This is a genomic window from Lachnoclostridium sp. An76, from assembly GCF_002161355.1.
GTDB classification, from domain to species: domain Bacteria; phylum Bacillota; class Clostridia; order Lachnospirales; family Lachnospiraceae; genus Mediterraneibacter; species Mediterraneibacter caccavium.
The window spans coordinates 346,029-403,699 of sequence record NZ_NFHL01000002.1 but is presented as its reverse complement, the minus strand read 5'-3'; the positions used below and the strand labels follow the sequence as shown (position 1 = coordinate 403,699).

General features: G+C 51.5%; 39 protein-coding genes and 1 pseudogene (1 of these 40 only partly in view). 39 read left to right on the top strand and 1 reads right to left on the bottom strand.

Annotated features, from left to right (window positions below):
• Window positions 1–89 precede the first annotated feature (89 nt).
• The 5 genes and pseudogenes from B5G27_RS05955 to B5G27_RS05935 all read left to right on the top strand — a co-directional run bounded on the left by B5G27_RS05955 (window position 90) and on the right by B5G27_RS05935 (window position 5,906).
• Window positions 90–476, top strand: a complete 387-nt coding sequence (locus tag B5G27_RS05955; protein ID WP_275533032.1) for a GNAT family N-acetyltransferase — start codon at window positions 90–92, stop codon at window positions 474–476.
• Between the two features lie 59 nt (window positions 477–535).
• Window positions 536–1,624, top strand: a pseudogene (locus tag B5G27_RS16585) (ABC transporter ATP-binding protein); the annotation flags it as partial.
• Window positions 1,625–2,129: 505 nt separating this feature from the next.
• The gene (locus tag B5G27_RS05945) at window positions 2,130–3,002 is read left to right on the top strand and encodes an ABC transporter permease (RefSeq protein WP_087178007.1); all 873 of its coding nucleotides are present in this window, start codon (window positions 2,130–2,132) and stop codon (window positions 3,000–3,002) included.
• Entirely contained in the window at window positions 2,999–4,894 is a 1,896-nt protein-coding gene (locus B5G27_RS05940) for an extracellular solute-binding protein (RefSeq protein WP_087178006.1), read from the top strand. The genes B5G27_RS05945 and B5G27_RS05940 overlap by 4 nt, the downstream gene beginning before the upstream one ends.
• A gap of 130 nt (window positions 4,895–5,024) precedes the next feature.
• Complete coding sequence (locus tag B5G27_RS05935; protein WP_242958258.1) at window positions 5,025–5,906, top strand: hypothetical protein; 882 nt, start codon at window positions 5,025–5,027, stop codon at window positions 5,904–5,906.
• Here the strand turns inward: B5G27_RS05935 and B5G27_RS05930 are convergent.
• Entirely contained in the window at window positions 5,859–6,578 is a 720-nt protein-coding gene (locus B5G27_RS05930) for a YwaF family protein (RefSeq protein ID WP_242958241.1), read from the bottom strand. The genes B5G27_RS05935 and B5G27_RS05930 overlap by 48 nt on opposite strands.
• A gap of 699 nt (window positions 6,579–7,277) precedes the next feature.
• Between B5G27_RS05930 and B5G27_RS05925 the strand changes: the two genes are divergently transcribed.
• The 34 genes from B5G27_RS05925 to B5G27_RS05760 all read left to right on the top strand — a co-directional run.
• Window positions 7,278–7,934 (top strand): F0F1 ATP synthase subunit A, encoded by a 657-nt coding sequence (locus B5G27_RS05925; RefSeq protein WP_087178163.1) that lies wholly within the window; start codon window positions 7,278–7,280, stop codon window positions 7,932–7,934.
• 77 nt (window positions 7,935–8,011) lie between these two features.
• The gene (gene atpE / locus B5G27_RS05920; RefSeq protein WP_087178004.1) at window positions 8,012–8,236 is read left to right on the top strand and encodes an ATP synthase F0 subunit C; all 225 of its coding nucleotides are present in this window, start codon (window positions 8,012–8,014) and stop codon (window positions 8,234–8,236) included.
• Between the two features lie 76 nt (window positions 8,237–8,312).
• Window positions 8,313–8,822: a F0F1 ATP synthase subunit B gene (gene atpF / locus B5G27_RS05915; RefSeq protein WP_087178003.1), complete on the top strand. Its 510-nt coding sequence runs from the start codon at window positions 8,313–8,315 to the stop codon at window positions 8,820–8,822.
• Complete coding sequence (atpH, locus tag B5G27_RS05910) at window positions 8,797–9,345, top strand: ATP synthase F1 subunit delta (protein WP_330398991.1); 549 nt, start codon at window positions 8,797–8,799, stop codon at window positions 9,343–9,345. The genes atpF and atpH overlap by 26 nt, the downstream gene beginning before the upstream one ends.
• Before the next feature lie 16 nt (window positions 9,346–9,361).
• The gene (gene atpA / locus B5G27_RS05905) at window positions 9,362–10,867 is read left to right on the top strand and encodes a F0F1 ATP synthase subunit alpha (protein ID WP_191374851.1); all 1,506 of its coding nucleotides are present in this window, start codon (window positions 9,362–9,364) and stop codon (window positions 10,865–10,867) included.
• A gap of 4 nt (window positions 10,868–10,871) precedes the next feature.
• Window positions 10,872–11,756, top strand: a complete 885-nt coding sequence (gene atpG / locus B5G27_RS05900; protein WP_087178000.1) for an ATP synthase F1 subunit gamma — start codon at window positions 10,872–10,874, stop codon at window positions 11,754–11,756.
• Window positions 11,757–11,858: 102 nt separating this feature from the next.
• Window positions 11,859–13,256, top strand: a complete 1,398-nt coding sequence (atpD, locus tag B5G27_RS05895; RefSeq protein WP_087178162.1) for a F0F1 ATP synthase subunit beta — start codon at window positions 11,859–11,861, stop codon at window positions 13,254–13,256.
• Window positions 13,257–13,262: 6 nt separating this feature from the next.
• On the top strand, window positions 13,263–13,679 hold the full coding sequence (gene atpC, locus B5G27_RS05890; protein ID WP_087177999.1) for an ATP synthase F1 subunit epsilon: 417 nt from the start codon (window positions 13,263–13,265) through the stop codon (window positions 13,677–13,679).
• Window positions 13,680–13,922: 243 nt separating this feature from the next.
• Window positions 13,923–18,299 carry an alpha-amylase family glycosyl hydrolase gene (locus B5G27_RS05885; RefSeq protein ID WP_087177998.1) on the top strand — a complete coding sequence of 1,459 codons (4,377 nt, stop codon included), beginning with the start codon at window positions 13,923–13,925 and terminating at the stop codon, window positions 18,297–18,299.
• Between the two features lie 171 nt (window positions 18,300–18,470).
• Entirely contained in the window at window positions 18,471–22,745 is a 4,275-nt protein-coding gene (locus B5G27_RS05880; protein ID WP_162611201.1) for an alpha-amylase family glycosyl hydrolase, read from the top strand.
• Window positions 22,746–22,857: 112 nt separating this feature from the next.
• Complete coding sequence (locus B5G27_RS05875) at window positions 22,858–23,544, top strand: hypothetical protein (RefSeq protein WP_143449650.1); 687 nt, start codon at window positions 22,858–22,860, stop codon at window positions 23,542–23,544.
• A gap of 145 nt (window positions 23,545–23,689) precedes the next feature.
• Window positions 23,690–24,964 carry an extracellular solute-binding protein gene (locus tag B5G27_RS05870; protein WP_087177995.1) on the top strand — a complete coding sequence of 425 codons (1,275 nt, stop codon included), beginning with the start codon at window positions 23,690–23,692 and terminating at the stop codon, window positions 24,962–24,964.
• Window positions 24,965–25,087: 123 nt separating this feature from the next.
• A complete protein-coding gene (locus tag B5G27_RS05865) occupies window positions 25,088–26,491 on the top strand; it encodes a carbohydrate ABC transporter permease (RefSeq protein WP_087177994.1) in 1,404 nt (467 codons plus the stop codon).
• The gene (locus tag B5G27_RS05860) at window positions 26,491–27,351 is read left to right on the top strand and encodes a sugar ABC transporter permease (RefSeq protein ID WP_242958240.1); all 861 of its coding nucleotides are present in this window, start codon (window positions 26,491–26,493) and stop codon (window positions 27,349–27,351) included. Before B5G27_RS05865 ends, B5G27_RS05860 begins: the two co-directional genes overlap by 1 nt.
• A gap of 6 nt (window positions 27,352–27,357) precedes the next feature.
• Complete coding sequence (locus tag B5G27_RS05855; protein ID WP_087177993.1) at window positions 27,358–28,875, top strand: response regulator transcription factor; 1,518 nt, start codon at window positions 27,358–27,360, stop codon at window positions 28,873–28,875.
• A 349-nt stretch (window positions 28,876–29,224) separates the two neighbouring features.
• Entirely contained in the window at window positions 29,225–29,395 is a 171-nt protein-coding gene (locus tag B5G27_RS15970) for a hypothetical protein (protein WP_162611200.1), read from the top strand.
• Between the two features lie 236 nt (window positions 29,396–29,631).
• Window positions 29,632–35,580 (top strand): SpaA isopeptide-forming pilin-related protein, encoded by a 5,949-nt coding sequence (locus B5G27_RS05845; protein WP_162611199.1) that lies wholly within the window; start codon window positions 29,632–29,634, stop codon window positions 35,578–35,580.
• 54 nt (window positions 35,581–35,634) lie between these two features.
• On the top strand, window positions 35,635–37,680 hold the full coding sequence (locus B5G27_RS05840) for a SpaH/EbpB family LPXTG-anchored major pilin (RefSeq protein WP_087177990.1): 2,046 nt from the start codon (window positions 35,635–35,637) through the stop codon (window positions 37,678–37,680).
• Between the two features lie 171 nt (window positions 37,681–37,851).
• The gene (locus tag B5G27_RS05835) at window positions 37,852–38,721 is read left to right on the top strand and encodes a class C sortase (protein ID WP_087177989.1); all 870 of its coding nucleotides are present in this window, start codon (window positions 37,852–37,854) and stop codon (window positions 38,719–38,721) included.
• The gene (locus tag B5G27_RS05830; protein ID WP_087177988.1) at window positions 38,721–39,854 is read left to right on the top strand and encodes a class C sortase; all 1,134 of its coding nucleotides are present in this window, start codon (window positions 38,721–38,723) and stop codon (window positions 39,852–39,854) included. Before B5G27_RS05835 ends, B5G27_RS05830 begins: the two co-directional genes overlap by 1 nt.
• Window positions 39,855–39,859: 5 nt before the next feature.
• The gene (locus B5G27_RS05825; protein ID WP_087178160.1) at window positions 39,860–40,810 is read left to right on the top strand and encodes an AAA family ATPase; all 951 of its coding nucleotides are present in this window, start codon (window positions 39,860–39,862) and stop codon (window positions 40,808–40,810) included.
• Entirely contained in the window at window positions 40,807–41,901 is a 1,095-nt protein-coding gene (locus tag B5G27_RS05820) for a DUF58 domain-containing protein (RefSeq protein WP_087177987.1), read from the top strand. Before B5G27_RS05825 ends, B5G27_RS05820 begins: the two co-directional genes overlap by 4 nt.
• Window positions 41,834–44,458, top strand: coding sequence for a transglutaminase family protein (locus tag B5G27_RS05815; RefSeq protein ID WP_087177986.1), 2,625 nt, complete (start codon window positions 41,834–41,836; stop codon window positions 44,456–44,458). The genes B5G27_RS05820 and B5G27_RS05815 overlap by 68 nt, the downstream gene beginning before the upstream one ends.
• A gap of 142 nt (window positions 44,459–44,600) precedes the next feature.
• Window positions 44,601–45,950 (top strand): ABC transporter substrate-binding protein, encoded by a 1,350-nt coding sequence (locus B5G27_RS05810; RefSeq protein WP_087177985.1) that lies wholly within the window; start codon window positions 44,601–44,603, stop codon window positions 45,948–45,950.
• A 110-nt stretch (window positions 45,951–46,060) separates the two neighbouring features.
• Entirely contained in the window at window positions 46,061–46,903 is an 843-nt protein-coding gene (locus B5G27_RS05805) for a carbohydrate ABC transporter permease (protein WP_087177984.1), read from the top strand.
• Window positions 46,903–47,742, top strand: a complete 840-nt coding sequence (locus B5G27_RS05800) for a carbohydrate ABC transporter permease (RefSeq protein WP_087177983.1) — start codon at window positions 46,903–46,905, stop codon at window positions 47,740–47,742. The genes B5G27_RS05805 and B5G27_RS05800 overlap by 1 nt, the downstream gene beginning before the upstream one ends.
• Before the next feature lie 72 nt (window positions 47,743–47,814).
• Entirely contained in the window at window positions 47,815–49,356 is a 1,542-nt protein-coding gene (locus B5G27_RS05795; protein WP_087177982.1) for a response regulator transcription factor, read from the top strand.
• Entirely contained in the window at window positions 49,337–51,031 is a 1,695-nt protein-coding gene (locus tag B5G27_RS05790) for a sensor histidine kinase (protein ID WP_087177981.1), read from the top strand. The genes B5G27_RS05795 and B5G27_RS05790 overlap by 20 nt, the downstream gene beginning before the upstream one ends.
• A gap of 5 nt (window positions 51,032–51,036) precedes the next feature.
• Window positions 51,037–52,746: an extracellular solute-binding protein gene (locus tag B5G27_RS05785; protein ID WP_087178159.1), complete on the top strand. Its 1,710-nt coding sequence runs from the start codon at window positions 51,037–51,039 to the stop codon at window positions 52,744–52,746.
• Between the two features lie 291 nt (window positions 52,747–53,037).
• The gene (locus B5G27_RS05780) at window positions 53,038–54,090 is read left to right on the top strand and encodes an inorganic phosphate transporter (protein WP_087177980.1); all 1,053 of its coding nucleotides are present in this window, start codon (window positions 53,038–53,040) and stop codon (window positions 54,088–54,090) included.
• Window positions 54,091–54,122: 32 nt separating this feature from the next.
• Window positions 54,123–54,746, top strand: coding sequence for a DUF47 domain-containing protein (locus B5G27_RS05775; RefSeq protein ID WP_087177979.1), 624 nt, complete (start codon window positions 54,123–54,125; stop codon window positions 54,744–54,746).
• 206 nt (window positions 54,747–54,952) lie between these two features.
• Complete coding sequence (locus B5G27_RS05770; RefSeq protein WP_087177978.1) at window positions 54,953–56,572, top strand: bifunctional diguanylate cyclase/phosphodiesterase; 1,620 nt, start codon at window positions 54,953–54,955, stop codon at window positions 56,570–56,572.
• Between the two features lie 2 nt (window positions 56,573–56,574).
• Window positions 56,575–57,201, top strand: coding sequence for a 4'-phosphopantetheinyl transferase family protein (locus B5G27_RS05765; RefSeq protein ID WP_087177977.1), 627 nt, complete (start codon window positions 56,575–56,577; stop codon window positions 57,199–57,201).
• Window positions 57,198–57,671, top strand: partial view of a M15 family metallopeptidase gene (locus B5G27_RS05760; protein ID WP_087177976.1) — the 5' portion only. It continues 327 nt past the right edge of the window; only the first 474 of its 801 coding nucleotides appear in the window; it begins with the start codon at window positions 57,198–57,200; the stop codon falls past the right edge of the window. The genes B5G27_RS05765 and B5G27_RS05760 overlap by 4 nt, the downstream gene beginning before the upstream one ends.

Genomic DNA, 57,671 nt, shown 5'->3' with positions numbered 1-57,671 from the left:
GTTCTGTAGTGTGTCAGTCTTATAAAAGAATAATATCAGAAGGAAGATAGATTAAGAAAGCGAAAGTTAGCCAATACGTTTCATGACTCATTGGTGTCTTTCGCAGAAAGGCGGAATATAATTATGATACAGTAAAGGCAATGATCTCTCAGGCGGAGGTGTATGTGTATACAGATGAAGATAAAGCTCAGATCCTGGGATTTATCGGGCTGGCTGAGGATTATATTGCAGGGATCTTTGTCCGGGGAGAGGCGCAGGGCCGGGGGATCGGGAAAGAGCTCCTGGATCACGCGAAGAGAGGAAAAAGAAAACTGACTCTGAATGTGTATGCAAAGAACACGGGCGCAGTGCGGTTCTATCAGCGGGAGGGATTCCGGATCGCGGAAGAAGGCGTTGATGCGGATACCCGTGAAAAAGAATATCACATGTGCCGGGGAGAGAGCAGCGGTTTAATGAAAGGGATGGTGCAGGGATAGATGCTTCCCTGCGTACATATGGAGAAATCTCAGTGAGAGAAAAAGGAGGAGAGTACGGGATGGAAGAGAAAAAACTAATAGAATTCCGGAATATTGTGAAGAGTTTTGACGGGCAGATCGTCTTAAAGGGCGTCAATCTTGATATTTATGAAAATGAGTTTGTCACCCTGCTCGGACCCAGCGGGTGCGGGAAGACGACGCTCCTGCGGATCCTGGGCGGATTCCTGGATGCGGACGAGGGGAGCGTGATCTTTGACGGGGAGGAGATCAGCAAGAAGCCGCCCTACGAGCGGGAGCTGAATACGGTCTTCCAGAAATACGCCCTGTTTCCCCATCTGAGCGTGTATGAGAATATCGCCTTTGGGCTGAAGATCAAGAAGATGAGCAAGGACGTCATCGACCAGAAGGTGATGAAGATGCTGAAACTCATCGGCCTGGAAGGATATGAGGATAAGAATACGACCCTTCTCTCCGGCGGGCAGCAGCAGCGCGTGGCGATCGCCCGCGCCCTGGTGAACGAGCCGAAGGTACTTCTCCTGGACGAGCCTCTGGCAGCGCTGGACTTAAAGCTGCGCAAGGAGATGCAGTACGAGCTGAAACGGATCCAGCAGGAGGTGGGCATTACCTTTATCTTTGTCACCCATGACCAGGAAGAGGCGCTCACCATGTCTGACAAGATCGTGGTCATGAAGAATGGCGAGATCCAACAGGTGGGCACCCCGCAGGATATCTACAATGAGCCGGCGAACCGCTATGTCGCGAATTTTATCGGGGAGAGCAATATCATCCCCGCGGTCATGCTGGAAGATTACAAAGTGCGCTTTGACGATATTACGTTTGACTGTGTGGATTTCGGCTTTAAGGAGAATGAGCCTGTGGATGTGGTCATCCGCCCGGAGGACATTGATATCGTGGATGTAAAAGACGGGAAAATGACAGGGGAGGTCTTAAGCGTCCTCTTTAAAGGCGTGCACTATGAGATCATGGTGGAGACGGTTCCCGGGACGAGCGTGACAGTGAACATGCGCGTGATCCGCAATCAGGATGTGACCAGCGCGGACGGGAAGGAGAAGATCAGCGCGAGCGACTTTTTCGTGGATATTGACGATGTGGAGGAATTAAACGACAAGGAGATCATCGCGCTCTCCAACGCGCAGGCATGGGATCCTGCCAGTGACGAGTTTATTTCCATCGCAAAGGTCGAGTATGATCTGTCCAAAGAGGAAGGGGCGTACCCGGTCGTATTTTCCACGGCGAACGGTACGAGCGTGGAGCGGACGATCCATGTGGTGGACCAGCCGTTCGTAAAAAATGAAAAGGCGAACGAAGGCGTCATGGCGTTTAACTTCTTTAAGACTGTGGACGAGATCACAGAGTCCCAGGCGCTGGACACGGACCTGAAGACATGGGCGGGCGCCCAGGGCTGGAAGTTAAGCGATGAGGATGTGAGCATTGACCTGAGTGTGGATTATGATTTTGAGCCGGAACATGTAAAAGAAGGGGTATACCGGATCACTTTCTCTACCACGGGGCGCGAATTTAAGATACATACCACGGATTATGTCGAAGAAGGGCGTGAGGTCGGGCTTACGTTCTTCCCGGAGGATATCCACGTCATGTCCAGAGAAGTGTTTTAAGGGAGGTGCAGTCTGAATGAAGAGGTTTTCAAAGCTTGCGCTGCCGTATGTTGTGTGGGCTGCGCTGATGCTGGTCCTTCCCATGCTGCTGATCGCGCTGTATTCGGTCATGGAACAGGGAAACAGCATTATTTCATTTTCTTTTACACTGGACCACTATGTGAAATTTTTTACTGACCCGGATTTCCTGCTTATTTTGTGGAGATCCATTGCCATTGCGGTGAAGACGACGCTGATCTGCCTGCTCCTGGGATATCCGGCGGCGTATTTTATCTCAAAGTGCAGTGAGAAGGCGCAGAATGTCCTGATCCTGTGCATCACGCTCCCCATGTGGATCAACATGCTTGTGCGTACATACGCATGGATCGGCATCCTGAGCGAGGGCGGCATCCTCCAGCGGATCCTGGGCCTGTTCGGGCTGGGGGATATGGAGCTTTTGTATACGGAGGGCTCGGTGCTGCTGGGCATGGTCTATAATTTCCTGCCATTTATGATCCTGCAGGTGCATACATCGCTGACCAAGATGGACCATTCCCTGCTGGAGGCGAGCGCGGATCTGGGGGCAGACCCGGTCCAGACCTTCCGCAGGGTCACGCTCCCGCTTTCCCTGCCGGGGGTGATCAACGGGATCACTTTAGTGTTCCTGCCTGCGGTCAGCTCCTTCTTTATCCCGAAGCTGCTGGGCGGCGGACAATATTTCCTGATCGGAAATATGATCGAGAACCAGTTTATCACAGTGGGAGAGTGGAACTTCGGAAGCGCGATCTCCATGATCATCGCGGTCATCATGATGCTGCTGATGATGGCGGTGCGCAGGATCGAACAGCATAACCAGGGCATCCGAAAAACGGGGCTGCGCGCCCGCGGCGGGAAGGAGGCGCAGTCATGAAGAAGGAGAGACGTATTTTCGGGAAGATACTGATGACGCTTATGGTCGCGTTTTTCTATCTGCCGATCATCTATATGGTAGTGTTCTCTTTTAATGAGAGCAAATCGCTGACCAGCTTTACCGGGTTCTCCCTGCGCTGGTATCAGCATATGCTGGAATCGAGCGATATGATGACAGCACTCTATACAACATTCAGCGTGGCGGTGCTGGCGACGCTGATCTCCACGGTTGTGGGGACGATCGCCGCGATCGGGCTGAGCAGTTCCAGGAAGGTCCTGCGCAATATCATGGAGCAGGTGGACAATCTTCCTATGATGGATCCGGAGATCGTGACGGCGATCGGGTTTATGCTGCTGTTTATCACCTTCCAGGTGGAGAAGGGGTATGTGACCATGCTGCTGGCGCATATCGCATTTTGTATCCCATATGTGATCCTGTCCGTCATGCCGAAGATCCGGGCACTGGATCCGAACCTGGCGGACGCGGCGATGGATCTGGGCGCGACTCCGTGGAAGGCGCTGACCAAAGTCATTGTCCCGCAGATCACGCCGGGCATCGTCTCGGGAGCGCTGATCGCGTTTACCATGTCCGTGGACGATTTTATCATTTCCTATTTCGTGACCGGGCAGGGGGTAAAGAATCTGAGTATTGTTGTTTATACGATGAGCAAGAGGGTCAATCCGAGCATTAACGCGGTGTCCACTCTTGTGGTCGTGATCATTACGATCGTGCTGCTGATCGTGAATATCGCCCCGATGATCGCGGCGAAGAAGAGCGCCAGGTCTGAGCTGGGGAGACGGAAGAAATTTATCCCTGCGGCAGCGGGATGCCTTGTGCTTATTATCGCTGTACTCGCGGTATACCAGGGCGGGGCAGGCGGCGCGGACCGCCCCTTTGAGGGTCAGACTCTCCATATCTATAACTGGGGGGAATATACCGGGGAGAACATCATCCCGGATTTTGAGGAAGAGACCGGGGCAAAAGTGGTGATGGAGAACTTTGACTCCAACGAACAGATGTATATCAAAGTGGCGAACGGTGAGCCCTATGATATCCTCGTGCCCAGCGACTATATGATCCAGAGGCTGATCGAAGAGGATTATCTCCAGAAGCTCGACAAATCAAAGCTGGACTGCATGGATAAACTGTCAGACGCGGTAAAAGGACTTCCATATGATCCGGATAATGATTATTCAGTGCCGTATTTCTGGGGAACCGTGGGAATTGTCTATGATAAGACAAAGGTAGACATTGAAGATCTGGAGAGAGAAGGCTTTAATATCTTCCTGGATGAGAAGTATAAGGGAGACGTTTACCTGTATGATTCAGAGAGAGACTCCTTTATGATGGCGCTCAAAGCGCTGGGATACTCTATGAACACAGAGGATGAGGAAGAACTTCAGGAGGCTTATGAATGGCTGGTCCGCTGCGTGGAGACAATGGATACGGAGATCGTGACAGACGAGATCATTGACAACATGGCGCAGGGGCGCAAAGCTCTGGGGCTGATCTACTCCGGGGATGCTACGTATGTGATGGCGGAAAATGAAAACATGGGCTACTACATGCCGGAGTCGGGGACCAACCTCTGGTCAGACGCCATGGTGATCCCGAAGAACGCACAGAATCCGGAACTGGCACACGCATTCATCAACTTCGCCAGCGACTACGACGGGGCGTATGACAATTCCAGCTATGTGGGCTATACTTCCGCGAACGAGGAAGTTATGGAGGTGCTTTCCGGCGAGGGCGGCGATTACGAAGGGATCAATGCCTATATCCCGCGGACGGACAATGAGAATGACGAAGTGTTCGTATACAATGAAGATACGAAGAAGATCATCAGCGACCTGTGGAGCCGGGTGAAGATCGCGGCGAGCAATGCGGACTGACCTGGAAGGATGAAAAAGAAAGTGGTGGGCTATGGACAGAGACGGGAAAAACAGACACAGAAATGAACAGGGAAATGGACCGGGGAATGAACAGAAAACCGGTCGGGAAACCGGCCGGAAGAAAGGGCGGATGAAGGAGCTGGGGGCCGCCCTTTCCATGGAACTGCGCGAGCACAGAAGTTCGTTTATCGTGTTTTTTACACTGCGCATCCTGGTGATCGCCATGCTGGTCCTTCAGCTTTTGAACAGGAATTACGAGAATGTGTTCCTGTGCGCGCTGACGCTCCTGCTCCTGGTGATGCCCAGCCTGGTGCAGGTCACCTTTAAAGTGGAGCTCCCGACCACGCTGGAGATCATTATCCTTGTGTTTATCTTTGCGGCGGAAATATTAGGGGAGATCAGTGAGTTTTATCTGGTCTTCCCGTTCTGGGACACTGTACTGCATACGATCAACGGGTTTCTGGCGGCGGCGATCGGATTTTCCCTTGTTGATCTTTTAAACCGCAGCGAGAGGACGGTATTCAACCTGTCCCCGCTGTTTACGGCGATCGTTGCCTTCTGCTTCTCGATGACGATCGGCGTGGTCTGGGAATTCTTTGAGTTTGGGATGGATACGCTGATCGGATATGATATGCAGAAAGACACGGTCATCCATACGATACGCTCGGTCACACTCGACCCGGCCGGGCACAATGTGCCTTATGTGATCAGCGGGATCTCAGAGACTGCGGTGAACGGACAGGAACTGGGGCTTGGCGGCTACCTGGATATCGGACTGATCGATACGATGCAGGACCTGATCGTTAATTTCATCGGGGCAGTGATCTTCTCGGTGATTGGTTTCTTTTACGTGAAAAATCGTGGGAAAGGGAGCGTGGCGGGACGGTTTATCCCCCGCAGGAAGGCGGCGGACAGAGACTTCCTTAAGATCGCAAGAGAAGAGAATGCCTCTGCGCAGGGGCATCTATCTGCGGATGACCCGGAAGAGCAGGTTCCAGACGAGGAAGAATAAAAAGGCGCCCGCAGCGGTAGATGTGATGTAGACAAGGATAGAGGGCAGATTGCCGATGAGGGGGACTAGGTCCCGGAAGACGACCTGCTGCATCTGAAGGTCGGGATTGATGTAAAACATATTGATCAGGCCATATCTGTCCAGTGTCAGGTTGAAGATTTCCGCCAGCGCGCAGCAGCAGAGATAGAAAATGGCAGCGTGGATGAAGGGGCGCAGCGGCAGCGCCTCGGACAGTGCGCGGGAGAAGAGGACATTCTTGGCATCGCTCCGGAGCCTCTGGAAGTAGACCACGCCCGCGCTGATGCCGATAAGGATCAGGAGGAAATGCCACGTCCAGGAATGCACGGTCAGGGCAGACAGAGGATACATAAGGCCGCTTGTATCCGCAAACACAGCGATACCGCCAAGGAGGCCGAAGCTCATCAGGAAGGCGAGGAGCATCCGGCGGACGCTCTCCCTGCGCAGCCACGGGTAGGCGAGCAGCACATACATGGGGATGCTGCAAAGCTGGAATGGAAAATACCACCAGTTATATGCCCCGTGCCCCAGGGAAAAAGTCAGGACAAGCTGCTTCCAGACCTCACTGCACAGCATAAGCACACCGCACAGGAAAAACACCCTGTCAGACCAACAGGGAAAATACAATCTCATCAACAAAGACTTCTTACCCATCTTTCACACCTCTTTTACATTATACCACGGGCGCAGAAAAGGAAGCGCCGCGCAAGCGGCATTTACTTTTCAAGCCGTGGGTCCCGGTATAATCCCCGCGGGAGCGGGGCGAAGCGATGGAATCGCTTCGGATTACACGGATGTGTAATCATTATACCTCAAATCCTCCCGGGATTATACGGGTTTCCTTCCTTTTGACTAAGGATTGTTAAAAAATAGACATAGCACTGTACTAAATCAACAAAAATAAATTATTTTCAGCCTGGTTTTACTGTGAAAAAACCATAAAAAAATCAGGCGGCTCTTTTTTTTTGAAAAAAGTCGATAAATAATGAATAAAAAACCGACCTCCGTGACGGCTGAAAAAGGGCAAAATGAAATAAAAATCAGCCTGCGGAAGGATCTCCCGGCTTAAGATGATGAATATTGACAAAAATTTTGACCGGGCGTAATATTGTTACAGCTTTTGAAGGCGCAGGGATTTATCCGGACAGACAGCTTCTGTGACGACAGGAAAACAGGATAAAAACCGCCGGAAAAAGCCGGGAATAGATTCAAGGGGTTCAAAGAGGAACAACTCCTTTTTTTGTACCAAAAAATCCCGCGGGGATGGAAAATATCGTGCCGGGAAGGATCGATCCCAGAATAAAAAAGAGAAGAAAAGGAGGGAGTAATACGGGAAATCTGACAGAAACACTGATGGAAGAGCTGAACTGCGAGACAGTCTTCACCCTTCCGGTCCTGGGCGGGATCTCAGAGTCAGTCGTTGTCACCTGGATCATCATGGCAGTGCTTGTCGTGCTGTCCATTATCCTGACAAGAAACCTGAGGGTAGAGAACCCCGGGAAAGTACAGCTCGCACTGGAAGCAGCGATAAGCTGGGCGCAGGATTTCTTCGAGGGCGTCATCGGCAAAGAGAACCGTGGATATGTACCATATCTGATCACGGTCCTGCTGTATCTGGGTGTGGCGAACACGATCGCTCTGTTCGGGTTTAAGCCGCCCACAAAAGATCTGAATGTGACCGCGGCGCTTGCGATCATGAGCATGTTTGTGATCGAGTTTTCAGGTATCCGCAAAAACGGAGTAAAACACTGGCTAAAGCATTTCGGGCAGCCGGTACCCGTGGTGGCGCCGATCATGGCGCTGGAGGTCGTGATAAGGCCTCTGTCGCTCTGTATGCGACTCTTCGGCAATATGCTGGCAGGATTTGTTGTATTAGAGCTTCTGAAATATTTTGTGCCGCTGATCGTCCCGATCCCGGTGAGTTTTTATTTTGACCTCTTTGACGGGCTGCTCCAGGCATATGTATTCGTATTCCTGACAGCGCTCTTCATGACGGAGGAAATGGAGTAGAGCCCTTCTTTTTATACATATAAGGGACAGAAGACAAACAGTTATTATAAATAATAAGAAAAAAGGAGATTAAGACAATGGGAACAATTATAGCTATCGGAGCAGGTATTGCAGTTTTGACAGGTATCGGAGCAGGAGTCGGGATCGGTATTGCGACAGGCAAGGCGACAGAGGCGATCGCAAGACAGCCTGAGGCAGAAGGCAAGATCAGCAAGAACCTGATCCTCGGATGCGCGCTGGCAGAGGCAACCGCGATCTATGGTTTCATCATCGGTATCATGATCATTTTCTTCCTGAAATAAGGACGGAGGGCTGTATCCCGGAATGCTGCCGATGAGGCGCAGCCGGAGAAGTTGATAAGAAAGGCAGGTCAAAAAGGTGATTCAGATAAACATGAACCTTGTCTATACGATTATAAACCTTGTCGTCCTCTATCTTTTGCTGAGGCATTTCCTCATCCGTCCCGTGACGCAGATCATGGAGAAAAGGAAGCAGATGGTCGAAGAGGGCTTCAAGAACGCGCAGGACATGCAGGATCAGGCTGCCCGGATGAAGCAGGAATATGAGGAAGCCTTAAACGGGGCAAAACAGGAATCCCTGCGGATCGTGGACAGTGCCCGCAGATCCGCGAAGGCAGAGTATGACAGGATCGTCGGCGAGGCAGGGGACAAGGCAGGAAGCATTATTGAGTCTGCAAAAGAAACCGTGCGCGTGGAGCGGGAAAAAACGATGAAGGAGCTCCAGTCACAGATCGCAGGGCTTGCAGTGGCGTCTGCCGCTAAGATCATGAGTGGGAAGGGAGACGGGCAGACGGACAGCAGTCTGTATGACCAGTTCCTGAAAGAGACGGCAGGAGAGACAGGTGAGGGCAGTGAAAATGAAGACTGATCGTGAAGTGCGCTGCTCATCGCCGGCAGTTTCGTACGGAAAGGTGCTCTTTGGGATGAACATCCCGGAGGGGGCAGTCGATAAGACAAGGGAGATCCTGCGGGAAGTCCCTCAGCTTACGGATCTGTTTATGAATCCGACGATCCCTCTGAAAACAAAGTACAGTGTGGCGGATAAGGTTTTTCCTGCGGAAATGCGGAGTTTTATGAAGACGGTATGCCGCTACCAGAAGATGGGGCTGATCCGTGAAATCTTTGCCGCATATGACAGGTGCAGGGAAAAGCAGGCGGGGATCATTAATGCCAGACTGTACTGTGTCACACCTCCCGGCGAGGCGCAGAAAAAAGGGATCGAGGCATTCATCTGCCGCAAATACGGAGCAGAAGAGGCGAAGCTTTCCGTCCTCCGCGATGATTCCCTGATCGGAGGATTTCTCCTGCGTGTGGGGAGCGATGAGTATGACTGGAGCATAAAGGGCCGCATGGACAGGCTGGCGCAGGAACTGGGCTGCGCAATACATTAACCTGGAGGTGAACAAGTTGGGTTCAATCAATTCAGATGAGATAATCTCTGTCCTGAGAGAAGAGATAGAGAATTTTGATAAAATGAGCAGAGACAGTGAAGTGGGCACTGTCATTGCCGTCGGCGACGGGATCGCCAGGATCTACGGGATCGACCATGCCATGTACGGCGAGATCGTTACATTTGAGAACGGGCTCAAGGGTATGGTGCAGGATATCCGCAGGGACGAGATCGGCTGCATCCTTTTCGGCAGCGATACCGGGATCCGCGAGGGCACAAAGGTGTCCCGGACAGGAAAGAGAGCCGGCGTGCCGGTAGGGGATGCGTATATCGGACGCGTGGTCAACGCGCTGGGCGAGGCGATCGACGGGAAAGGTGAGATCCAGGCGGATGATTACCGCCCCATTGAGCGGGAGGCGCCGGGGATCATTGACCGCAAGTCTGTCAGCGTGCCCATGGAAACCGGGATCCTTTCCATTGACGCCATGTTCCCCATCGGCCGCGGACAGCGTGAGCTGATCATCGGGGACAGGCAGACCGGGAAGACTTCCATTGCCATGGATACGATCCTGAACCAGAAGGGCAAGGATGTGGTCTGCATCTATGTTGCCATCGGGCAGAAAGCATCCACAGTGGCAAAGGTGGTAAATACACTGAAAACCCATGGGGCGATGGATTACACGATCGTAGTGTCATCCACGGCAAGCGACTGCGCGCCGCTCCAGTATATTGCGCCTTATTCGGGGACAGCAATGGCAGAACACTTTATGTATCAGGGGAAGGATGTGCTGATCGTGTACGACGATCTGTCCAAGCATGCCGTGGCTTACCGCGCGCTTTCCCTTCTTCTGGGACGTTCTCCGGGACGTGAGGCTTATCCGGGAGATGTCTTCTATCTGCATTCAAGACTGCTGGAGAGATCCAGCCGCTTAAGCGATGCGCAGGGCGGCGGCTCGATCACCGCGCTGCCGATCATCGAGACGCAGGCGGGGGATGTATCCGCCTATATCCCGACAAACGTGATCTCTATCACAGACGGACAGATCTTCCTGGAGAGCGGTCTTTTCGCATCCGGGATGAGACCCGCGGTGAACGTGGGACTTTCTGTGTCCCGTGTGGGCGGCGCGGCGCAGACAAAGGCAATGAAAAAGGCGTCCGGAAGCATCCGTATCGATCTGGCGCAGTACAGGGAAATGGAAGTGTTCACACAGTTCAGCTCTGATCTGGACGCTGCGACAAAGGAGCAGCTCGAGTATGGCAGCGGGCTGATGGAGCTGTTAAAGCAGCCGCTGTACCATCCGCTGTCTCTCCATGAGAAGGTGATCACCCTGTGCGCGGCGACCCATAAAGTGCTGCTGGGGATCGAGAAGAAAGAGATCAAAAAGTTCCAGGCGGATATGCTGACATATTTTGAGACCGCGCACCCGGAGATCGGACAGGAGATCGAGGAGACGAAGGCGCTCTCAGAGGAACTGATCGAAAAGATCGTGGAGACCGCGAAGGAATTCAAGAAGAGCAGGTGATAATATGGCAAATATCAGAGAGATACAGAGCCGCATCAACAGTGTCAAAGACACGATGAAGATCACGAATGCCATGTACATGATCTCCTCCTCAAAGATGACTCACGCAAAGAAAAAGCTGATGGACACAGAACCGTATTTCTACGCTCTCCAGGGAGAAATCTCCAGGATACTAAGGCATCTGCCGGAACTGGAGCACCATTTCTTTGACATCAGGGAGAAGATCCCTGCCGAGGAGCGGAAGATCGGCTCCATCGTAGTAACCGCGGACAAAGGGCTCGCAGGGGCATACAACCACAATGTGGTAAAATTGGAGGAAGAGATCCTTGAAAAACCCGGGATCCACAAACTGTTTGTCGTAGGAGAGCTGGGGCGGCACTATTTCGCGAAGCGGGGCGTGGAGATCGACACGAATTTCCAGTATACAGTCCAGAAGCCGACCATGCACAGGGCAAGGGATATCTCGGGCGTTCTGCTGGAACAGTTCCGTGCCGGAGAGCTGGATGAGATCTATATCGTGTACACGCGGATGGAAAACTCCGTCCAGTCAGAGGCAGAAGTATTAAAGCTCCTGCCCCTGGAGAGAAGTTCATTTAATGAGATGAAGATGCCGTTGAACATGTACCGCGAGGCGATCGATCTCTATCCGTCGGCAGAAGTCGTGATGGACAGCATCATCCCAAATTATGTGACCGGCATGATATACGGATGTCTGGTAGAAGCATACGCCAGCGAGCACAACGCCCGCATGATGGCGATGAAATCCGCCACGGACAGCGCCCAGAGCCTGATCCATGACTTGTCCATCATCTACAACAGGGCAAGGCAGGCGGCAATCACACAGGAGATCACAGAAGTGTGCAGCGGTGCAAGGGCACAGCAGAAATAGTTGGAATATTCATGAATGTTTCGAAATTGTTCCTGAAAGGGGTCAGACCCCTTTTGGGAGGGGTCTGACCCCTTTTCGGAGAAAGTGAGAACAGTTATGATTATGAATAAAGGAAGAATCATTCAGGTCATGGGACCTGTTGTTGACGTAGTATTTGAAGACGGTGACCTTCCCTTTATCAAGGATGCGTTGGAGGTTGAAAACAACGGGAAGAAGTGCATTATGGAGGTCGCCCAGCATCTCGGGAATAATGAGGTGCGCTGTCTGATGCTCTCTGCGAGCGAGGGACTCCACAAGGATATGGAAGTCACTGCTACCGGCGCGGGGATCCAGGTGCCGGTCGGCGAGAAGACGCTGGGCAGGCTGTTCAATGTACTTGGAGAGACGATCGATGACGGTGCATCTATCGATGATGCGGAAAAGTGGGTCATCCACAGACAGCCGCCGACATTTGAGGACCAGAGCCCGGTGGTGGAGATCCTGGAGACGGGGATTAAGGTCATTGACCTTCTGGCGCCGTACGCAAAGGGCGGTAAGATCGGACTTTTCGGAGGAGCGGGAGTCGGTAAGACCGTGCTCATCCAGGAGCTGATCCGCAATATCGCCACAGAGCACGGCGGCTACTCGATCTTTACAGGAGTCGGGGAGCGTTCCCGCGAGGGAAATGACCTCTGGACAGAGATGAAGGAGTCCGGCGTACTTGAGAAGACCGCTCTGGTGTTCGGACAGATGAACGAGCCGCCCGGAGCGCGTATGCGCGTGGCTGAGACCGGGCTGACAATGGCGGAATATTTCCGCGACGAGGAGCACCGGAATGTCCTTCTCTTCATTGACAATATCTTCCGTTTCACACAGGCAGGCTCTGAGGTTTCCGCCCTTCTCGGACGTATGCCGTCAGCCGTGGGCTATCAGCCAACGCTTGCCACGGAGATGGGTGAGCTCCAGGAGAGGATCGCATCCACGAAGAACGGTTCTGTCACATCCGTACAGGCTGTATATGTGCCGGCAGACGACCTGACAGACCCGGCTCCGGCGACAACGTTCGCCCATCTGGACGCGACGACCGTGCTTTCCAGAAAGATCGTGGAGCAGGGCATCTACCCGGCGGTGGATCCGCTGGAGTCAAGCTCCCGTATCCTTGAGGCAGATGTGGTCGGAGAAGAGCATTATGAGGTGGCGAACCAGGTGATCGCCATCCTCCAGAAATACAAAGAACTCCAGGATATCATCGCCATCCTCGGTATGGAAGAGCTTTCAGATGAAGACAAAGCTACAGTTATGCGTGCAAGGAAGATCCAGAGATTCCTGTCCCAGCCGTTCTTTGTGGCAGAGACATTCACCGGGATCCCGGGAAAATATGTGCCGCTCAAAGAGACGATCCGGGGCTTTAAGATGATCATCAGCGGTGAGATGGATGAGTATCCGGAGTCTGCGTTCTTTAATGTAGGAACCATTGACGACGTGATCGCGAAGGCAAAGGCAGAGACAGCGGAGGCGTAGGAGCGTATGGATACATTCGGACTGAAGATCATAGCGAGCGATAAGGTATTCTATGAGGGGCGATGCCGGAAGCTGGTCATTCCCGCTCCCGACGGGGAGAAGGGGATCCTCCCGAACCATGAGAACATGGTCATCGCCGTCACCGTGGGGATCGGCCGCATGGAGGCTGAGGAAGGCAAGTGGCAGGAAGTCGCCCTGGGCGGCGGCTTCGCAGAGATCGTCAACAACCGTGTCACCCTGATCGTGGACACGGCTGAACGCCCGGAGGATATCGATGTGCGCCGCGCAAGAGAGCAGAGAGAACGGGCGGAGGAGCAGCTCCGCCAGAAGCAGAGCACACAGGAGTATTACCACACCCAGGCGTCCCTCGCCAGGGCGATGAACAGGCTCAGGCTTGCGCAGGATAAGAAGTGGAATCTGTAAGGATCCAAATCTGCTGATAAAATTTTGTTAATGAAGATCTGTTAATAAGAATAAGAAAAAGAGAAAGGCGGAGAAGCTGCATGGGCGGTTTCTCCGCCTTTCCTGGTTTTGTACTATGTTTTCGGGATTTGTTGCATAGACTTCGTTTCTGGTTGTCAGCTATGCTTTTACTAAAACATATTTTTTAAATATCTTTTGGCGCGCGGTCTACCGGGCAGCTGAGAGAGAAACGGAGGCGAAGGAATGAAAAAGAAAAGAGTAAGATTCGGAGCCTGCGCTCTGGCTCTGGCGCTGACAGCGGGAGCAGTGCGGCTTCCATCCGGCGCGGTGTCCGAGGTGCAGGCTGCCGGTGAGGAATGTGTGGATGACATTATGGAAGTCCGGACAGAAGACGGCGGCAGCACCGTCCTGCAGATCTATTCCGGCGGTATTTTCGAAGGAGAGCTGGAACTTCAGGCCGGCAGCCATACGCTGAGCCTGTACCGGAATGGCGCGGAAAGCGGGATCACAGATGAAGTAAACGTATCAGAGGCAGGATCGGTGTATGTCCGGTATGAGGACGGAGCGCTGTATAACTCTGCGGATGACGCGGGAGCCGGCGGCAGATTCCACACGGCGGCGCTGACAGGGAATTTTACAGGGCTGGAATTTACGGACAGTGACGGGAACAGTTATGCCATCGGAAACTGGGATCCGGCTGACGCGAATGCGGAACTTGAATACAGAGGAGGCGGGATCTACAGCAGGACATTTGAATTTCATGAACTGGCGGAAGATATTACGATCGCGGACAGCGGATATAAAGTGGCGTTTGACGATGGATGGGAATATTCCCTGGGCAAAAACGGAGCCGGCGACAGCAGCAATATCCCGCTCACGATCCCGGCGGGAACAGACCATCTTACTGTATTTGTGGATGAACAGAGAGGCATCGCGTATGACTCCGTACGGACTGCACCGATGAATATCTATCAGAACGCCGGCAGCGTTACGTCTCCTGCATTCGAGACGACGGTATCGCTGATCGGCACGGTACGGCAGAGCGGGGATGATGACTGGAATGCAGCGGCGGAAGGCTACGAATTCACACAGATCTCGGACAGCCTGTACCGTTATCAGCAGACCTTTGACACCGGATCTTATCAGTACAAAGCGGTATTTGATCATCAATACTGGTACGAATCATTCGGCGGGGAAAACAAGTCTCTGGATATAACGGCGGACGGAACGAATGTCATATTTGTCTATGACGCTGCGGCGGACAGGCTCTATGACACCGTCAATGATGAAAATATCGTGGCGCAGATGTTCGGCTTCGCGGCAGAACCGGCAGAGGCGGAAGTCAGGGACAATGCCGATGGATCGACAACATTCATTATGACAGGAACAGAGAATGATGAAGTAAAACTGTTCTATGCGCCGAGCAGCCAGCCAGCTTCATTTACAGAAGTAAAGATGGAAAAGGGAATGGACAGCAATGCTAATTTTAATGGTTCTTTTGTGGCTGGTCCGCTCTATCTGGGTGATGGAGAGCTGGATTATCTATATTATTATACAGTAAACGGTGTGCGGACGCTCGATCCTTCGGGAGCGGAAGTTACAGTAGGCGGAGAAGTTTATTCGCACTATACCAGGGAACCGTTCACCGGCCGTGAGGTATATGTGCCCGGTACCTTCCCGGGACCAAGCTGGGATCCGGCGTCCAATGCGATGACTTATCAGGGCGGAGGCCTTTATTCCTGCACATTTGAAGATGTGCCGGCAGCGAACTATGAGTACAAGATCGCCATGGGGTCATGGGATGAGAACTACGGCGCTGGCGGAGTACCAGGCGGCCCGAACTACGGGATCTCTGTGACTGAGGAGGGTAATGTGACAGTGTATTACAGTGACATCAGCCATCTGTCAGTGACTGATCTGGACTACATATTTGTGGATATTACACTTCAGGGAACCGGTATCCCGGAGGGCACGAAGCTTACGGATCCCGGTCTTACAGGGATCTACAGTGCGCGGCTGACTCTGCCGGCAGGAGACTATGAAGACCTTGTACAGATGTATGACGGCGGGGAATACCCGGTGGGAGCGTTCACACTGGAAGAAGAGAAGACAGTGACATTTTATTTCGATCCGGTGACCAGGATCTACTATAACGATTCTTCGGATGAAGTGTTGGATGAGTCGAAGATTTTTTATGACAGCAAGGACGAGACATACAAGAGCATCTACGGCGCAGTGCCGACCGGAACGGACGTTACATTTTCTGTTGATACGGGAGCTGATGCGAAGCAGGTGAAACTGGTGTTTAAAGGGAAAGAGCAGAAGATCCTTGACCTGGAGAAAGCGGACGGCGCGGGCGAGGGAAGCCAGCGGTGGACAGTTACGGACCGGTTTGAGATTTACGGTGAATACGAGTATTACTTCGTGATCGGCGGGGAATCCAGCGTGAAGATCTACTGTGACGACGACGGGTATTACGGAACCGGCATGACGGCGGACCTGACGGAAGTAAAGCCGTATGAGATGAATGTATATAAGGAAGATTTCGAGACGCCGGACTGGATGAAAGACGCGGTGATCTATCAGATATTCCCGGACCGATTCTTTAACGGAGATACATCCAACGACACGGCGCAGACAGATTCCAGAGGCGCGACAGAGTACGAAGAGATCGATGACTGGTATATCTGGCCGGAAAACCCGGAGCAGGAAGAGCTGAATCCTGATGCTTATCCGGAAAATGCATACCGCGGCGACGGAGAGTGGAGTAATGAGATCTATGGCGGTGACCTGGAAGGCATTACAGAGCGGATCGATTACCTGAAAGCGCTGGGCGTAAATGTGATCTACTTAAATCCGGTATTCCATTCTATCTCAAGCCACAGATATGACGCTACGGACTATACGAAGATCGATCCGATCCTCGGCGATCTCGGCGACTTTACGGAATTGGTGGAAGCAGCGGAAGCAAATGATATGCATATCGTCCTGGACGGCGTGTTCAACCATGTGGCGGACGATTCCGTATACTTTGACCGTTACTACAAGTTCGTGGGACAGGACGGCAAGGTAGGAGCTTATCCGTACTGGGCGTTTGTATTTGACTACATGGCGGAAAATGAAGACGCGTCTCAGGATGAGGCTGAGACAGAGGCAAAGAAATACTTTGAAGATAAGGGGGTTACAGACTTTACTTACACAGAGTGGTTTGATTTCACAGGGGAATACCTGACGGACGATGCAGGAGAGATCGTACAGGATACGATCGGCGACCGTGCGGGAAAAGATGTATATGCATATGACTGCTGGTGGGGCTATGACTCCATGCCGGTCATCATCGCGACAGGCGGATCAGAGTATCAGACGCCGGGCTGGGCGGAAGAGATCATCGACGGAGAGGGCAGCGTAGCAAAATACTGGCTCAGCCAGGGCTCCGATGGATGGAGGCTGGATGTCGCCAACGAAGTGTCCGACGAGACATGGCAGAAGTTCCGCGAGTCAGTGAAATCCCTGTCAAGCGACAATGTGATCATCGGGGAGATCTGGGACGATGCGTCCGAATATCTGCTGGGAGATATGTATGATTCTGTTATGAACTATGTATTCCGCGACGCGGTGCTCGCATATGCAAAGGGAGGCGACGCACAGAACGCAGTGAACGAACTGGAGAAATTAAGGGAGAGGTATCCGCAGGAAGCATTCTACGCGATGATGAACCTGGTGGGTTCTCATGATACGACAAGACTTCTTTCTGCTCTGGACGGTATCCAGGATGACAGAAACCAGAAAGAGCCGGAGAATGCGTTCCCGACCTATGAGACAACGTCAGATCTGGCAAAAGAGAGACAGTATCTCGTGGCGTTCATCCAGATGACATATCCGGGTGCTCCGACGATCTACTATGGAGATGAGATCGGAATGGTGGGTGCCGACGATCCGGATGACAGACGCGCCATGGAATGGGGCAAAGGCAGTCAGGAACTGGTAGAGTGGTATGCGTCCCTGGCGGCGGTAAGGCATGCCTATCCGGCGCTCCGCACCGGAGCGATCGCTCCGGTGGAGACAGAAGCATCCGCAAATATCATGGCATACGTAAGGAGCGATGCAGATGCGGCGCTCTATGTCGCGGCAAATAACAGCACAGACAGCGCCCAGCCTGTGACATTCCAGGCGGAAGCGGGAACACAGTACACAGACCTGATCAGCGGCGAGACTTATACGGCTGACGAGAATGGCGTCCTGACAGTGGACGTACCGGCGCTTTCAGGCGTGATCCTGACGGACGATGTGAGAGATATGCAGATCAACAGCGAGGCGCTGGCGCCGGCGTATGATGGCTCCTATATCTATGACGGCAGCAGTTCAGGACCGGGAACAGATGAACCAGGCACAGATGAGCCGGGAACGGATGAACCGGGTGAGGAAACTCCGGGATCCGGTGATGACGGGAAGCCTGGTGATGATGGAAATGTTGGAGACAATGGTTCAGGAAGTAAAGATAAGGACGGCGCGCAGGCTGCGGCGAGCGGAGACGGGGCAGGAATCCTCTTCCCGGCAGCGCTGCTCATCCTTTCAGGAGCTGTGGCAGCCGGCGCAGCCGTGATGAGAAAGAAGTCTTGAAAAAGTTATATGAATTGTAAAAAAGTTGCATTGAGATAAACCGGGGATAGAACTATTTTAAAATCAGGACTCCAGCTAAAAATCAGATAGAAAGGAGCGTGGTGTAACAGGACGGGAGTCCTTGTGGTACTCAAAATGTGGACAATCTATAAAGGAGAAAGGGAAAAGAGGATGGATTATTCGAAAAATCCGAAAAAGAAAAACGGTCTGAAAGCCAGACTGGTCGCCCTTTTGCTGGCAACAGGCCTGGTCCTGACAGGTCTGCCGGCCGGGCAGGCACAGGCGGCCCCGGAGACAGCGGTCCAGACGATGGCGGCATCATCGAACTCATCCGCAGCCTCCCAGTACGGGCTGACAGAGGAGATCAAAGACGGCGCGATCCTGCACTGCTGGTGCTGGTCGTTCAATACGATCAAAAATAATATGGGAGACATCGCTGAGGCAGGGTTCTCCACGATCCAGACGTCGCCGGCCAACACCTGCAATGATACGCACCCCAACATGAAGATCATGGGGAACGATACGGTCAATGGAACTGACGGTTGCTGGTGGTGGCATTATCAGCCTACGGACTGGAAGATAGGAAACTATCAGTTAGGAACGAGAGACGATTTTAAAGCGATGTGCGATGAGGCGGACAAGTACGGGATCAAAGTGATCGTAGACGTGATCCCGAACCATGTAACCCCTGATCTGGACGAAGTATCGCAGGATCTCTATAACGCAGCGGGAGGCAGAGATAACCTGTTCCATGCAAATGGATTCAATCCTATAGTAAACTGGGGAAACCGTTGGGAATGTACAACGGGAGAGATGGGCGGTCTTCCGGACGTGAATACGGAAAATCCGGGATTCCAGGAGTACTTTCTTAATTACCTGAACGACCTGATCGCCTGCGGCGCGGATGGATTCCGGTACGATACAGCGAAGCACATTGGCGTGCCTTCCGATCCGACAGATGCGAAAAGCAGCAGGAATAATTTCTGGCCGATAGCGACCGGAAAGGAATCGATCAACGGAAAGACATTGAGCGATGCAGACCGGATCTTTACGTACGGTGAAGTGCTCCAGGGAGACAACGTGCCCGAGACAGAGTACGCACAGTATATGAGGATGACAGCCAGCAGCTATGGCTACACACTCCGAAATGCTTTGAGCAGCAGGAACTTCAGCGTGAATAATCTGATGAACTGGCAGCATGCGACTCCGGACCGTCTGGTGACCTGGGTGGAATCCCATGATACATACTGTAATGCCGGAGAGTCCGCGGGACTGACAGACAAACAGATCACATTGGGATGGGCCGTGATCGGCGCGAGAGAAAACGGGACCCCTCTTTTTTACAGCAGACCGGACGGATCAGGCCCGGGCAACCGTTGGGGAAATAACGTGCTCGGAGCAAGAGGCAACGATACATTCATGAGCGATGAGGTTGTCGCAGTGAATAAATTCCGAAATGCAATGGTCGGAGAGGATGAATATCTGAGAAATGCCAATAATAACAGCCAGATCCTTCAGATCGACCGCGGCACGGTGGGAACCTGTATCGTCAATGTAGGCGGCGCAACATCAATCGATACAAAGACAAACCTGGATGACGGAACATATACAGACCACGTATCCGGCAGTACATTTACCGTATCCGGTGGAATGCTTAAAGGAAATATAGGCGGTGAGTCTGTAGTTGTGCTCTATACAGACAATGCGGAAAGCGTCAGCGCAAACTCCACAACCGGCAGCGATTCCTTCTCAGGAGATTCCCTCGACGTAGAGCTTCGTGCAAAGAATGTAACGGGCGCCAGCTATGAGACAAGCGAGGGCGCGGAGGGTTCCTATGAAGACGGAGACGTGATCACAGTCGGATCTACACTGGATGTGGGCGAGTCTGTGACAGTGACAGTATCTGCTCAGGGCAGTGAAGGAGAGATCAGCAGGGAAACCGTATTTACCAAAGTTGACAGGAACGTGGCTTATATCGACCTGCCCTCCGGCTGGGATGAGCCTTATGCATATGTCTACAGTGAAGCAGGCGGAGAGAATGCGGCATGGCCTGGTGTGAAGATGGAGAAAGTGACGGGCGAAGCCGCGGAAGGATTTACAAACCTGTATTCTTATGAAGTGCCGGATGATATTGAAGATCCGTTGGTGATCTTCTTCGGAGGAGACAATACAAGACGCTATCCGGCCGACATGGAAGACGGCCTGCCGCTGACCGGACGTATGGTATACGACGACGGACAGTGGAAGGATATGCCGTGGACAAAGCCGGAACCGGAAGACGGACCGGAAGTTACATCTTCTGTGAAGGACGGAACAACATTTGACGATGAGTCAATGAAAGTGACATTAAGCCTCGAGAACGCAGAGTCAGGCACATACAGTCTGGACGGCGGGCCGGAGCAGAAATTTACCGGGGAAACTACAGTGACAGTCGGAACCGGAAAGATCGCGGACAGAGACATTACACTGGAGACCACAGCGACAGACGGCGAGACTACGACAGAGAAAACATTTACATTCCACAAGGAATTTAACGCAGAGAAGAATGGCGGTTACCTTGAGTACGGGACTGGGACGGCAGCAAAAGCAGCCAAAGCGTCCACACAGGCAGTTCCGGCAGCAGCGAACGCCACATCCGCAGCTCTTGGCGGTAAGTATGCTACAAACCCGAACGGACAGGCAGGCCGTGAGGCTACGATCACAGGAGCTTCTGATTTCACAGCAGATATGCTGATCGCACAGGGCGTTGCCAACGACGATCCCAGAAGCTTCCGTGGGACCCACGAGGGTCCGGTATATGATGAATATGCACTTTACGGCGCATGGGATGATGAGAATGTCTATATCGGATGGCAGTATACAAATGTAACGGATGTGATCGATCCGGCGCAGGGTTACCCGATCAGCGACAACGGAAAGCCGTACAACGGCGATATCCCGCAGATGCTTCTCCTGAACCTGGGAACAGGCAACAAGGCGACCGGACTTGTAGGCACCGGCGAATATCTGTGGGGGCATCCGATCAATTATGAGACTGTGATCGACACGGCCATCTGCTTCTCAAGCAAACCGGGAGTAGGAACGCCGGCGCTCTTTATGGCGGATGAAGACGGAACGTTCAGTTATGAAACATGCGTAGGCCTGGAGGATGCAGGGATCTCCTACAAGTACGAAGACGGATTCTTCTGCGGCGACACTCTGACCGGCATCAAGATGAACGGATACGAGGGTTATGTGCCGTCCATGCTGCTGGATGATTCCTCCAACTGGGTGGACTTCCTTGATATGGGTCACAGCACATCGCAGGATACGTTCTATACGATGACGATCCCGATGGATGCGCTCGGCATTACGAAAGACCAGCTCGAGGAGAATGGCATTGGCGTGATGCACGTATCTACATTCGGGGCAGGCGGCATCGGCTGCACTCCGATGGATATGACAATGCTTGATGCAGCTACGGAACCGTACAGTAAAGACGCTTCTACATCAGCGGAAAAAGAAGATACAGATATCATTACAGTGCCGCTGGCACAGCTTGGCAGCGCAGAACCGGCTCCGGATCCCGGTCCGGGGCCTGATCCGGAGCCGGCAGAGGGAACCCTCAGCGTAAACTTCGGAGCGGATCGTTCCTCCCCGCAGTCAGACGAGACAGACCTGACTCTTGAGGCGGAAGCAGAAGGCGGCGAAGGAGACCTGAGCTATCAGTTCCTTGTAGACGGCAAAGAGATCCAGGATTCTGACAAGACTACGGCAGCGTGGGATACCGTGGGCGGCGACCATACGATCAGTGTTGTTGTAACGGACGAAGAAGGACATCAGGTGACAGTAGAGAAAGACTACTCCATCAGCGGTGAGATCCCGGATCCCGATCCGGAGCCGGCGGGAGAGATCAAAGTCAGCTCCTTTGAAGCAGCTCTTGATTCTCCGCAGACACAGGGGACAAGCGTGAAATTCACTGTCAAAGCAGAAGGCGGCGAAGGAGAACTCCAGTACCGCTTCTACCGCGAGAAAGATGACAATGTGACAGTATTCCGCGACTACAGCATATCAAGATCAGCATACTGCGACCCGGCGCCGGGAAGCTATACGATCTATGTGGATGTAAAGGATGAGACAGGAAAGGTGGTTACAGATTCCATCGAATACAAGTGGATCAAGGCCGACAATCCGCTGACGATCCATTCCTTTACAGCGTCTGTTGAGTCTCCGCAGAAGCAGGGGACAAGCGTAAAGCTTACAGTGGACGCTGACGGCGGAGAGGGGACTCTTCAGTACCGTTTCTACCGTCAGGGCAATGGGATTACGACAGTGTTCCGCGATTATGCGGCAAGCAGTACGGCATACTGCAATCCGCCGGTGGAAGGCACCTATATCCTGTATGTAGATGTCAAAGATGAAAGCGGAGTGGTAGAGACTTACAGACTTCTCTATCAGTGGGAGTAGAAAGCTGCGGATAATGCCAGAAAAAGTGTTGTTATACGTTTTCAGGAAAGAAAAATCCCCGGGCGGAAAACCGCCCGGGGAATTTATAAAAAGGACAGAGACAAAGGAGAGAATGATGAAGAGAAAAATATTGACGATCCTGCTGGCAGTGGTCGTGCTCGCCATACCGGGATGCAGTTCTGATACGGGGAAGGGATCAGGCAAGACAGCGGAAAATATCACCATAGAGACTGAGAACGGGAAGAAGACAGACGGTAAGACCGGGGAGGAGGCGGACGAACAGGAGGCAGGAGAGATGCAGGCTGCGGCAGATGCCATAGACAGAGAACATGCGGAAAAGGAAGAGGAAAAGTCAGATACAGCTGTGGCGCAGGGGGAATGGAGCGGTAAGAAACTGGCGCTCGATGCATCCGGAGACTGGATCCGACAGAAATCTGAGAGTGACGGAAACGGAGGGTTTACAGAGACATATAGCTGCAGTGACAGACTGGAGTATACATGGAACTGCGTATCAGAAGACGCGGGAGACGCGGAAAGTGCGGCTGGATCTTATATAGAGGAAAATGGATGGACAGCAGCGTCGGTGGCAGTAAATGAAGAGCTGACAGAAAAACTTGGGCTCGATGTGTGCGAGTATACGGCCTATGAGGATGATGAGGGATACAGCATGCTCCACAGAGGGGTCGTCATTGTGGAGAACGGAGTATATTATACGGCAGATTTCACGATGATGGAGGGCGATATGGGAGAATATGAGCCATCTGTCCAGGAATGGATCGGTCAGGTATATGTTGCGTAAGGATTATGGAAAAAGGATCTGAATGGACGGTGAATCTGTGAAAAGTGCAATGTTTTCGGGATTTTTAGCATAGGCGCCTGAAATGCTTTTCCATATAATTATTTACAGATAAAGAAATAACATTCACGTGAGGAGGAAATGTAAGATGAAGAAAAAAAGAGTACTTGCTCTTATAATGGCAGGCCTTATGACAGGCGGCCTTATGACAGGATGCGGAAGCTCCGGCGGCGATGAGCCGGCAGCGGATGACGGCGGAGATGCAGAAGTACAGGAAGTGGACCTGCTCGTCTGGGGTCCGCAGGAAGACCAGGCGGCGCTGGAAGGATATGACGAAGGGATCCTCAAAGCGATGTGCGAGGCATTCGACGAGGCGCACCCGGAATGGGAGATCAACTTTGAGTACGGCGTATGCGGCGAGGGAGACGCCAGAGACCAGGTGACCAAAGATGTGGAGGAAGCCGGGGACGTGTATTTCTTCGCGAATGACCAGATCCCGACACTTGCAGACTCGGGAGCGCTTGCAAAACTGGGCGGCGATACCGAGCAGTGGGTGAAGGACAATAACGAGCAGACCATGGTGCAGTCCGTTACATACAATGACGGCATTTACGGCGTACCGTTCACATCCAACACATGGTTTATGTACTATGACAAGAGCAAATATACAGAGGATGAAGTGAAATCCCTGGATACGATGATGGCAAAAGATCTGGGAGAAGGCGTATATAATTTCGCGTTCCCGATGGATAACAGCTGGTATATCGAAGCGTTCTACTTCGGAGCGGGATGCAGCATATTCGGAGACGGTACGGACGCATCCGCAGGCTGCGATTTCAACAGTGATGCAGGGAAAGCGGCGACACAGTACATGGTAGAGCTGGCGGCGAACCCGAAGTACTCCAATGAGAAAGACGGCAGCAGCCTGGCGCTTTTCGCAGAGGGCAAGCTGGGCGCGTACTGCAGCGGTTCCTGGGATGCAGCGGCAATCCGCGAGGCGCTGGGTGAGAATTTCGGAGCGGTAAAACTTCCGACGGTCAACATTAACGGACAGGAAGGCCAGATGAGATCATTCGCGGGAAGCAAAGCGATCGGCGTGAACCCGAACTGTGAGTATCCGGAAGTAGCGGTAGCGCTCGCACAGTATCTGGGCGGCGAGGAATGCCAGCAGATCAGATATGAGGCGAGAGGCATCACACCGACGCTTGCGTCCATCGAAGTAGGCGACGATGAGGTAGCAACAGCGGAAATGAGCGAGATCAAGGAAGCATCATTCCTGCAGCCGGTGCTTGCGGAGATGAATGCATACTGGACACCAGCAGAGACAATGGGCAAAGAGATCATCCAGGGGGATGTGACGGCTGACAATGCAGCAGAGAAGACAGACGCGATGGTAGAAGGAATTCTTTCAGGCGGATTATAAGAGACATGGAATGCCCCGTCAGTCAATGGCGGGGCATTTTTTTCAGGAGAGTGCCGCAGAGTCTTCTCTGCGCCAGTCTCCTGGGAAAAATAAATCAGCAGATCGCGGAAAAAGGAGGAAACTATGAGAGCAAGAGCAAAAAAGAAAGGAAACCAGGCCAGGATAAAAGAATTCCCGGATTCGGTTTCAGTCAGAGAGGCCATACGGAAAGGAAACGCCACGGTCCGCCTGTCGTGCCTGGTCATGGGCGCGGGGAATCTCCGGTACGGGCAGTATGTCAAGGGGATCCTGTTCCTGGCGGCCGAAGTGGTCTATATCCTGTTCATGTCGCTCTTCGGAGCCGGCGCGCTTGCCGGGCTGACGACGCTTGGGATACAGACGACGCAGGAAGTATTTAATGAGACAAAGCAGATCTATGAGTATGTGCAGGGAGACAATTCCATGCTGTTCCTGCTCTATGGAGTGGCAGTGATCTTTATTACCATAGGCTTCTTCATCATCTGGCGGACAAATGTCAAGTCCGCGTACGCGCAGCAGAAGAGAAAAGAACAGGGCAAACCGGTCCTGACGCTGAGAGAAGACCTGAAAAGCCTTCTGGACAACCGGCTCAATGTGACTCTGCTCTTCTTCCCGACCCTGTGCGTGGTCATGTTTACGATCCTGCCGCTGGTGTTCATGATCTGTATGGCGTTTACCAACTACGACAGGAACCATCAGCCGCCCGGACAGCTCTTCGACTGGGTGGGGCTGGTGAACTTTGAGAAGATACTGGACACAGGGAGCGGGCTGGGATACGCGTTCTGGCACATCCTGGGATGGACATTCATCTGGGCTGTCGCGGCGACGTTCCTCAACTATATCCTCGGTATGATCCTTGCCATGGTCATCAACTGGAAAGAGACGCGGCTCAAGAGCTTCTGGCGTTTTATCTTCGTACTGTCCATCGCTGTCCCGCAGTTCGTCTCTCTTCTGATCATGAGGACCATGCTCCAGGAGCAGGGGGCGATCAATGTCCTGCTGCAGAATCTGGGACTGATCAGCGACGCGCTGCCGTTCTGGACGGATGCCACGTGGGCGCGGGTGACGATCATCATCGTGAACCTGTGGATCGGTATCCCGTTCACGATCCTGCAGGTAACGGGAATCCTGCAGAATATTCCCGCAGAGCTTTATGAATCAGCGAAGATCGACGGGGCCGGGCCGGTTACGATCTTCTTCAAGATAACACTGCCCTACATGCTTTTTGTTACAGCCCCGTATCTGATCACACAGTTTATCGGAAATATCAACAACTTCAATGTGATCTACCTGCTGACGGAGGGCGGGCCGGCTGCCATGGATTATTACAACGGCACAGGTGGCAAGACCGATCTGCTCGTGACCTGGCTTTATAAGCTGACGATCGACTTCAAAGACTACAACTATGGAGCAGTGATCGGCATCCTGACATTTGTGATCTGCGCGGTTCTGGCGCTGGCTACATACAGAAGGACAGGATCATATAAGAATGAGGAGGGATTCCAGTAATGAAATCAATGAAGACAAAGAAAAGAATACTGATCACGATCGCGCATCTCTTTCTGGCGGTCCTGGCAGTGATATGGGTGTTTCCGATCTTCTGGGTGATCATGACCTCATTCCGCGCGGGGAAAGGCTCTTACTCTACAGAGTTTATCCCGGATGAACTGACGCTTGGGAACTATGTGAAGCTTTTTACGGATACAGGGGTGTTTGATTTCCCGCGGATGTTTATGAATACATTTATTATCGCTGCGGCGACCTGTATCCTGGCGACGTTTTTTCTGATCTCGATCGCGTACACGATGTCCAGGATGCGCTTTAAGATGAGGAAACCGTATCTGAACATCGCGCTGATCCTGGGGATGTTCCCCGGATTTATGTCCATGATCGCTGTGTACTATATCCTGAAAGGCATGGGGCTCACTGACGGCGGGCTGAAGCTGATCGCGCTGATCCTCGTGTATTCGGGCGGGGCGAACCTTCTGAGCTTCTATGTGGCAAAGGGATTTTTCGACACGATCCCCAAAGGGATCGATGAAGCGGCCTATATCGACGGGGCGACGAAGTGGGATGTATTTACCAGGATCACGCTTCCGCTGTCGAAACCGATCCTCGTATACACCCTGCTGACCAGCTTTATCGCGCCATGGACAGACTTCATATTCGCCAAAGTAATTGTCGGGTCTGATGCAAAATATTATACCGTATCGGTAGGGCTCTTCCAGATGCTCGCCAAGGAAAATATCTATCAGTGGTATACCTGTTTCGCGGCCGGCGCTGTATGTGTCTCCATACCGATCGCGATCCTCTTTATCTATGTACAGAGATTCTATGCGGACGGACTGTCCGGAGCAGTAAAAGGATGATGTGAAATGTATACAGTATTGATCGCTGACGATGAGAAGATCGAACGCAACGGGATACGTCAGCTTTTGAAAAATGAGATCGGCAGCTACCGCATCCTGGAAGCTGCCAACGGCAGAGAGGCTGAAAAGATCATACAGGAGAATAAGGTGGATATCCTGCTGACAGATATCCGCATGCCCTATGTGAGCGGGCTGGAGCTTGCAAAGTGGACGGCCGAGCGCTCCAGCGGCACGGAGATCATTATCTTCAGCGGCTATCATGATTTCACCTACGCAAAATCGGCGATCCAGTACGGTGTCCAGGATTACATCCTCAAGCCGGTCGACCCGGAAGAGTTCGGAAGGGCGTTCCTCAATGTACGCCAGACGCTGGCGGAGAAAAAGGAGCGGCTTAACGGGCAGAAAGAGCGGGAGAGCTTCCTGAACCAGTATTTTCTCCTGAACTACATCCTGAGCGGAAATCCGTCGGTCCGTACAGAGGCGTCCGCGCATATAGATACCGTGGACTGGGACAGCGTCCGGTATATGATCCTGCTCGAGCGGAGCGGCGGCTTCTTTGAAAAATACGACGGCGAATTCCAGAGGGAGCTCACAGGCGTATTCGGAGACCAGGCACTCTGCCTGGGACTTGACCCGGACCAGCTTCTGCTGCTTGTAAGCGGGGAGGAGCGGGATCCGGTGAAAGATGCCGAATACCTGAGCAGCTGGCTGCGCAGGACATATGGAGGAGAATTCTATATGGCTGTCAGCAGAAAGATCAGTTCCGAAGAAGAACTTCCCGGAGCGTACCGCCGTCTGGATGAGCTGATGGAAGAAAAGTTCTATCATACAGAGCGTTTCCTTTTCTGCGAGTCGCCGGACGGGATCAGTGGGAAGATCCTTGAGGAGAGCTGCCTCACAGGCATGCTTGAGAAAGATATCCGCAACCGGGACGCTTATCATATAGAAGAACATTTCCGGCGCGTGGCGGAAAAGTACAGCGGGGACAGCAGCTTCCCGAGCATGTATGTGAAATTCGTCTTCACCAGGATCATAAAGGTGATCGCGGATTCCTCCCCGATGGCGGACAGCCGCGACATGGAAAACATCATCGAGGAAATGTACAGAAGTTCATCAGTGGACGAACTGATCGCCATGGCGAAGAAGGAGCTTGACAGATTCTGCCAGCTTATCACAGAGGATAAGAGCAGCCTGAAGTATAAAGTCGAAATGACCAAAGACTATATACAGAGACATTACGGCGATGATATCCCGATCGACCATATGGCGGCGAAACTGTGTATATCGCCTGGATATCTGAGCATGGTGTTTAAAAAAGAGGCGGGAGAGAATATCAAACAGTATATCAGGAATGTGCGTATGGAGAAGGCAAAAGAACTCCTGTCCGGCACGCAGATGTCTGTGCGCGAGATCGGCGGGCATGTCGGCTACAGAAATATGTCCTACTTCTCCAGATGTTTCCGGCAGCAGTTCGGCAGCAGCCCGGAGAGTTACCGGAGAGAGAACCAGGCGGGAACAGCGTGAGTTTTCCCCATCCGCCGGATAAAGTTTTACAACTTCTGTAAGTTTGTTGATAACCCTGTTTTCTGCGGAAAACATATTGCAAACTCAAAATCATAATGTTATCTTTTAAGGCATCCAAAGCAAGGTCTGAGCTGCGGATGCCTTTTGCTGTATCAGGCTGCCTTTTCCCGGGAACAGCCGAAAACATTTCCATGATCCACAGGGCAGTATCGCCCGGAAATCCAGAGAAATCCGAAAGGTCAGAAAGTGGGATCGGAAAAAGGATCAGAAAATGAGACGGGTTCCGCTTTTATATTCCGGCGGAACATGGTAAGATGAAGGAGGGAAGAACCGGAAGGAGTTCGAGGATATGGCAGAGAAAGATGAATATATCAAAGAAGCATACGAAGACCTGAAAAAACTGAGTCTGGACGAGCAGAAACGGCTGGAGTACGAAGTGAGGCAGAAGGCGATCCGGGATCATAATTCGCAGATGAAGAGTGCGGAGAGACGAGGGGAGAAACGAGCAAACAGAGAATAGAGCATATAAGCGAACATAAAAAATTGCAGCGGACTTCGCCAATCTCGAACAAAGGATATCGTGGGATAGAAATCGAGAGTGGAATGAAAGTTCCGCCCTTTTTTTATGAAATTTCTGTGAATAGTTACATGAATATGAGGATATTATCATACCCGGATACCTTGGGGGAGGGTATAATTTTACACAGAAATAACTGGAATAAATGGCAGGACATGGAAAAACAGGGAAGGATGAGTATGAAAAGGAGAATATGTGGGACGCTGTTGGCAGTTGCCGTGGTATTGACTTCGGTGAATTTTCCGGCAGCTGCAAATGCAGAAGATAACAGCTCTGATCCCGGCGTTGCAGTGACGGTGACAGGGGGATCAGAAGAAGATACAGAACAAAAAGACGGGCTGCAGACGATCCATGTGTCAGCGGCTAATTCCTGTGGGGAAGACGCGGTCCTTCGGACTTACCTCGAAAATGCAGAAGATGCCTCGGCTGACACAGAGACAGAAGCGCTGGATCTGAACGATGCAATGAAAGACGCGCTCACGCTCGCGGATGGGACCAACACCGCGCTTGACGCACAGTGGGTGGAGAAGACGGACGACAGCGGCAATGTGACGGCGCGCTATCTGGAAGCCACACTCCCGGCAGGAGCGTCAGCAGCCTTTGATATGCAGTTGATGTATCGCACCGATGAGGCAAACTACACCAAGAGGACAATCGTGCAGGCGAAGGCTTTTGTGAACGAGCAGGATGTCACCCAGGCTTCGGATCAGGAAGACGAGGACAATGAGACCGAGGTCATGTGGGAGATGGTGCAGAGCGATGATGTGAGTGAGGCCGCGGAAGAAAGTGAGGGTGTGACGGAGACAGCGGCAGCAGAGACTGAGGCAGCAGCGCTGCTGAATACAGACGGAACGTCAGCACAGGCTGATGAGAATACAGGCTGTTTTTATTATGTGCCAAGTGACGACTGGATAAATAATGGATATACCATACGTGCTAATATGCGACTTCAGGGTGAGGGCTATACAGATCAAACCTCGAGGTGGAGCATTATAACAATGACAGACAGTGGTAGGACACTGAATGGAAAATCTGTATATGTGGCTGAATTTACTACAACACAGGATACAGGCGATATCCCTTATGGCGGCATTTATACCCTTCAAATTCAGGCGTATAGCGGAGAGACCCATAAGGGCCAGGTTGTTCCTATTCAGAATTACTGGACAGCTTTAGGTGTGTTTAACGGAAAACTTTGGGATGGAAGCAATTGGGTTGACTTTATCCCTGATGTTGTGAGTCTGGCAGGCACAGAACTGAAGTTTGTCGACATGACACAAGAACTTTCAGAGGGCTCTGTGACAGCGGTATTCCGTACAGATAATAATGATCAGAGTAATACATATACAATTAATGGAACTTTTCGGGTACCGGAGGATTATAACGGAACAGAAGAGTATACAGAAGTTCAATTGAACATAAACAACCAGTCAACACAATGGTACTCTCTTAAAGAACTGGTTCAGGAAGAAAATACATGTTATTACTATGGAGTGACAGAACTTCCGTCAGGCGAACTCATCAGCAGATGGGCGGCTGAAACAACAGGGAATGAATCCATCAGCGGACGGACTTTATATTTCTATTCGGGAAATTTTAGCCTGAATGATACGATTATCATTGCAGGAAAGGAAGAAAAAATATCTGAAAGGTATATAGGAAGTGTAAATACACTCTATTATAAAATACCAGATGATATTTCGGCAGATCAGGAGACAATTATTACTGTTGTTCATGAAAGTACGACCTATCATTTTATGTGGAAGGATCTTACAAAGAATAAGGTCGCGGTATCGGACAATGTGGCGGAAGTATCCGGCATACAGTCATCAGAGAAAACGGTCTATTTTGATGCAACGCTTTCGAAACTGTATTATGGAATATCTAAGACAAATTCAAGTGGTGGTGCGGATAATACGCCTGGGGAAACTCCCGGTAAAGCTTCAGGCAATGCAATACCGGCTTCAGAAGATGGAAATGTATATTACTGGATGAGAAAAGACCAGAATGACAGCGGACAGAAAGGCACCATGACGAAAGTAAACGATAACCTTTATAAATGCACTGTCCCGGCAGGATATACAGAGATTACGTTTGCTGCTTATCCCTATGATACTGCTAATGCCGGAATTGCATGGAATGGAGACGGAACAGACTGGCTTGAGATTCCGGCATTCGAGGAGCCGTGTTTTTATGCGGATTCGGGAGATTCTGTTACATATTATTCTGAAGAAGGTAATACCCGGGGCGGATACTGGGATGAAAAAGGCGCGTTAAGAGATGCTGAAAAAGGCAAAAATACAGATGTAGTAGATATAAAAAGTGAGGCATTTGAAAAAGAAGCGGATACGATGTATGTCAACTCTACATTCTATGATTACTATACGGATTATGAATTAAACGGCTGTAATCGGGATAATTATGAGGGTGAAAACGGTACATCTCAGAGAAACTGGGTAACATTCCGGCAATTTGATCAGGCACTGAGTGATTACTACAGAGAGAACAACGTACAGCTTCCGATTTATACGGGCCATTATCAGTTGAATGAAGACCGCAATCAGTTCCGTCATATAGCAGATACGCTGAACTTATTCGGATGGAACAGCGATGCAAACAGTTCGGATTATAAAAAATTTCTGTCTACGAATAACTCCGTGCTGAATATTAACGGAGATAAGAGTGACAGCGATGGAACACCTTTCTATGATTATGCGGCATGGGGGCTGGTAAGTGATCAGCTGAAGGATGAAGAATTATATACCTCGAATAGCGAGGCATTGGAACCGCATTTTAATAAAGCTTTTTTGCTCGGAGAAAACAGTAAAAATGCTAAATTAGGAGAAGTGTACGAAAATGTATCTTTTCCATTTAAAAAAGTAAAAAATGCAGATGGGGTGGATTATTGGACCTTCGACAGTGCAGAGACAACTCTTGCAATGAGAAAGGATACGGAAACAGATGACTACTACTTAGAGAATGTAGGTAATCAGCCATGGGCGCGCAATGTGAACAGTACCGGAGAACAGGATTGGAGTCATACCTGGCAAGAGAATGGACAGACTCAGCATGCGACTTCAACGGAATATGGATTTTTCCCATTTAATGAGACAAGTAGAGGTTCAAGCGGAGTAACATATAATTATGGCTTTGGAACTAAAATTGAATTTAATTTTCGCTTGACGGAGGATGGAACAGTTCTTGCTGAAGATCCCAACAGCCCAGGGGGAACGAAAGAAGTCCCTATCACTTTTGAGTTTTCAGGTGATGATGATGTGTGGGTATTTATTGACGGGAAGCTGGCTCTCGATGTGGGAGGCGCTCATGGTAGAGTAACCGGAAATCTGAATTTTAAAGATAAAACTGCTACCGTCAGCCATGTCAAGGCAAGTGCGGCAGATAATACCCAGGGAGCAGACAAAACTTCAAAATTTGAGATTCAAGGTGAGAACGGTTCTATCCACACCCTCACCATGTACTACATGGAACGCGGAATGTGGGAGTCGAACATGAAGATAACCTTCAACTTCCCGGATGAGAATCTGTTTGAGGTAGAAAAACAGGTGGATACCACAGACGTCAACACAGATATTTTTGATGAGGAGCTGTTTACAAATACAGATTCCTTTGCATTCAATATCAAGAATGCAGTGACACACTGGGGTGAGAAGGAGGTTAGCGGCGAAGAGACACAGTCAGTAGAATTCAACAGTACATTTAGGAATGACACTGTTCAGCCATCTGTCACGGATAATTTGTTTCAACATGAAGATAGTAAGGATGGACATAATAATGTGGTACACTGGCGGGCCCGCTATGAAGATGATGCGGATGGTACATATAAAGACAAGCGATGGGGAATCATTAGTCCGGAAAATGGAAGTTCTGTAAGTTCTGTAAATATTGAAGACCAGGAATATCTGAGTTTTGACTTTTATTTTGATGATGACAGAATCCCGTCTCTGAATAATATGCGCGTCTGCTTGGAGGATATAAACGGAAAAACATGTGATGTGAAGCTGTCTTCCCAGAATACATTCGGTTCGGCAAGTCTTACTTCCAGGACATGGAAGACGATCCGGGTATATTTGGACAGGATACCTGGGATCGATACGATTGACAAAACCAAAATTGCGAAGGTAAAACTGGCGTTCCGTTATGAGCGGGATATCTATCTGGATAATATTGTTTTTGAGCCGCAGACTACCATGGATGTGATGACGGGCTTTACTGTACAGCAGGCAGATATTCCGGACTATGGTTCTGTTCAGGCTAATAGTGATGCGAGGGGAGCTGCTGCACTGGTGAATCCGACAGGAGCTGTCTATACTGTAACAAACGAGAACGGCGGGGAAACTACATACGGACGAATTGGCGCCAGCGGAGAATTCTCACTTGGTGATGGTGATACAGCAAGCTTCAGTAATCAGTTCCGGATCGGAAGTTATATCTATCTGGAAGAAACAGGTTTGAACAAAGAGGCATTTACAACATCCTGGAGCCTGTATGACAATGGTGTTCCGGTTACGTCATATGGAAGTGGTGATTCTGTGATAAATCCGTCTACAGAATCAGGGCTGGTAAATCAAAAGAGATATGCTCTGGAGGATGGACGGACGGAAAAGAAAGACACCAATTCACCGGCAGCAAACTATAACCTGGAAAAAGATACATCAGAGCCATCTATTGTTTTCCGCTCTTATACGAACCCTGACAGCCGGGCAATTGCGACAAAGCTGAAAGCTGTTGTGGTGAATAAAGTAAATACCGGAAGTATTTCTATTACAAAAGAAGCCGCAGACAATTCGCCAATATTAGGGGAAGCGGAATACACATTTAAGATCACATTTACAAACATTGCCGGATCTTCGCTGGAATCAGAACCGATTATCGTTGAGGTGAAAGTGAAAGCGGGAGAGACGGAGACTATTACAGGTATTCCGATCGGTACAGATTACGTGATCGAGGAAGTTTCACCGACAGACGGTTCCCGTCTGGAGAGCATTGTACTTCCGGAAGAAAATAAATATGTGGAGATTGTGAACAACACGGTGCATGGTCTACTGATGAAAGATGCTTCAGAAGGGGATGCCACAAAGTTTGTATTCAAGAATACAAAGCGACCGCTGATCGATATCAGTGTAGAGAAGATGTGGCAGGATGGCAGCGGCGAAGATATATCCGACAGTATTGATTCATCAATCTATATCCAGCTGCAGAGAAAGTATACAGAGAATGGAACAGAGCACCCATTTGAAGTTGTAGAAATCAACGGACAGTCTTACATCCAGATCCAGAAAGGATATGAAGGATGGAAATATGAATTTACCGGACTTGAGAAATATCAGGACCAAGACTGTAAGATACCGTATACATACCGCGTTGTGGAGGGCACGATCGGAGATGACGGAGAGTTCCAGCCGACAGATGAAGGCGGGATTATTGTAATAGACGGTCAGGAGTATGTAGTTGACTATCAATGCAAAGAGATAGGAGATGGCATACAGGACTCAGAAACAACAGATGACATTACCGGAAATGATGAGTCAACTCAGAGTCAGACCTTTACAGCGACGATCATCAATAAGATCCAGTCCAAGACGAATCTGAAGATTGTGAAGGTAGACGCTTCTGAGACAGACAAAAAGCTCGGCGGAGTAGAGTTTACGCTGGAAAAAGGAACTGCCAACAGTACGGCAGAAGCCTTTGCGCCAGATCCCTCATTCGGTACGGATGGTTCGGCTACGATGATCACGGGCGATGGAGCGAACGGTACGACCCTTGGCGAGGCGCTGATCAGCGATCTGGAAGAAGGGATCTACCGGATCACAGAGACAAAGGCACATGCCGGATACAGTCTGTTGAAGGATCCGTTGTATCTGACGATCGACCGGAGAAATGGATGTAAGATCCAGGAAGGAAGTTCAGATCCGAAGGCTATTACTGTGGACAGCGAGACAAATACGATCACGATCACCGTATCCAACCGTCTCCTCTTCGAGCTTCCATCCACCGGAGGATATCTCCGGGCTTATATGATAGCTGGAGGTCTTGCCCTTGCGGGGCTCGCACTCTTCATCTATAGATTGCAGAAACGAAGAAAGGGGGCAGGGGCTCCCGGGAAATAGCGGAGCAGTCAAAGAACAAAGAAAAAATATTTCTGAAAGAGAGGGAAACAAGGGATGAAAATCAAGAAATTGAAAAAGGTCTTAGCCGGTATGCTGAGTGCGGCTATGGTAATGTCCACGATGGCAGTGACAGCGTTCGCTGCCGGATCGGATACGATCCTGAAGGACACAGGAAGTCTGACAATCAACAAATATGAAGGAAACACTACAGGCAAACCATTAGAAGGTGTAGAGTTTACGATGTATAAGATCGCAGACATCACTCAGACGGTAAGCAACGGTGTTGTAGATACAAAGGCAACTCCTGTTGAGGAGATTGCTGACAAGCTGACTGCAGAAGAGCTTACAAGTATTGCCAACGGTTCCACATCATCAGAGGAATGGGCTGCATTACTTCAGCAGATCAGTCTTGAGGATCTTACAGAGCATACTAATGGTACAACAGGTTCAAATGGTCAGGTTGTGTTCTCCAATGTACCGATTGGTATTTACGCGGTTGCTGAGACAGATGCTCCGAGTCAGGTTATTTCAAAATCAGCAAACTTTATTGTTTCCATTCCGATGACAACAGATGATGGGGACAGCTGGAACTATGATGTTGTAGCTAATCCAAAGAATGCAACAGCATATGGTGGTATCAGCCTTCTGAAACAGGGCAAGACAGGAAATCGAAATGCATCAGCACTTGTGGGTGTCGAATTTGTTCTTCAGCAGCAGGTTGAGGGGAATTGGTCAACGATTCAGAGTAATCTGACAACAGACGGAAGTGGTGTTATCAATGTTCAAGACCTTTCTCCGGCAACTTATCGCTTTGTTGAGGTTGATCTTGGTGAGAATGACGGATATATTCTTGATGGAAAAGCTACCTATGAATTTGAAATTCGTCTTGTTGATGGAGAATCACATATCTTTTATGATGCAAATGGAGATGGAGAAAAAGAAGATCAGAATGGGGATGGATCAGTAGGCTATACTATCAATGCTCTTAATGAGAAACCAACGCTTGAGAAGACTGTTAAAGATGGTGATAATTGGGACGATGAGACAGATGCTTCTATTGGAGATACGGTAACATGGAAAGTAACAGCATCTGTCCCGTCAAAGGTTAATGAACTGAAAGAATTCAGCCTGAAAGATACGATGTCTCAGGCATTAACATGGGTTTCAGAAGAAGAAGCTCAGTTAACGATCACAACAGATCCTGGAGTTGAACTTACAAGAGATACGGACTATACTTTAACCGTTCCTCAGAATAATACAGCAGGCGGATCCTGGACAATTAGCTTTACGCAAGTCGGAAAAAATAAGCTTGCAGCAAGCAACGTTACAAGTATTGATGTGACATTTAATACGGTTCTGAATGCTAATGCATCCGTAGGAAGTGCAGGAAATCTGAATACTGGTGAGCTGGATTACTCCAATGCGATTTATCCGACAGAAGATCCGTCTAATCCGAACGCTGGCAAAGAGCCGGGGAAGGACGTTATTACAGATCAGGCAATTGTATATACATTTGCTCTGGGCGTAGAGAAAGTTGATGGAAGCACAAAAACTCCCCTCGCGAACGTAACATTTGATCTTTATTCATACGAAGGTGAAGAAGCAAATGTAACAGAGGACATTCTGGAGTCTTCTGGAACACCGATCAGTGTGGCTCAGACTGAGGCAGGAGTAGGTCACTATGTTGTAGATGGAGCAGGAAATGCTACACTCACAACAGATGCAGAAGGAAATATCGTTGTAAATGGTCTTAAAAATGGAAATTACTATCTTGTAGAGACAAAGACAAATGACGGTTATAATCTTCTCAAAGAACCTGTAAAAGTAGAGATTGATGTGACATTTGCAACAACGACAAGTACTGTTACAAATACCGATGAATATGGAAATTCTACAAGTACTACAACAGTGACAACAAGTACTTTCGAAGGCGGCAAAGATAATACCGGTACATACGAGATCGAGGTTCAGAACAACAAAGGCTTCCAGCTTCCGACAACTGGTGGCACTGGAACAATCCTTGCATCTCTCATCGGTATCCTGCTGATGGGCGGCGGAGCGTTCGTATTCTTCTCTTCAAGAAAGAAGAAAAACGCATAATAACAAAAATTAGATAGTCTTTTTCATTTTTACTTCATTCATAGGAGAGATGTGCATCGCATGTCCCTCCTATGAGACTTTCAGCCAGAATCCACTGACAGGTGCCGGATAGGCAGAGCAGTGGGGGCTGGCTGAGAGCCTCATAAGAAGGCGGGAAAGGACAGGGGATATATGAAGAGATTAAAGACCATATTTGCCATTCTTATGTTCGCGACAGGCGTCGGTATTGCGGCTTATCCCATTGTCAGCAATATACTCTACGAGCGCAATGCCACACAGGTAGTAGAATCTTATAATGATACAGTGGAGGAGATGGATCAGGAAGAGATCGATGCAGCCAAAGAAGCGGCGCGAAAGTATAACGAACAGCTCCGGTCGGCGATCATCCAGGATGAGAACGGAGAGGGACAGTCGGCTGGGGAGAGCTATGTGGATATGACCGGCGTAGGAGAGAGTATCGGTTATATCACGATCCCGAAGATCGGCCTGGAACTGCCAATCTACGAGGGGAGCAGTGCGGACGTCCTTCAAAAAGGCATCGGCCATATGGAGCAGTCTTCCTATCCGGTCGGCGGGGAAAGTACGCACAGTGTCCTTACCGGCCACAGAGGACTCCCGGACGCGGAACTCTTCACCCATCTCGATGAGATGGAGGAGGGGGATCTCTTTTACCTGCATGTTCTGGATGAGATCCTGGCGTACCGTGTGGACCAGATCAAGGTCGTGGAGCCCAATGAGACGGGGGACCTGGATATCATCCCCGGGGAGGATTACTGTACTCTGGTCACATGCACGCCGTATTCGATCAATACTCACCGTCTGCTTGTGCGCGGAGTGCGCACGGAGTATAATGGTGAGCTGGAGAGCGATGTCCGGTATCAGGAGCTGCAGACAGGTACTGTTGCCCGGAGACTGATCGATGTACTGCCGTGGCTTCTTGTGGCCGGCACTGTTTCAATCGGCACGGAAGGGATCCTGCTCTGGCTTCTGATCCGGAGAAAGAAAAAACGTGAGAAAGAGGAATTGCAGGGATTTATGTGATGAGAAGAGCAGTGCAGATAATAGCGGCGGCAGTGTTCCTTGCCGGCGCGGCGGTATTCCTCGGACCATATGTGAACCGCTGGATGGCAGGCCGGGACGCCTCGGACGTAATAGAGACTTTTGAGGTTGAAACCGCTGTCGGACGTGAAGACGCCGGAGACAGGGGTGAGGATGTGGACGCCTCAGCAGGTGGAGCAGATTTACAGTCAGAAGATTATGCGGCGGGAGTATCGGCGGAGGCGCTGGCAGCCCTGAGAGAGGAACTTTCCGCCTATAACAGAGAAATCTATGAGAACGGACAGGCAGGCCTTAAGGACCCTTTTTCTTATGAGACGCCGGGATTTGACCTGACAGAGTACGGCTTCAGCCAGAATGTGATCGGCGTCCTGTGGATCCCCAGGATCGAGGAGAACCTGCCCATATACCTGGGTGCGGATCACGACAATATGGCAAAGGGAGCTGCCCTGCTCGGTGAGACGTCCATGCCTCTCGGAGAAACGGATTCGAACACGGTGATCGCGGCGCACAGAGGCTGGAAGGGGATCCCCATGTTCCGGAATATCCAGCAGCTCCAGATCGGAGATAAGATCCAGATCACGACGCCCTGGGATGTCCTGATCTACCGGGTATGTGATCTGAAGATTATATCGCCGGACGATTCCCAGGAGATATTCATACAGGAAGGCCGGGGACTGGTGACGCTTCTGACCTGCCATCCATATCCGCACAATTATCAGCGGTATCTTGTTTTTGCAGAGCGCTCGGCAGAGGAGCCTCAGACGATGGAAGAGGATCTGGAGGAAGTAGGAAAGACCTGGGACCCGTCACCCCGTGAAGTGGAGGATATCTCAGGGGAAGAGCCGGCAACAGTACAGATAGATCCCGCTGCGCTGAGCGTGTCCCTGACGGATGGTATGGCGGAGTCAGGGGCAGGTTACTCGAATCTGCAGATCTGGCTTGAGACGTATGGGGTATGGATATTGTTGGCGGTAGTTCTTATAGTTGTTGTGTCAGCAGTGATTCTGACAGGACGCCGGAAGAGCGGTGCTGTGAAAGGGTCGGATATCGGTATGACGGATCAGGGAAAGGAACATCGGAAGAATAGACGCAGGAGAAGGAGAAGAAAAAGGTGAGCGAAATGAGATATGCCGGAAAAGCCCGGCTGGTAACAGAAGAAGTAGAGAAAGTGATCGCGGGAAAACAGTCCTGCGTGGAGAAGATCATGATGGCATTCCTTGCGGGCGGGCATATCCTGATCGAGGATATTCCGGGAGTGGGAAAGACAACACTCGCGGTAGCGTTTGCCCGCGCTATGTCTCTGGATCAGGGACGCGTACAGTTTACTCCGGACGTTATGCCGTCGGATATCACAGGATTTTCCATGTATGATAAAGAAGACGGAAGGTTCCATTACCATCCGGGAGCAGTCATGTGCAATCTTTTTCTGGCGGATGAGATCAACCGTACATCAGCGAGGACTCAGGCGGCGCTCCTGCAGGTGATGGAAGAGGGGACAGTGACTGTTGACGGGGTCACCTATCCGGTGCCGGAACCGTTCCAGGTGATCGCAACAGAGAACCCGATCGGTTCGGTGGGAACGCAGATGCTGCCGGAATCCCAGTTGGACCGTTTTATGATCTGCGTGGTCATGGGATACCCGAGCCGGAAGGATGAGATCGAGATACTGACAGGGAATGCGGGATATCCGTCACTGCGGGAAATGCGGGCTGTGGTCACAGCGGACGAACTGATCCGGATGCAGGCGGAGACGAGAGAGGTGTTTATCCATAAGGTGATCTATGACTACATCGTGTCTCTGGCCGAGGCGACCAGGGATCACCCTATGCTTGCGTTGGGATTAAGCCCCCGCGGTTCGCTTGCGGCAGTGCAGATGGCGAAGGCGGCCGCATATATGGACGGGCGTACGTTTGCAGTGCCGGATGACGTGGCGCGTGTATTCGGAGATATTGCAAGACACCGTGTGATCTTAAATGCCCAGGCAAAAGCATCCCGGGTGTCAGCGGACGATGTGCTGGCAGAGATCCTGGAGTCTGTAAAGAAACCACGGCCGGAGAAGAGACAGAAATGAGGGGAAAGAAACAGAGAAAACCAGGCGGTAAGACGGGGGCGGGAGCTGGAGGCGGTGTAAAAAGCAGGATCCTGTATGCGGCGGCAGTGTTTGCAACACTTGCGGCGGCAGTGACCCACGATGCGGAGTTCCCCCGTTTCCTGCTGGGATTTGAGATCCTGCTGGCGGCGGCGCTGTATGTCTGTGTGCGTACGCTGGCGTCAGGCCTGCAGGCGGAAGTCCGGCTCCCGTCTGCGGCGATGCGCAGGGGAGAGCTGTTTGAGATCCGTGTGGCTCTCAGAAACCGCCGTATCCTCCCTGCGGCAGATGTGACAGTGGAAGTAGCGTGCCGGGATATGTTTACCAGCGAGGTCAGTACGCTCAGGTCTCCGGCAATGGTGGACGGCAGGGGAAGGGCTGAAGTGGTATTCCGGCTGAAAGCGGAGCACTGCGGTGTGGTAAGTATTGCGGGCAGTGACGTGCGGGTGAAAGATTATCTGGGCCTGTTCTGCGGGCAATGTAAAGTGTGTTCTTTTACAGCCGAATATACCTCTCTGCCCAGGTGGGAGACCGGGGAGAATGAGGAAAACCGGATGACCGGAAAAGCGGCAGGAGGAGAAGACAGCAGCGCCTGCCGCGCAGGGGAAGATCTCTTGGAGGCTGTGGATATCCGTGAGTACCGGAAAGGGGATATGCTCCACAGTATCCACTGGAAACTGTCCGCGCGGTTTGACCAATGGATGGTGCGCGACCCGGGAGATACATCAGAGACAGCGCTCCTTGTCTTTCTGGATCTGTATCCGGGAGAAAACGGAGTTTCCCGCAGTGAGCTGGATACTTTTTATGATAAAGCGGCGGATGTGTCCTGGGAGATGCTGCGCTCCGGGCTGCGCCATGATGTGATCTGGGCGAGGGAGCAGATATTAGTCCGCTATACGGTCAGGGATGAGGCGTCTTTCCGTGAGATGCTGATGGCGCTGATCCATACGCCGCTGTCTGAGATCCATACGGATCTTAATACACTTTATAAGGAGCAGTCTGAGGATGAGACATATACAGAAGCAGGGCGGCTCTCGCTTGCGCAGACAAAGAGCAGCAGCCCGGACAGCTGATAAACTGCATAAGGAAAGTGCGGAAACCATGCTCCTGCCCGAAGGGAAGGAACTGATCCAGTCGCAGACAGGGCGGTTCCGTCCATATCTGTGGTGTGCGGTGTCCGGTATCCTGCTGCTGCTTGAGTGCGGCGGCCTGCTGGGGATGGCTGTGAGCGGATGGTGCCTGCCGGCGGATCCGATATGGTGGATACCGGCGCTGATCCTGTCCTGCCTGTTGTTTACCGGATTTTACCGATGGGATAAGCTGGAGGGAAAGCGCAGATACGGGGTGTTCCTGTTCACGCTGGTTTATGCATCAGTATTGTTCCTGACACAGGATGCTTTTACGTCAGGTGCAAAGCAGTTCTTAAATGCCGCTGTTTCCGCTGCAAACCAGCAGTACCGCAGCTCAGTGGAGCTTTTTTCTGTTTCGGGGAGCGCCTCTGACCTGAATGTGTTCCTCGCGGAACTGACAGTCCTGCTTGCCTTTGTCCTTGGAGCGGTGACCGTGTGGCGGCCGGATGCGCTTGTGCTTGCAGTGATCGAGTTTCCCCTTCTTGCAGTTTTTTTTCTTTTTGCCTGTTCGCCGTCGATCCTTCCGCTGTTTGCACTGATGTTTGCGGCGCTCGGCGTGCTGGCGGCGTCGCGGTCCTGGCGGCGCAGAAGTTTATGGGGCGGAGACGGAAGCGAACAGAGGCGCCGGAATCTGGAATGTTTTGAAAACGTACAGAAGAAAGTTCTTCTCGTGGTGGGATCAGCGGCGTTTCTCCTGTCTATATCTGCGTTTTATCTTGTAAGGCCGGTCCTGAGCGTACAGCTTGAGAAAGCGGAGAGTGCAGCTTCACGGATCGAGACCGGGATCATGGAACAGCTGCTCGGACTGCTGCCCCAGACCGGGGCGGGGAGTATCCTTATGACAGCCGAAACAGAAGGGCGGGGAGTGCAGGACGGTGCTCTTGGGGACACGGACGGATATGCGGTCGGTTCTCTGGAGGACCTGAAGGTTACGGTTTCTGAGCAGCCGGCAGAGACAGTATATCTGAAAGGATTTATCGGAAGCAGTTATGGAAGCAACCGATGGCAGGGCCCGTCAGAGGAGCATTTTAAGAGTGCGGCGATGAACTGGCGGACGGAAGATGATCCGATGCTTTATATCCAGAACCTGCCGTTTTTGCGCACGATGTATGCGCAGGGAAGTATGTCGTCAGGGCAGGATGTGGCAGATCAGCCGGTGACCGGCGAGCCGGCATCCGGACAGCAGGCGGCGGAGATGACAGTGGAACGGCTGAACGCATCATCGGAATATACGTATGTTCCGTATAACGCTTATCTGAATGAGTATTATGAACTGTCCGGCGGAGACGGGGCGGTACTGGGGCAGGATGTACAGGATGATATTTTCCCTTTCTATGCAGAGGCAGACTGCAGTCCGGTCCTTGAGGCGTGGGATAAAAATGAAGAAAATTCCAGTGTGCTGGACCGGACGGAGGCTTCTTATGATGCTTACACGCAGCAGCGGTACCTGGAAGTCCCGGACGGCCTGGAAGATCTGCAGGCTGTGTGCGCTGAGCAGGACTTTCAGTGGAAAGATGAAGACGAGTGGATGAAGGAGCAGGGGCTGGTCCCGGAAGAGCTGGAGAAGATTGAAAACTTTGTGATCACCTATCTGAATGAACATTACACTTATGATATCCATGCCGGGGCAGTTCCTGAGGGTGAGGATTTTCTCCGCTATTTTCTTGAAGAGTCAAAGACCGGATACAGTACGCATTTTGCAACGGCAGCTGTAGTTATGTTCCGCATGTGCGGCGTGCCGGCCCGCTATGTGGCGGGATATGCCGCTCCCGCGGAGCTTTTCACCGCTCAGCCGGACGGGACATACACGGCAGTGCTGCAGGCGGATAATTCCCACGCCTGGGCCGAAGTTTACGAACCGGGGATCGGCTGGAAACCGGTGGAGACGACCCCTGGAGCGCTGGGGACGAAACAGGAAGTCGAAATGCCCCGGACAGATCAGGAACGGAAAGATCCTTCTGCGGCCGATGAGTCTGACAGTATAGAACCCGGCCTGCTGCAAAAACTGACAGCCTTTCTGTCGGAGGGAAATCTGAGTTCGGTGATCGTTCTGATGGAAATCTCAGTCCTCGTTCTGGGAGCGGCAGGACTGATCAGCAGACGTGTGATGAAACGCCGGATATATCTCGGGAAGAAGAAAAAGGCAGGTGTCAATGAAAATATCAGGAATGTATTCTGCGGCTTCTATGAGCTGCTGCTGTATGCAGGACTGCCTGAGAGTGTACACTCGGATGATCCGGACTTCTGCGAGAAAGCTTTGCAGATATGTGCGGGCAGCGGAAGATCAGCGGGCGGAGCGCAGCAGGGATGTGAAACTGTAGGCAGGGATGAAATAGCAGAGCTCTATATGCTGACATTGAGGGCTGTATACGGCAGAGAACAGTGCGGTGGGAAAGAGCTTATAAAAGCCCGGAAGATATCCGGGAAAGCAGCTGCGTCAGCAAAACGGGGGCTCAGGCCTGCAAAAAGGATAAGGGCTTTTTTGTGGGAAGGATTTTGACTTCCCTGTAGAGTACAGCTGAGAGATAAGGAACATGCTGAGAATAGTTACATGTTTCTGGATTTTTTACTATGTCCTCTTTTTCGGGGTTTTCTTATAATATCATCAGGAAGAAAACCTACAGAAAAGGAGGACATTTATTATGAAAAGAAAGAGACTGATCGCTCTGCTGCTCACAGCGGCGATGACAGCGGGAATGCTTGCAGGATGCGGTGGCTCCGGCGGAGACAGCGGCGGGGGCGATGCAGACGGCGGCAAAGAGGCGACAGGCAAGGTTTATTACCTGAACTTTAAGCCGGAGCAGGCAGACCAGTGGGTAGAACTTGCAAAACAGTATACAGATGAGACGGGCGTACAGGTAGATGTCCAGACCGCGGCGTCCGGTACATATGAATCCCAGTTAAAGTCAGAGATGGCAAAGGATGAGGCTCCGACACTCTTCCAGGTGAACGGGCCGGTCGGACTGGCGACATGGAAGGATTACTGCTATGACCTCTCTGACAGCGCGGTTTACAAAGATGTATCAAGCGATGACTACGTGCTCAAAGACGGGGACCAGGTACTGGGGCTTGCGTACGTGATCGAGACATACGGCATCATCTACAACAAGGCGATCCTGAACGACTACTTCGCAGCTGACTGGTCCACAGTGAAATCAATTGACGACCTGAATAATTTCGAGGCGCTGAAGGCTGTTGCGGAAGAGATCCAGGCGCACAAAGACGAGCTCGGGGTACAGGGCGCGTTTACATCCGCGGGTATGGATTCTTCTTCTGACTGGAGATTTAAGACACACCTTGCAAACCTGCCGATCTATTACGAGTATCAGGCGGACGGGATCACATCCACAGACGCGATCAAAGGTACATATCTTGACAATTACAAACAGATCTGGGATCTTTACCTGAACAACGCAACCTGCGATCCGTCCATGATCTCTTCCAAGACGGCAGAGGACGCCAACGCGGAGTTCAGCCTGGGCGAAGCTGTATTCTATCAGAACGGTACATGGGCATACAACGATGTCAAAGGCAATGAAGTAGCGGACGAAGATATGGGAATGCTTCCGATCTACATCGGCGTGGAGGGTGAAGAAGACCAGGGGCTCTGCACAGGTTCCGAGAACTACTGGTGCGTAAATAAGAATGCTTCCGAGGAAGATATCCAGGCGACACTTGACTTCATGCAGTGGGTAGTTGAGAGCGACGAAGGACGCGACATGCTGGCGAACGAGATGGGATTTGTCACACCGTTCACCACATTCGCAGATTATCTGCCGTCCAACCCGCTCGTACAGGCAAACGAAGAGTACAACGAGGCAGGAAAGACGCCGGTGAGTTGGAACTTCACTACAATGCCGTCAGAGAACTGGAAGAACAATGTGGGCGGCGCGCTGCTTGAGTACGCTCAGGGCACAGACGACTGGAACGGCGTTGTGAGCGCATTTGTTGACGGCTGGGCTACAGAGTACGCAGCCGCAAACGCAGAATAAATGATAACAACAATACTGCCAGAGTAACATGTTATTTTTTCATATCCTCTTACTTTATAAAAAGGGCTCCGCATTGCGACGGAGCCCTTATCAGGAAGGAGAAAAGGAAGATGCAGAAAGCAATCAAAAGATATTTTCCCTTATTCGTGCTTCCCACGATGGCCGCTTTCACGATCGGATTCCTGGCTCCCTTTATCCTCGGTGTATGGCTGTCGTTCTGTAAGTTTACGACGGTGACGGACGCAGAGTTTATCGGGATATCCAATTATCTGAAGATCCTGGGCGATAAGGAATTCATCCACGCGATGTGGTTTACAGCGCTCTTTACGGTGGTGACCGTACTTGTGATCAATATCCTGGCTTTTGCGGTGGCGCTGCTGCTGACGAAAGGCATCAGAGGAACGAATGTATTCCGCACGGTATTCTTTATGCCGAACCTGATCGGCGGCATTGTGCTCGGATACGTATGGCAGCTCCTTTTAAACGGCGTCCTTGCCACGTTCGGGCGCACGCTGACTTATTCGGAAGTATATGGGTTCTGGGGACTGGTGATCCTGGTCTGCTGGCAGCAGATCGGCTATATGATGATCATCTATATCGCGGGTATCCAGAACGTGCCGGGCGATCTCATCGAGGCGGCGAAGATCGACGGGGCAAGCCCCCGGCAGATCCTGCGCCATGTGACGATCCCCATGGTGATGCCGTCGATCACCATATGTACGTTCCTGACCCTGACGAATTCATTCAAGCTGTTCGACCAGAACCTCGCGCTGACCAACGGCGCCCCGTCCAAGATGTCCGAGCTGCTGGCGCTGAATATTTTCAATACGTTCTACGGCAGGGCGGGCTGGGAAGGCGTCGGCCAGGCGAAAGCGGTCGTATTCTTCATTATGGTCGGGGTCATTGCCCTGATCCAGAATAAACTGACAAGATCGAAGGAGGTGCAGCAGTAATGGGTGCAAGAAAAGCAAAACACGGGCTTCCGCTGACGATATTTTTTTCGGTCTTAAGTCTGCTGTACGTTTATCCGATCGTGCTTGTCATCATCAATTCATTCAAGAAAGATGTGTATATCAGCAGGATGCCGTTCAAGCTCCCGCTGGATAACCTGTTCGTGGGGATTGAAAACTATATCCGGGGGATTGAGAAGAGTGGTCTTCTGCCGGCGTTCGGGTGGAGCCTGTTTATCACGGTGTTTTCCGTAGCGGCGATCATCCTCTTCTGCTCCATGACAGCGTGGTACATCAGCCGGGTGGATACGAAAGTGACAAAAGCGATCTACATGCTCTGCCTGTTTGCCATGATCGTGCCGTTCCAGATGGAGATGTATACCCTCTCCAAGATCGCCAATATGCTGAAGATGGGCAATCCGTGGGGGATCATCGTGATCTACCTCGGCTTCGGCGCGGGACTTTCTATCTTTATGTTTACCGGATTTATGAAGTCGATCCCGCTGGAGATCGAGGAGGCGGCCATGATCGACGGCTGCACGCCGGTCCAGACATTTTTCCGGGTGGTCATGCCGATCTCAAAACCGACCTGTGTGACGGTTACGATCCTGCAGGCGATGTGGATCTGGAACGATTATCTCCTGCCATCGCTGGTACTTGACCAGAGAAAATACAAGACCATCCCCATGGCGGTACAGTACCTGAAAGGCGGGTACGGCTCCGTTGATATGGGCGCTCTGATGGGGACGCTCGTGATCGCCATCGTCCCGATCGTGGTCTTCTATCTCTTCTGCCAGAAATATATCATCGAAGGCGTGGTCGCCGGCGCGGTGAAAGGATAAAACAGCGCATTTTTCTTGAGGCGGAAAGTCCTCTGTGATATACTGGTAACGTATATGGGAGGATGGTTACAAATGCTGACGATTCTGATAGCAGATGATGAAAAATTGGAGAGGAACGGGATTAAATTCCTGCTGAAACGGGAGAAAGAGGAATTCCAGATCATAGAAGCGGTGAATGGCAAGGATGCGCTGGGCGTTCTTGCCTCTCATCATGTTGACCTGCTTCTGACGGATGTGAAGATGCCTTATATGAACGGATTGGAACTGTCCGCTCATGTAAAGGAAAATTATCCGGAAGTGGAGATCGTCATATTCAGCGGGTACAATGACTTTTCGTATGCCCGCGAGGCGCTCAGGTACGGAGTGGTGGATTATGTCCTGAAGCCGGTGGACCCGGAGGAATTCCATAAGACGATGAGCCGGGTGACCGCACATATCAGAGAGCATATGGCGGACCGTGAGAGGCAGGACCGTCAGGAAGATTATCTGAAGAAATATTTCCTTCTGGAGTGGCTGTATACGGAGAGCGGGCGCAGCAGGGAGAACCTGGAAGCGCTGACGGAGGATCCGGGCGATATCCTCAACCGCTGCACAAGGATGATCCTGGCCGGTTCGGCAAATGCGTTTTTCGAGACGGAAGAGGAGCATTTTATCGGGAATCTGAAAGAGAGGATCCAGAGGGAGTTTTACTATATTAACCTGAATTCGAATGAGTCTCTGTTTTTATTTGCAGAGAAATATACAGACTATGCTCAAGTTGCGGAGAGCCTGTATCAGTTCTTTGCCCAGCAGTATGACAGCGAATGCTACTTCGCCGTCAGTCGCGGGGTACAGGGATGGCAGGATTTCCCGGCGGAATTCCAGGAACTGGAAAGCCTGATGAGCGGACAGTTCTATCAGCCTGCGAAGCATGTGGCGGTCAATGGCGAGACGGACGATCCGGCAGCGCCTGTGACAGAGCCGGACTCTGAGCTGACTGAGCAGATATCCAGGGATATCCGCTATAAAGACGCAGTGCGTCTGCGTCAGGATTTCCGGAAACTGGAGAAAAAGTACCGGCATGAAAAGAAGTTTTCCGAGATGTACGTAAAGTTTGTTTTCTCGGGGATTGTAAAAGATATTTACGAAGAGTTCCCGGAGCTTGGAGAGAAGCCGCTGGCGAGAAAAGTGGAACGGATCTACCGGTGCAGGCAGATCGGAGATATCCTGGATATCGTGGACGATGCTGTCTGTGAGTTTGAATCCTGTCTGAGCGAACAGCAGGATGGGATCCGCCGGGAGGTCGCGCAGGTGAAGAATTATATCCTGCATCATTACAGTGAGGGCAACTTAAGCCCGGATCATCTGGGGGCTATGGTGTACCTGTCGCCGGGATACCTGAGCACTGTGTTTAAGGAAGAAACCGGTGTGACGATCAACCGGTATGTGAGGGAAGTCCGGATGAACAAGGCGAAAGAACTGCTTGAAAATACGAACATGAAGATTTCGGCGATCAGCTCAGAGGTGGGCTTCTCCAGCAGTACATATTTCTGCCGGAGTTTCCGTGAGTTTTACGGAGTGTCTCCGGAATCATGCAGGAAAGGACAGGCGGCGGATGAGGAGGATCTTAAGTAAATTCAGAAATCTGAGATACAGATACAAGATCACATGGCTTGTTCTTGCGGCCGGGCTGCTGCCGGTGGCCATCATCGCTGTTTATTTCCTGAGCGGGATGATCGATACAGTCCGCGGGCAGGAGCAGGAAAATATGTACCGGATCGTGGAGCAGTCTTCTGATACGATCGGCAGCCAGGCGCTGGTCTATGAGAACCTTGTAGATTATCTGTCCTACTCCCAGGAACTCAGGGATATCATTGTCTCCGAACCGGATTCGGATTATGAGACTTATCTCAGGTATACCAGGGTGATCGACCCGCTGCTCCAGATGCCCCAGATCTATCATCAGGAGATCAGGGGCATTACGCTGTATGCGGAGAATATCGAAGTCCCGCACGGAGATATGCTGATGCCGCTCAAAGAAGCGGAATCAGAGAGCTGGTACTCCAGGCTGGATGATACTTCGCATATGCAGTGGACGGTCAGGCTGGGGGCGGAGAATGAGCTTATCGTATCAAGGCGGTTTTATGAGGGGGAGGAGAGTACAGCGGTGCTGTCCATGCGTCTGGACTATGATACGATCCTGCAGCCTTTTGTCAGCCGTATGACGGAGGATATGGGCGGACTGATCACAGACCGGACAGGGCAGACCGTGTATTCCTTTCAGATGCAGGAGGGGAAATATAAACCTGAGAATCCCGAGTCGCTGAAATACCTGCAGGACCATTACAGATGCTTTACAGGAGAGATCGAAGAAACAGGGTGGACGGTCTGTGTCTATCAGCCGCGGACCTTTTTTATGGAAGCCGTGATGGAGCTGATCTTCCGGAGTATTCCGATCCTTGTACTGTGCATCATAGCGCTGACACTTATCGGATACTTATTTGCGGGCAGTATTGTAAAACCGCTGGAGCGCCTGACGGAAAATATGAACCAGATCCAGCTTGGCTTCCGAAAGGTGACGGTAAGCAGCAAGTCTGATGATGAAGTGGGGGTGCTGATCCGTGCATTCCGCAGGATGATGGATGAGATGAACCGGCTGATCTCGGAAGTGTATGAGAGCAAGATCCTTCTGCAGAATACGGAGATGCGTGCCCTGCAGGCGCAGATCAACCCGCATTTCCTGTACAATTCCCTTTCGATCATAAACTGGAAGGCGATCGAGGCGGGCAATGCCGATATCAGCAAAGTGACGCTGGCGCTGTCGACTTATTACCGAACGAGCCTGAACCGCGGGGAGACGATGACATCTGTGGAGAATGAGATCAGTAATATCCGGGCGTACCTGAAGATCCAGCTCATTATGCATGACGACAGTTTCCGGGCAGAGGAGGAGATCGATCAGGATATCATGGAATGCCGGATCCCGAAACTGATCCTGCAGCCCCTGGTGGAAAATGCCATTGATCATGGACTTGACGTGGCGGAGACGGAGGAGAAGATCCTCTGGATCCGGGCGGTCGGAGATGCGGACGGACTGCTGTTCGAAGTAAAAGACAACGGAGCCGGCATGGAGCAGGAGAAAGCAGATGAGATCCTGACGTACCATTCGAGCGGATACGGTCTTCGGAATGTAGCGGAGCGGATACAGGTCCTGTATGGAGATGAGGGGCGGGTAGAGATCACGAGCCGTGTGGGCGGCGGTACGTGTGTTAAGATCAGGATACCCAGGAGAGCAGAGGAAGAGAAATGAACAGCATGAAAAAGTATAAAAAGCCGGTACTGATCGCAGCAGTATGCGTATTGGGAGCACTGGCCGCGGTCCTGGCCTGGCGGGGAAACATCAGGCAGGACGAAGAACAGCCGCCGGAAGACATGGCGCATGAGCGGGCAGAGATCCAGGAGCAGTGGCGCGAAGCGGCGGGCACCCCGCTCGGGAAATACCCGGAAACAGTAACCTATACGCTGGGAAAGGTCGCGGGAGCGAATAACGCGAATCTGCCGGTCGGAGATACCTATGAGGATAATGCCTATACGAGATATCTGAAAAATGTCCTGAATATCCAGAATGAGAATGTATTCGCCCTGGAGGCGGACGGCTCTTATGAAAAGGCGCTGGAGGCTGCGATATCGGACCGTGATATCCCGGACGTCATGGTTGTGAACGGCAGGGACAACCTGATCCGGCTTGTGGAGAGCGGGCTGGTAGAGGATCTTACGGACGTTTATGAACAGTGTACGACAGATACGATCAAAGAAATGTATGACAGCTACGGAGAGTCTCTGCTGGGATCGGCGACATTTGACGGAAAGCTCTATGCGCTCCCGAACTCCGTGATCGACGACGGGGCGATGATGCTCTGGCTGCGGGACGACTGGATCCGCGAGCTGGGGCTGGAAGAACCGCAGACGATGGATGAGGCAATGGATATCGTCAAAGCGTTCAAAGATAATAAGATGGGCGGCGATGAGACGATCGGGCTGGCCTGCAGCATCGGTCTGATCGCGGGATCGAGCGAGACATACGGAGTGGATACCATTTTTACGATGCACGGATCATGTCCGGAAAACTGGATCCTTGACCGGGACGGGACAGTTGTGTACGGCTCCCTGACGCCGGAGACAAAGGAGGCTCTGGGGTACCTGAACCGGCTGTATGAGGACGGGGTGCTGGATTCACGGTTTCTCCTGAGAAAGAGCGAGAATATCGATGATCTGATCGCGAACGGTCAGTGCGGGGCGATCTTCGGGCATTGGTGGGCGCCGAACAATCCGCTGATCCTCTCTTATGACGCGGACCATACGGCAGACTGGAAACCGTATTTCTTTACCGTGGAGCAGGAAAACCAGGTTCCCACTTTCGTATCCTATGACGACTGGATGTACGTGGTCGTGAGAAAGGGCTATGAACATCCGGAGATCGTATGCAAATATGTAAGCGCGATCTTTGACTATTCCCGGTATGAAGATAACCGGTATGCAAGGGAAGTAAATGAATACTTTTCGATCAATGTGGACCCGACCGCCCGGCCGATGAATATTAATGTCGATTACCGGGATGCGCTTTACCGGTCGGGTGAGAATATCAGGAAGGCGCTGACAAATGAGTTGAGCCTGACAGAGCTGTCGGGGCTGGAGCGGTCATATTATGACACGTGCCGGTCGTTTGTCAGCGGGAATCTCACAACGGCAGCCGGGTGGGCGGCATATGCGTCAAGAGTGACTGCGGTCGATGTCCTGACGTCCGGCGGCATGAGGGATGAGGAAACGCTTTTTATGGGGGATGTGGATATGGAGATCCCGCAGGAACTGCAGGATCTGGAGCGGGAGACGTTCCTGCAGATCATTGCGGGGGAAAAACCGCTTGACTATTTCGATGTATTTGTGGAGCAGTGGTATGAAAACGGCGGGGCGGAACTGACGGAAAGAGTCAGAAGCGCCTATGAAGAAGGCTGTCGCACGGAGTGAGCTGTGCGGCGGCCTTCTTTCTTAATGAATCTCCCGGCGCTATGATTCCGCTAGAAAAATGGCTGGAAAAAAATCCGTTTATTGACAGCTGTACACCTGAATGTTATATTTAGGTTAAATATGAGTAAAATAAACAGCGGGAGGAAAACAATGAAAGACTGAATACAGGATCTGCGCGCAGCATGCGCAGAGAACGTTTTGTTTTCCGGGCGCTGTTTTTTTGCGCAAAAATAAGTTATAGACAAGTTTTATGCAAATGAGAAGGAGAGTCAAAGAAAAAAGGAGATTGTTATGGAAGTTTCATTTTCTGGCTTTTGTGAGCAGGTGTTTTCAAACCCGGTCCTTATGATCACGGTGCTGCTCACACTGGGAGTTATATTTGTAAACGGCTGGACCGACGCGCCGAATGCGATCGCCACATGCATCGCGACCCGGTGCCTGAAAGTCCGGACAGCGATCATGATGAGTGCGGTGTTTAATTTTCTCGGCGTGCTCGTGATGACGAAGATCAACAGCGCGGTGGCGTCCACCATCAGCAACATGGTGGATTTCGGCGGCGAGACGAATGAAGCGCTGATCGCTCTGTGCGCCGCATTGTTTTCCATTGTTGTGTACAGTGTGGCTGCCTCTGTATTCGGTATCCCGACGAGTGAGAGCCACAGCCTGATCGCAGGCCTGTCGGGAGCTGCCATCGCGATACATAACGGCGTCGGCGGGATCAATTTCGCCGAGTGGGCAAAGGTGCTTTACGGCCTGGTGCTCAGCCTGGCGCTCGGCTTCTTTATGGGATGGGTCATCTGTAAGATCATTACCATCCTGTGCGCTGCCGCAGACAGGCGGAAGACGGACGGCTTTTTCAAGGGAGCGCAGATCTTCGGCGCTGCATTCATGAGTTTCATGCACGGGGCACAGGACGGACAGAAGTTTATCGGAGTTCTTTTCCTGGGGATTGCGTTCTGCAACGGCCAGAGCAGCGTTGAGGGCATGCTGATCCCAGTGTGGCTCATGCTCCTGTGCAGCATTGTCATGGGCGTGGGAACGAGCGTAGGCGGTGAGAAGATCATCAAATCCGTGGGCATGGACATGGTCAAACTGGAGAAGTTCCAGGGCTTTTCCGCGGACCTGGCGGGCGCGGTATGCCTCCTGCTCTCCAGCGTGTTCGGTATCCCGGTGTCCACGACGCACACAAAGACCAGCGCCATCATGGGAGTGGGGGCAGTGAAGAGGCTCTCAGCCATCAATTTCGGCGTGGTCAAGGATATGATGCTCACCTGGATCTTTACATTCCCGGGATGCGGGCTGATCAGTTTCGTAGTAGCGAAGATATTTATTGCGGTATTTTAACTGGTTTTATAAAAACATAGGAGGAAAGGAAAATGGCAAAGAAACAGGATTCATTTTATTTTGATAATTTTATCGCGTGCGCGGAGGATTCATGCCGCGCGGCGGAGATGCTCAAAGGGACGCTGGAAGATTTCCGTACCGAGGGACTCCAGGAGCGCCTGAACCAGCTCCACGAGATCGAGCACAGCGCGGATATGAAGAAGCATGATGTGCTGGACCGCCTGGCGAAGGAATTCCTTCCGCCGATCGAGCGCGAAGATATCGTGTCCCTGAGCCAGAATATCGATAATATTACAGATAAGGTAGAGGATGTCATGCTCAGGGTCTACATGAACAATGTACAGGAGATCGAGCCGGGCGCCCTTAAAATGACAGACGTGGTGATCCGGTGCTGCCAGGCAGTCAAAGAAATGCTGGTGGAGTTCAAGGACTTTAAGCGGTCTAAAAACCTTAAAAACCTGATCATCCGCATCAATGACCTGGAGGAAGAGTCAGACAAGCTTTTCATGCAGAATGTGAGGGATCTGTACACGGAGTCCGAGGATCCGATCCGCATTATCGCGTGGAGAGATATCTATATTTATCTGGAGCGCTGCGCGGATGCGTGTGAGCATGTCGCGGATGTAGTGGAAAGCGTGGTTATGAAAAATTCATAAATTGCCGTACAGGCTGGGATAACAGGAAGGACCGTGCAGTGACGCGCGGTCCTGTCCCGTTTTTCGGGATGTTTATCTTGCATTTTAACAGTGCGTATACTAAAATAAAAATGCCCTGTTACATGCAGGGAAACACTTTTTGTGCGCAATTTCAGCATAATTGGAACAGGTATTTATGAAATCATATACAGCAGGGGAGAAGAAACATGAGCGATAGTTATAAACCACGGTCACTTATGGAGATCATGAATGACGTGCTGGGTACAGTGCGTGATTATTACGACGCAGAGTACGCTTATTATATAGAAAAAGAGCAGGGCGATATCGAGACAATCTATGAGTGGTGCGCGGAAAATGTGGAGTGGCAGCGGGACAAGCTGAAGCTGCTCCCGGAAGAACAGCAGCCGCGCTGGATGAAAGAAGAGATCACGGATACCACTTCAGACAGCTACAGCGTGTTCCGTCAGATCAGTGAAGATACGACAGCGATACTGGCTGTCGCCGGTGTGCACAGGGGAGGATGCACCCTTGACCTGATGCGTGCGCTCCTTCCGTATATCCCGCAGGCGATCGCTCTCCAGAAGATGCAGAAACAGCAGGAATATCTGAGCTACCACGATGATCTTACAGGACTGCTGAACCGCAACAGCCTTGTGGATTATCTCGATAAAGTGGCTGACAGGGAGCTGGCGTCCCTTGGGGCTCTTTCCATCGATATCAACGGACTGAAGAACTTTAATAAAGAATTTGGCAGGGAATATGGGGACGAGGTCGTCATCCGTGTCGGCGAAGTCCTGGAGGAATATTTCCGCAGCGGTGAAGTTTACCGCCTGACAGGGGATGAGTACCTTGTCCTTGTGGAAAATACATCTTATGAGGATTTCACAAAACAGATCTATGCGGCCCATACAAAGCTGGATAATATCAGCCTCGGGCTCGTTGCCATGGGATATGCATGGGAAAAAGTAGATATCGATGTGGACAAGCTGGTCGGCAATGCGGAAGTCATGATGCGCGAGGAAAAGAAAAAATATTATAAGAATCTGAAGAAGGGGCATCATGAGCCGATCATTAAGCAGGACCTGCTGGAAGATATCGAGCATGGGAATTTTATCGTCTGCCTTGTCCCGAAGATGGATGTGCAGACAGAGCAGATCGCAGGTGCGGAAGCAGTTGTGCGCTACCATCACAAGGATCTGGGGATCGTTGACCCGGGGAAATATATCAATCTGCTGGAAGAGACGAAACTGTCCCACTATCTGGATCTCTACGTGTTCGAGGAAGTGTGCCGGACGCTGCACAGGTGGGAGATTGAAGATATCCCTCTCATCCCTGTTGCGGTGAATTTCGCGGGAGCTACCCTCAGGCAGGAAAGCGTAGCGGACAGGATGCTGAAGATCATCGAGAAATATCATGTGCGCTGTGAATATCTGGAAGTGGAAGTCTCAGAGTCCGGCAGCGATATGAACCAGGAGATGCTCGCAGAGACGAGCAGCAAGATCCGGAAGGGCAATGTCAGGGTCATCCTGGATCATTTCGGCGCGAAAGATTCCAGTTTCTCGATCCTGTCTCTTATGGAATTTGATGCCCTGAAGCTGGATAAGAGCCTGATCACGAATATCGTGGGCAACAGCCGGAGCCGTATCGTGGCGCAGGCAGTGATCGATATCTGCCGGCAGCTCGGCGCGTCTGTCGAGGCGGCGGGGGTCGAGACCCAGGATCAGCTGAATGTACTGGGAGAGCTGGGGTGCGACCATGCGCAGGGAGTGCTCTTTAATAAACCGATCACCATAGAGACGTTTGAAGTCCGCTATCTGCGGGGCTAGATATGGTCAGGGCGTGGATCGCGGATGTGACGCCGCTCTGTGAAGACAGGTGTTACAGGGAATATTATGACCGTCTCCCGGATTTTCGGAAGGAAAAAGCAGATGCGCTGCGCGCTGTGGAAATGAAAGTGCAGAGCGTGGGCGCGTGGATGCTCTGGGAAAAGATACGGGCGCTGCATGGGCTGCACAGCGGTGCGGCGTTTAATCTGTCTCATTCCGGCACATACGTCATGTGCGCGGCAGAGCTGGACGGAAGCAGTGAACGCGTAGGGTGCGACCTGGAGAAGATCGGTGCGCTGAAGGAAAAGATCGCAGCCCGTTTTTTCTGCCGGGAGGAATACGCAGCCATCTTCAGCGAAAGAACAGAGGAAGCGAGGACAGAGCTTTTCTACAGGTACTGGGTCTTAAAGGAGAGTTTTATGAAGGCGACCAGAAGGGGGATGGCTCTCCCGATGGATTCTTTCTGCATCCGCATGGGAGAACCGCCGGTACTGACCAGGCAGCCGGAAGAATTCCCGGAACAGTACCACTATGCCGAATATAAGATACAGGGACTGCCTTACAGGATGGCAGTGTGTTCAACAGACGGGGAGATTGATGTCAGACTGCATACGGAGTTGAAATTATGAGGAAAAAAGTAAATCTTGACCAGAGGCTCAGAAGAGTATTTTTGGGCGGCGGGATCGCAGGGGCTGTAGCGGGGATCCTGTTTACGGTCCTTATTGCCAATATCATCATATCAGGGAAAGAAGAAGGATTTGAGAAACAGCAGACAAAGCTGGAAAAGGAGATTGGGGAGCTTCAGTCCCAGATCAGCAAATACAATGCCGCGCATAACAATACAGATCTCCTCTCAGGGGGAGAAGACGGGTGGATGCTTGTCCTTGTCAATGAGACGCATCCTCTTGATACCTCTTATATCCCGGCTGATCTTTATGAGGTGGAGAGCGAGCGGTCGGTAGATGCCAGGATAAAGGAGCCCCTCGAAAAGATGCTTGGAGATGCCGAGGCGGCGGGCTTAAGCATGTATGTCGCGTCAGCCTACCGCTCTTATGACCAGCAGAGGACCGTGTTCAATGCGACGATGCAGGACTGGATC

Bases quoted from the DNA above. Each gene is read 5' to 3' on its own strand.
- B5G27_RS05945 (WP_087178007.1), top strand. From the start codon at position 2,130: ATGAAGAGGTTTTCAAAGCTTGCGCTGCCGTATGTTGTGTGGGCTGCG.
- B5G27_RS05940 (WP_087178006.1), top strand. From the start codon at position 2,999: ATGAAGAAGGAGAGACGTATTTTCGGGAAGATACTGATGACGCTTATG.
- B5G27_RS05935 (WP_242958258.1), top strand. From the start codon at position 5,025: ATGAAGGAGCTGGGGGCCGCCCTTTCCATGGAACTGCGCGAGCACAGA.
- B5G27_RS05930 (WP_242958241.1), bottom strand. From the start codon at position 6,578: ATGGGTAAGAAGTCTTTGTTGATGAGATTGTATTTTCCCTGTTGGTCT.
- B5G27_RS05925 (WP_087178163.1), top strand. From the start codon at position 7,278: ATGGAAGAGCTGAACTGCGAGACAGTCTTCACCCTTCCGGTCCTGGGC.
- atpE (WP_087178004.1), top strand. From the start codon at position 8,012: ATGGGAACAATTATAGCTATCGGAGCAGGTATTGCAGTTTTGACAGGT.
- atpG (WP_087178000.1), top strand. From the start codon at position 10,872: ATGGCAAATATCAGAGAGATACAGAGCCGCATCAACAGTGTCAAAGAC.
- atpD (WP_087178162.1), top strand. From the start codon at position 11,859: ATGAATAAAGGAAGAATCATTCAGGTCATGGGACCTGTTGTTGACGTA.
- atpC (WP_087177999.1), top strand. From the start codon at position 13,263: ATGGATACATTCGGACTGAAGATCATAGCGAGCGATAAGGTATTCTAT.
- B5G27_RS05885 (WP_087177998.1), top strand. From the start codon at position 13,923: ATGAAAAAGAAAAGAGTAAGATTCGGAGCCTGCGCTCTGGCTCTGGCG.
- B5G27_RS05880 (WP_162611201.1), top strand. From the start codon at position 18,471: ATGGATTATTCGAAAAATCCGAAAAAGAAAAACGGTCTGAAAGCCAGA.
- B5G27_RS05875 (WP_143449650.1), top strand. From the start codon at position 22,858: ATGATGAAGAGAAAAATATTGACGATCCTGCTGGCAGTGGTCGTGCTC.
- B5G27_RS05870 (WP_087177995.1), top strand. From the start codon at position 23,690: ATGAAGAAAAAAAGAGTACTTGCTCTTATAATGGCAGGCCTTATGACA.
- B5G27_RS05865 (WP_087177994.1), top strand. From the start codon at position 25,088: ATGAGAGCAAGAGCAAAAAAGAAAGGAAACCAGGCCAGGATAAAAGAA.
- B5G27_RS05860 (WP_242958240.1), top strand. From the start codon at position 26,491: ATGAAATCAATGAAGACAAAGAAAAGAATACTGATCACGATCGCGCAT.
- B5G27_RS05855 (WP_087177993.1), top strand. From the start codon at position 27,358: ATGTATACAGTATTGATCGCTGACGATGAGAAGATCGAACGCAACGGG.
- B5G27_RS15970 (WP_162611200.1), top strand. From the start codon at position 29,225: ATGGCAGAGAAAGATGAATATATCAAAGAAGCATACGAAGACCTGAAA.
- B5G27_RS05845 (WP_162611199.1), top strand. From the start codon at position 29,632: ATGAAAAGGAGAATATGTGGGACGCTGTTGGCAGTTGCCGTGGTATTG.
- B5G27_RS05840 (WP_087177990.1), top strand. From the start codon at position 35,635: ATGAAAATCAAGAAATTGAAAAAGGTCTTAGCCGGTATGCTGAGTGCG.
- B5G27_RS05835 (WP_087177989.1), top strand. From the start codon at position 37,852: ATGAAGAGATTAAAGACCATATTTGCCATTCTTATGTTCGCGACAGGC.
- B5G27_RS05830 (WP_087177988.1), top strand. From the start codon at position 38,721: ATGAGAAGAGCAGTGCAGATAATAGCGGCGGCAGTGTTCCTTGCCGGC.
- B5G27_RS05825 (WP_087178160.1), top strand. From the start codon at position 39,860: ATGAGATATGCCGGAAAAGCCCGGCTGGTAACAGAAGAAGTAGAGAAA.
- B5G27_RS05820 (WP_087177987.1), top strand. From the start codon at position 40,807: ATGAGGGGAAAGAAACAGAGAAAACCAGGCGGTAAGACGGGGGCGGGA.
- B5G27_RS05815 (WP_087177986.1), top strand. From the start codon at position 41,834: ATGAGACATATACAGAAGCAGGGCGGCTCTCGCTTGCGCAGACAAAGA.
- B5G27_RS05810 (WP_087177985.1), top strand. From the start codon at position 44,601: ATGAAAAGAAAGAGACTGATCGCTCTGCTGCTCACAGCGGCGATGACA.
- B5G27_RS05805 (WP_087177984.1), top strand. From the start codon at position 46,061: ATGCAGAAAGCAATCAAAAGATATTTTCCCTTATTCGTGCTTCCCACG.
- B5G27_RS05800 (WP_087177983.1), top strand. From the start codon at position 46,903: ATGGGTGCAAGAAAAGCAAAACACGGGCTTCCGCTGACGATATTTTTT.
- B5G27_RS05795 (WP_087177982.1), top strand. From the start codon at position 47,815: ATGCTGACGATTCTGATAGCAGATGATGAAAAATTGGAGAGGAACGGG.
- B5G27_RS05790 (WP_087177981.1), top strand. From the start codon at position 49,337: ATGAGGAGGATCTTAAGTAAATTCAGAAATCTGAGATACAGATACAAG.
- B5G27_RS05785 (WP_087178159.1), top strand. From the start codon at position 51,037: ATGAAAAAGTATAAAAAGCCGGTACTGATCGCAGCAGTATGCGTATTG.
- B5G27_RS05780 (WP_087177980.1), top strand. From the start codon at position 53,038: ATGGAAGTTTCATTTTCTGGCTTTTGTGAGCAGGTGTTTTCAAACCCG.
- B5G27_RS05775 (WP_087177979.1), top strand. From the start codon at position 54,123: ATGGCAAAGAAACAGGATTCATTTTATTTTGATAATTTTATCGCGTGC.
- B5G27_RS05770 (WP_087177978.1), top strand. From the start codon at position 54,953: ATGAGCGATAGTTATAAACCACGGTCACTTATGGAGATCATGAATGAC.
- B5G27_RS05765 (WP_087177977.1), top strand. From the start codon at position 56,575: ATGGTCAGGGCGTGGATCGCGGATGTGACGCCGCTCTGTGAAGACAGG.